This is a genomic window from Acidiphilium sp. 20-67-58, from assembly GCF_002255515.1.
GTDB lineage: Bacteria > Pseudomonadota > Alphaproteobacteria > Acetobacterales > Acetobacteraceae > Acidiphilium.
Genome location: NZ_NCAS01000027.1, coordinates 1 through 52,063, shown reverse-complemented (window position 1 = coordinate 52,063; position 52,063 = coordinate 1). Strand labels below are relative to the sequence as shown.

The window sequence follows — 52,063 nt, the reverse complement described above, 5'->3', positions numbered from 1 at the left end:
CGCCACACGATATGACAAAACCGCACGAAATTTCCTCGCTGGTATTTGCCTTGTCCTCGCCGTCACATCTTGGATCAGTTGAGTCCAGAGCCTAGAGCATCCTTATCCGATCAGATGACTCCATCTGATCGGATGATGCTCTAGACGCCTTGCTGATGTACGCAGCGATCCATAACTCCGGCGATCTGTCGGGCCCCATTCATATTGAGGGTCCAAGTCACCGGATGGGTGAACATGATTCGCAAATGTGCGCGCTTGCTGTTCATGAGCGAGTCAAAAGTCTTCTCGCTGATATTATCCGTCTTGACCAAATGCTGTGTGGCGACACGCGCAGATTGACTGGAATCAACGCCATTGACGTTTACAATCATTTGCAGATTTTTGCCTTTTCCGGACAGATGCCACTGCGGCTTGTAGGCATACATATGTACCCCAGCATGGTCGAACCGGAATCCGAACGCGCCACCATCCCTGAAGGTTTCTTTCATCACGCAAAATTTCTGTGACGGGCTATTGCCCCCCATTTCGGCCGACCAGGCACCGATATGAGCGAGTTCGCGCGATGCAAAAGCCGCTTGCGTGGCGGCGAGCAAAGACGTGGTGGCAACGGCGGTCAGCGCGAGCATCCGCAAGGCAGAACGATGCTTCAATTTTCAAGGTCCTTACGATTGAGAAAAGAGAAAGTCGAATGCAACTTTTAGTTAAGTTATATAGCGTGTCACGAAAACGTGTATATGCCTCGGCGTATCGTGTCGTCAATCGAGGGTGACAGGGATATGCTGGATGTGCGGCCGTCGACGATTTTGAGATTGCCCTGTCGCCGGCTTCGGTGTTTGGAGCACTTTCCGATCCTTCTGGTTCGGATTTATACCCAATCTCATAAGCCTTGACTCATGAGATTGGGTATGTATGCGGGTTGGCGGGCGGCGCGCGCGAACGCAAAGACCCGATACTATGGGTCGCGATCAGCGAGACACGGTATTAGAGCTCTATCATGCTGATAAACCGAGCATCTTTATCCGGCTTGATGATTCCGTATGGTCGGGTGATGCTCTAGCGGCTGTGTCTGCATCGGGAGATGGCAACTATGGCCGGCGTCTGAGGCAGGTCAAACATCAAAATAACCCGGCCTGCTGATATCGGCGATCAGACCGATCTGGGTAGGCTTCCATCCCAGCCATTGCTGCGTGAGCGCACTTGAGGCAGCGCCATCCATTCCAGCGAACATCGCCATCACACCGAAATGAGCGGCGGCCTCTTCCTGCGGGATCGAGACAACCGGTAATCGCAGATGGCGACCAATAATCTCTGCAATGTCGCGTGCCGTCACACCCTCATCCGCGACGGCGTGATAGCTGGTACCGGCCCGGCCTTTCTCCAGCGCCAGCCGGTATAATCTCGCCACATCCAACCTGTGTGCGCCGGACCAACGGTTGCTACCATCGCCAATATAGGCGGAAAAACCTTTCTCCTGCGCGATATTGAGAAGGTAGTTGACCAAGCCGCATCTGCCATCGGCGCCATGCACCTGCGGCAGGCGTATCGCCATGGCGCGCACGCCGCGCGCAGCGAGGGCCAGACCTGAGGCTTCGGACACGCGCGGCAAGCCTGGCATCACGGCATCCTGTTCCGTGGCGAGCCGTCCCGGCGCCACAAGCAACGTCCCGGAGGTAACAATGAAAGGTTTGTCTGATCCGGCCAGAACGTCGCCCATCGCATCGATGGCGTGTTTATCGATCTTTCCGTTCTCCGCGAATTTCGAGAAATCGTGAATGAAGGCAAGATGGATGGTGCCATCCGTTTCCTTGGCACCTTTGCGCAAGCTCTCGAGGTCTTCAAGGGAACCGCGATGAACTTCAGCGCCCAAAGCCTCAAGCGCCTTTGCATTATCGTCGGAGCGGGCGAGGCCGAGCACCTCGTGCCCGTTCCCGATCAATTCCCTGGTTGTGGCGGTGCCGATAAAGCCGGAAGCACCGGTGACGAACACACGCATGAGACCCCTCCTGTTAAAACAGGAAAGATATCGCTAGACCATTTATCGGGGTAAAGTAGTGATTCTATAATGGTATAATGACCAACAGGATAATGGGCACGAACGCGCTTGGAAATTATCTGAAGGACCGTCGCGCGAGGCTCGATCCTGCCGCTTTCGGCTTTACGCCGGTACGGCGGCGCACACCGGGGCTACGCCGGGAAGAAGTGGCGCAGCGCGCGAATGTGAGCACCACCTGGTACACTTGGTTGGAGCAGGGGCGCGGCGGAGCCCCCTCCGCCGATGTGCTGGACCGCATCGCCCGCGCCATGATGCTGACCGATATCGAGCGCGAACACCTGTTTCTGATTGGGTTGGGCAGGCTGCCGGAAGCCCGCTATCATGCGCCTGAAGGGATCACCCCACGCTTGCAACGCGTGCTCGACACGCTCGACCATAGCCCCGCTTTCATCCGGACGGCGACCTGGGACGTGATTGCCTGGAACAAGGCCGCCGCCGCGGTGATGACCGACTACAGCACGCTGCCCGACGGGCAACGCAATGTGTTGCGCATGATGTTCCGTGATTCGCGCGTTCGAGCAGCCCAATCCAACTGGGAAAGCGTTGCGCGCTATGTGGTGGCGTCGTTCCGCGCGGATGTGGCCCGCGCCGGCGCGGCACGTGACGTCCAGTCACTTGTCGATGAGCTGAGTGCGACCAGCCCCGAATTCGCGGCATTGTGGGCCGACAACGATGTGCAAGCGCACGGCGATGGCGTGAAAATCTTGCATCATCCTCTCGCCGGTCCGCTCTCGATGGAGTTCTCGGGGTTCGCGGTAGACGGTCGGCCCGATCTCACCATGGTGATCTACAATCCCGCAACGGCCGAAGATGCTGACAAGATCGGGAGATTACTCAAATCAAAGCCATAGAGCATCATCTGATCAGATGATGCTCCTGCGCCCTCGCTCGTGTCATGTGGGTTGCTGGCCCCTCGGTTCCGAGCGCCCTTTGCATCGGCAGGGGGCATTTCGACATAGTGGACACCGCGGTGCTATTGAAATCCGAGGTCATGCGCGTGGAGCGCTCCTGTTCCGGATCCGCTTCCGGGTGGGCGCCGCCCGGCGCCGGGCCTGGTTGGCAGTGCCCACTGCAATCGTGTGGAAAAACGAAATAGGGTAACGCTTACGTGTCAAGAAAAATGTCTGATATCGCCCGTCTTGCCGGCGTCTCCGAGGCGACTGTCTCACGGGCATTGCGGGGCAGTACGCTCATCAGCCAGGCGACACGCGAGAGAATTCGCGAAATTGCAGAAGCTGTCGGCTATACGGTCGACAACACGGCCCGGAACCTGAGGCTGCAAAGAACCGGCACAATTACCGTCGCCGTTCCTTTGCACCATGAAGTCGATCAGGGGATATCGGATCCGTTTTTCCTTGAAATGTTAGGCTTCCTGGCCGATGAGCTGGCCGATCGCGGCTATGATCTCCTGCTGCGAAAAATCGGCGCCGCCGAACCGAACGGGCTCGCCAATCTGGTGAACGAACGGCGCAGCGACGGCATCCTGCTCATCGGGCAGAGCAATCAGCACGCGCAGATCAAGGCGATGGCCCAGCGCTACAAGCCGCTGGTGGTCTGGGGCGCCAATATGGGGGATGAGTCCTACATAACCGTGGGGTCCGATAACCGCGCCGGGGCGAGGATGGCGGTCGAGCACCTGCTCGCACTCGGCCATCGTCGAATCGCCTTTTTCGGCGACCGTGAACTGCCGGAAGTGGCCGCGCGTTTCGACGGCTATCATGAGGCTCTCGCCAAGGCCGGCGTGAGCCTGGATCCTGCCCTAGAGTGCCGCGTGACGTTCAGGAAAGCGGGGAGCCACGTCGCGATCAGCGAATTCCTCGCCAAAGGGACGCCATGTGATGCGGTGTTCGCCGCGTCCGACCAGCTGGCGGGTGCCGCGATCAACATCTTCGATCGTCATGGTCTGAATGTCCCGCGCGACGTTGCGGTCGTCGGGTTCGATGACCTGATGCTGGCTGCGGCCTACACGCCCGCCCTGACGACAGTTCACCAGGATCTGGCGGCCGGGGCCCGCCTGATGGTGAGCAAGCTCTTCAAGCGGATGGCGGGGGAAGAGGTGCGTTCCAGCATCGTGCCGGTGCGTCTGATCGTCCGTGCATCCTGCGGCGCAAGTGTTGCACCTCGTCCGCGCCGCCGCCGGGGAAAGCTTGCGACAGCCTGATCGGAAAGGCGTTGTGCAAACGTTTGCGTAAATTTCCGAGTTTTTGGACAAGTGCCTAATTAATAAGGCATTTTCTGTCCGAAATTATCTTGCAATCGATTGTTGTGTTAGATAAGAGGAGGTCAATAAACAAACGCGGCCATTTTGCGGCGTTCAAACAGCAGGAGAGGTGCGACCATGGAAAATTTCGCGTGCCCCAAAAGGAAGACGCTGAAATCCCGATATATGTCCGGTGCGGCCGTGTTTTTGGCCCTTGGCTCCTTCGGGGTCGCCTCCGCGCAAACCGCGACCGATAGCGCGCCCCTCAGCCTCAACAAGATCATTGTTACCGGAACGGCGCACAAGGTTACCAAGATGAAGTCGAGCGTGTCGGTCAGCACGCTCAACGCGACTCAGATCCGCACATCCGGGGCCACCAGTGCGTCCGACGTCTTGCGCAACGTGCCCGGCATTCAGTCCCAGTCGACCGGGGGCGACTCGAATGCGAACATCACCGTGCGCGGCCTGCCGATCTCGGCGGGCGGCATGCGCTATGTGGCGATGGAACAGGATGGTCTCCCCATTCTCGATTTCGGTGACATCGCCTTTGCCACGCCGGATTCCTTCGAGCGGATCGATGGCCTGCTGAGCCAGGTGCAGGTGGTGCGCGGCGGCACGGGGTCCACGTTGGCAACCAACGCGCCGGGCGGCATCATAAACTTCATCTCGAGAACCGGCGAAATGCCCAACGCGTCCGTCGGCTTCACGACGGGGCTTGGCTACAACGAGAACCGTCTCGACTTCAATTATGGCGGCCCCATCAACGCCAACAACCGTTTCGAGATCGCCGGCTTCTATCATTACGGGCAGGGCGGATCGCGGAATGCGGTGGATGGGATTTCCCATGGCGGCCAGATCCACGGCAATTTCACGCATGACATCAAGGGCGGCTACATCCGGGTCAATTTTGGCTATCTTGACGATCAGGGGCCGACCGCCCTGCCTGTGCCGGTGACGACCGTCAACGGATCGATCCAGGCGATCCCGGGGATCGACCCCCGGACATTCAGCTTCTACTCGCCCAATCTGGGGCAAGACGTAACGCTGAACTCGAACAACACCTATTCTGCGACCAATTTCAACTCTGGATTCCAGGCAAAGAACGCGTCGATCGGCTTCCAGCTATCGAAGACGTTCGAGAATGGCATAAACGTCAGCGACAATTTCCGTTACGCGGCGATCCGCGGCGGGTTCATGGGCATATATCCCGCGAATAACGGCTCGACCGTTGCCGGAGCCACATGGGTTACGGGCCCCAATGTCGGGCAGACCTTTAGCGGCACGGCCTACTCCACCGTGGCATTCGATACCCGGCTGAACAATCTGGGCAACATTGCCAATGACCTGAAGGTTTCAAAGAGCTTCAATGCTGGGGCGCTTGGAACCTTTACCCCTACGGCCGGCCTTTATGTCGCCAGCCAGAACCTCGATCTGGTGTGGAATTTCAACTCCTACCTGATGGGAATCGATCAGGGGAACGTCGCTCTCCTCAACTCGACCACATCGATTGGCGGGATCGGCAGCGGCTTCGGCGGATGCTGTGACCGAACCTATCACGTGTCATACGTGACGACCTCGCCCTATCTCGATGTTGGATGGGCGTTCGGCAAGTTGACCAGCGATGCCAGCGTCCGTGAAGACATCCAGAACGCGAGCGGCTGGTTCAATGGCGCCGTGCTCAGCAATGGGTCGTATCGATACCTGGCGGCCAACCAGTACAATGTGAACTACTCGGTTCGGCACACATCCTACTCGATCGGTTCGAACTACGAATTCAACCACAATCTCGCGGTGTTCGGCCGCGTGAGCGATGGCGTGTCCTTCAACGCGGACCGCATCATTAATCCCGGCCAGAACACCCTGAACGGTTCGGCACCCATCCCGATCAACGAAGTCAAGCAGTATGAAGGCGGCGTCAAAGGGCGCTACGGCAACCTCAACGCCTTCGTCACGCTGTTCGATGCCTACACGTCGGAGTCCAATTACGACGTGACAACCCAGGTCGCCTCGGCCAACAAATACCACTCATACGGCTCCGAAATCGAGCTGGGCTATGTCTATCGCGGCTTCCAGGTCCGGGCCGGTGCGACCTACACCCATGCGCGCATCACCTCGACGAACGAGGCCGGAGCGCGCGGCATGACGCCCCAGCGTCAGGCGGAATGGATCTTCCAGATTTCGCCCTCCTACACCTATCGGAAGCTCACTGTCGGGGGAAATCTGATCGGCACGACGTCGTCCTACGGCAATGACCAGAACACCATCGTCATGCCGGGCTATGCGCTCCTCAATCTGTTCGTGACCTACCACGTGACACCCAAGCTGCAGGCGATGCTTACCGCCAGCAACGTCACGAATTCGATTGCTTATTCGGAGCTTGACAATATCAGCGGCGCGTCCGCCGCGGCTGCCCGCGCCTTCAATGGCCGGACGGTTCAGGCCTCTCTCCACTATAATTTCTGACATAACATGATGTTGTGAAAAGGCGGCCAGGTTCACGAGCAACCTGGCCTCCCTTTTGAATGTTCCATGATCCAGGCCGGATAGAGCGATTCCGGTGCGGCGCGCGGGGCATTTTACAAAACCCGCCCTCGCGGGCCACCTCTCTGGAGAGATTGGCTATGGAGTTTGGCGACAACGTTCCGCTAAGCCGAAACAAGGCAATTGGTATCGGCATGGTCATCGTGCTGCATGTCTTCCTGGTCTATGCCCTTGTCTCGGGCCTGGCCACGAGTGCGGTCGATCTGATCAAGAAGCCGCTGGAAATCAAGATTGTGAAAGCCTCTCCGCCGCCCCCGCCGCCGGCAGAGCCGACACCGCCGCCGCCGCCTGTGCTGAGTGCGCCGCCCCCGCCCTACATTCCGCCGCCAATCGTCCAGATACAACAGCCGCCGCGGCAAAAGCCGGTGTTCGCCGTGACATCCTCCGCCAAGCCCACGGCCCCGACCACGATCAAGCCCGCGCCAGCGCCCGCGCCGGCCAAGCCGCATCCTGTGAGCATTGGCGTCGTCTGCCCGAATATCGGGCGCGTCGCTCAGGCATTGTCCAACGCATTCCAGAGAATCTCCGATTCGGAAGGCATCAACCGCGCAAGCGTGGTCGTCGAGTTTTCGGTGACGACGAGTGGCGGGGTCTCCAACCCCCATGTCGTGTCCTCGACTTTCCCCGGAATCAACAGGCTCGCACTGCAAGGTATCGGAATGCTGTCGTGCCGCGGCCAGGGGCAGACGGTGACGGTGCGTGCTCCTTTTGAATTCAGGGCGAATTGATCCCCGGCGTGTCCGGATTTCTCAACAGACAAGTTTAGGTGACGACGATGTCAAACAAGCATAATCTTTTCCGACTTGAGCCGATGTTTCTCCTCTGTTCGGGGCTGACTGTGGCGCACGCCCAGAGTTCCGCGTCCAGCCCAACCCCCGTTCCCGCCTCTGCCGCTGCGCCCGCGAGCACGCCCGCACCTGCGCCGGCGACCTCGGCCACCGGCACCGGTGCATCCGCAATGGCCCCAGCGGCCAACAGTGGCGCCCAGGGGGCCCCGCCAGCCCCGCCCGTCGCACCGCCGGCCACCCGCCAGCCGCAGTTAACCAGCGTCGCAAATCCCTATGGGCTGGGAGCGCTGTGGGCCCATGGCGATTTCGTCGCGCGCGGCACGTTGCTGATCCTGGTCATCATGTCGATGAGCAGCTGGTATGTGCTGATTACCAAGGCATTCGCGCAGTCTCGCCTGTTCCGCGACGGGAAGGCGATCGACGCGGGCTTCTGGAATGCAGGTTCCGTCCGCCTCGCGACCGAGACCATGAAGAAAGGCACAGCCTTTCACTATGTCGCCCAGACAGGCGTCGACTCGCTCGACAAACATCCGGGCCTGCTGGGTAAAATCGATCTGCACAGCTTCGCGACCTCGTCGATCGAGGACGGCGTTGCAGGGGTGCAAAGCCGCCTGCAAGACGGGCTTGCACTGCTGGGCACCGTTGGTTCGACGGCGCCGTTCGTCGGGCTTTTCGGCACGGTCTGGGGCATCTATCACGCGCTGACGGCAATCGGCATCGCCGGACAGGCGAGCATCGACAAGGTGGCCGGCCCGGTGGGCGAGGCGCTGATCATGACCGCCATCGGTCTCGCGGTCGCGGTCCCTGCCGTGCTCGGGTACAATTTCCTTGTGCGGCGGAACAAGAGGTCGATGGATCTCGTGCGGAAATTCGCCAAGAAAATGCTCTTCGTGCTGCTGATCATCTTCCTCATCACCATCCCCGTCGTCACGCACACCGTTCCCGTCCATCTCCCGCATGAAAAAAATCAGCCGCTTCAAACCAAGCCGGAAAACATCAACATTTCGGTCGATCGCAAGGGCGCGATTTACTGGAACCAGCAACTGCTCCCGGATGTCGCGACGCTGCGCGCGGACATGATCAAGATCGCACGCGAGAATCCGCAGCCGGCCGTCGTGATCCGCGGTGATGAAAACGCACAATACAAGTCGGTCGGGCGGATCCTGTTTATCTGCCAGCAGGTGGGTATCACGAAGGTGAATTTCGTCACCGACCCCACCGGCACGAACGCAGGGAGCTAAGCCATGGCGATGAATCTCGGCTCGGGTGACGATCCCGAAGAAATGGTGGATATCAACACCACGCCCTTGATCGACGTGATGCTGGTGTTGCTGATCATGCTGATCATCACGATTCCCATTCAACTGCACTCCGTCAATCTCAACCTGCCGAACGGAAACCCGCCACCGCCGACGTCCCCGCCGCCGGTCGTTCAGGTGGATATCGACTTTGACGGAACGATCTACTGGAACGGCGCTGTGGTGCCGAACCTCGCCACGCTGGACGCGAAATTCAGGCAGGTTGCAGCCGAGGCCGACCAGCCGGAGGTTCACGTCAACCCGAACAAGCTCGCCAGTTACGGCGATGTCATCGCCGTTATGGCGATTGCCGAGCGTGACGACGTGACCAAGATCGGCATCGTCGGCAACGAACAGTTTGCGCAATAGGAGAGGTGCATGAAGTCGCTTCGCAAGACCCTCGTGGTGGGCATCGTGATGCTGATGGGCGGGTCAGCAAGCGCGGCTCTTCGCCCGCAAGTCGCAAGGCCCCTGCAGGCCGCAGAGCGGGCCTTGAGCGCGCACAGCTACGCCGCCGCCCTGCACGATCTTGCTCTGGCCGAAGCGGTGCCCGCGAAAACGGCCGAGGAAAGCTTCACGATCCTGCAGATACGCGCCGCCATCGATGCGGCACGCGGCGACCATGCCGCCGCCGCCGCCGATTATGCGGCGCTCGTCGCCAGTCGCCAATTATCGGGGCCGAAGCTGACGGTCATCGCCGAGGCCGAGGCGAGTTCCTACTACGCGGCCGGCGACTATGCCCATGCCGCAAGTGTCATCAAGGCATATCTGTTCAGGGATCCGCGTTATCATCAATTATTGCTGCAATCGTATTTCAAGCTGAATCAGTGCACACCACTCGGCCAGGCGGTCGGGTCGCATGGCTCACTCACCGACTTGCAGATGGTTGCCTATTGCTATGCCGCGACCAAGGACAATGAAGGGTATGTGCGCACCCTGTCCTTGATGGTCCATGCCTATCCCACACCGGCGAACTGGACCCAACTGCTCGGCGTTCTCGCGACAAGGTCGGTTTATGCTGACCGGCTGGCGCTCGATTTCTTCAGATTGCAACAGGCGGCCGGGGTTCCGGCGACCGAACCCGCCTATATGCTGGCGACACAGGAGGCGTTGCAGGCGGGGCTGAATAACGCGGCGCTGACGATCATCACCCACGGCTTTGCCAGCGGGGTCATGGGCACCGGCGCCGATCTCGACCGTCAGAAGCGCCTCAAGGCCCTTGTCGAGAAGCGTGTCGCCGGACAGGGCGCGGCGCTGGCCGGGGCGATCGCGCAAGCGCGGAAATCCAACGACCAGCAGAGGTTGTTCAACATCGGATGGAACCGTGTCGAAGGTGGCGATAAAGCGGGCCTGCACATGATGGAAGAGGCGATCCGCTCGGGTCGCTTGTCGCAGCCGGCGCAGGCCGAGCTTGAGATGGGGATCGCGTTCAGGGAAGCCGGTGAGATGGCGAAAGCCCAGGCGATGTGGCGCCCGGTCGATGACCATGGCGGGGCCGGTGAACTGTCCAACTAGAGCACTTTCCGATCCTTTTGGATCGGATGTAGTGCTCTATCATACTGACAAACCGAGCATCTTTATCCGATCAGATGATTCCATCTGATCGGATGATGCTCTAGAGTATCATTTGAACAGATAAATATGGTGTTTTATCAATATGATAAAGCAATTTCCGATCATCTGGAGTCCCCTGTTATGACCACGACTCTCTGACCGCCAATATCCTGGAGCATTACCGCCGATCCTGCAGATGCTTGGCAGTCGTGCTCCGGGAGGCGGCGAGAAATGCCATGGCAGCGCCGTACAGCCCCGGTTGCGGGTGGATGAGCAGTTTCACAGGCATATCCGCCATGATCTGTTCAAATCTCCCCTTCGCCGCGAAACGCGCGGCAAAGCCGGATTTCGGCAAGTAGTCGGCCAGGCGTGCGCCGATCCCCCCGGCGATGACGACCGCCCCCGCCCCGTGCACCAGCGCAAGATCACCCGCGACGGCCCCGAGGCACTGGCAGAACCGCGCCAATGCCGCGGCGGCCAGACTGTCGGCGCCGCTCAGCGCACTATTCCAGAGCAGCCGATCGTCGGCAAAACGCACCGGATACCGCTCCATCTCGGCAAGGGATTGATAAATGTTAGACAGTCCCGGTCCCGAGACGACACGTTCGATTGAAACGCGGGGATATCGGCTGCGGAGTCTTGTCAGCAGATAATCCTCGAACCGGTCGAGAGGCGCGAAATCGATATGTCCTCCCTCGCCACTGACGATGAAGGTCTGGCCGGCTTCGCGGAGAATATGCGACACCCCAAGCCTCGTCCCAGGGCCGATGACGCTGATCACTCCGCTTTCAGGAAGCGGCCTGCCCGGGCCGGTGAGATGCGAAAACCCCTCGGGCGGAAGATGTGCAACCGCATGGCCAACGGCAGAGAAATCATTGAGAAGGATGATTGTGTCGAGGCCAAGCTCGTCGCGCAGATGCGCGGGTTGAATCAGCCAGGAGCTGTTAGTCAATTTCACGACATCTCCGGATACCGGCGAGGCGACGGCGATGCTCGCGTCCCTTGGTAGCGGCGTATCCTGGCTGCGGGCGAAGGCCTCCCAGCAGAGACGAAGCGATGCGAAATCGTTTGTCTGCAGCGTGACCGGCGGTGAAAGCGACGCAACTTTCCTTGCGTGCAGCTGCGCCCGCGCGAAGCGCGCATGCGTGCCGCCGATATCGGCAACGACGATTTCCAGCGTGTCTTCCATGGCGTTTCCCAATTCATCCGGACAAACAAACAAACTGTAGTGCAATCGATTGCAGGCGTCGAGTGTTTATGCCATATCCTTGGGGTGTCATCCGATCGGATGGCGTTCTCGGATTGGATAAAGATGCACTGCCTATCAACGAGATTGAGCACTCTCCGGTCTATCGGGGTCGGTTCGTGCTCTAACAAGGCCGCATAGGCCATATGGGTGGAACGAGAGACGTGACCGAAGTCGCAAATGACGAGAAGTCAAAGCCAATTCTGTCATTTTGGCGCATTTTATTGATGAATTTCGGCTTTTTGGGTCTGCAGTTCAGCTTCGGCTTGCAGCAGGGAAATATGGGCCCGATTTACAGCTATCTCGGGGCCAGTCAGGCGGTGTTGCCGTTGCTCAATCTCGCGGGCCCGGTAACGGGCCTGCTCGTGCAGCCCTTGATCGGGGCGCTCTCCGACCGGACGCGAACCCGTTGGGGGCGTCGCGTGCCGTATTTTATTGTCGGCGCAATTATCTGCAGCCTCTGCTTGTTTGCGATGCCCTATAGCGGCTCGATCGCAGTCGCTGCGGCGCTGCTCTGGATTTTGGTGGCGGCCAACAATGTCACGATGGAGCCATACCGCGCCTATGTTTCCGACCGCCTGTCGGCCGATCAGCGCGAATTGGGGTTTCTCACGCAAAGTTCCTTTACCGGTCTTGCTCAAACTCTCGCCTATGCTGCGCCAGCCGTCCTGGTGATCCTGGGCGTCGGCCGCAACGCGGTGGCCGCCAACGGGATACCGGTTGTCACCCATATCGTCTTCGTGATCGGGGCGGTGGTTTCGATTTCGACCATTCTCTGGTCGGTTCTCGCCGTCCCCGAATTGCCAGCCCCACCGGTCGAGGCACGGCATTCGACGTTCGGTGAGATATTCAGCGCCATTCGGGAAATGCCCGGCCCGATGCGCCGTATGGGGTTGATGAGTCTTTTTCAATGGTATGCGATGAGCTGCTACTGGGGCTATGTCATCTATTCAATATCCGAGACCGTATATGATACGAATATTGCTGCATCCAGCGGGTTTCGCAGCGCAGTTCTGACGAATGGCGACATTGGCGCATTCTACAATCTGATTGCGGCCGTTGCCGCCTACGCAATGGTGCCCGTCAGCCGCAGGTTCGGCCCTGACAAGGTCCATGCGCTGTGTCTGGTCGCCGCAGGCCTGACGATGCTCGCCATCCCCTTCATCCACGATCGCGACTGGCTTTTCGTCGCTGCGATCGGCGTCGGCCTGGGATGGGGAAGCATCATGGGAAATCCCTATGTCATGCTCGCGGACTCGATCCCAGCTGCCCGCACGGGCGTCTATATGGGGATCTTCAACATGTTCATCGTCATTCCGATGATCCTGTTCAGTATCACGATGCCTCTGATCTACAGCACGCTCTTCCATGATCATGCGCCCGACGCGTTGTTGTTCGGCGGCGTGCTGATGTTCCTTGCGGCAGGGTCCACGATGTTGGTGCGCCCTGGCGTCCGCTCCTGAGCTCTTGGAATGGAAACAATATGTCTGTCACTCAAATAGTCGAAATGGCTCGCGGGCCGAGCCTGTGGCGTCCAGACCATGTCGCGGCGGTCGCCGTGCGGGAGGACATGGTGCCGCCGGTCATCGGGGCAGGGGATGTCGTGCCGGTCTTGCCCGGCATGGACGTATGGGACATGTGGCCACTCGCCCGTCGCGATGGGATGACGGTCGACATTGCGGGGGCCACGTTGTGGTTTGCCCTGGCCGCTCCCCGCTTCCCGGACCCGATCGAGCGCCATGGTCATGCGCGCATACATCTGCTGATCCTGCGCGACGGAACATGGCATGATGGCGGGCCGGTATTCCAGAACGGTTTCGCGCCGGGCAGCCGCGACTGGTCCGGTTCGGCGATCCTCGATGAGGACAGCGGGCGTGTCACACTATTCTTCACCGCCGCCGGCCGGGCCGGCGAGGCGCGCCTCACCGTCGAGCAGAGGCTTTTCAAGACCAGCGGAATGCTTGACCGGTCGGGCGCATATCCGTGCATCGTCCAATGGTCGGCGCCGTACGAATTCGTTGTCAGCGATGACAGGATTTACACCCTCGTCAATCAGGCGGAGGGCGTGCCCGGCGAGCTCAAGGCGTTTCGCGACCCGGGATATTTCCGTGATCCGACTGATGGCAACGAATACGTCCTGTTCGCGGCGTCGTACAAGCCATCGTCGCACAAGAACAATGGCATGATCGGCATTGCCCGATCCGAAGATCGTTCGATGATGCGCTGGACCCTGCTGGATCCGTTGATCACGGCGGATGGTGTTTGCAACGAGCTTGAGCGCCCTCACGCCGTGTCATATCGCGGGCAATACTATGTCTTCTGGTCGACGCAGGCGAGCGTGTTCGAACAGGGCGGGCCGGTGGGGCCAACCGGGCTGTATGGCATGGTCGCACCCTCCCTGTTCGGGCCGTACCGGCCAATCAACGGCTCCGGGCTGGTGCTGGCGAATCCGCCATCGGAGCCCACTCAGGCGTATAGCTGGTGGGTCATGGGCGATCTCTCCGTGACAAGTTTCGTCGATTATTGGGGGCTTCGGGGACGGAAGCTGGCCAATCATCCGGAATTGGCCAGATCACAGTTCGGCGGTGTGCCCGCCCCGTTTCTGCAACTCCGCCTCGACGGCGATCGTGCGTGGCTCGAGGGGTGAGCCACGATCCGAACCGCGTCGGGCATTGCCGGCGGCTGCACTTTTCGGGCGGTTGGAATCATGGAGACGCGGAAGTCGGCTGTTGGGGCCGGCGCTGTGCTCCCCGACCGCCCTTGCGCCGGCCATTGGGGGCGCGATTTGATGACACTACAGTGAAACTTGCCATAGCGAGTGACATCTTCTTGAGCCACGTGCCGGTGCCGATTGTCCGCCTGCATTCCGCCCTATAGACGCTCGGCGGTGTTGTTGACGAAACCGACAGGCGGGGCAGGGAGAGCGTGATGCGACGGCTGATTGCGGCAGGGTTCGGCGTGGCCATCATCGTCATCGCGGCGGTTCTGCTCTGGCCCGCATCGACCGCCGGACTCGTGCTCTACGCCGCGCTCGACTACGCGCCCGCGATGGGCAAGGCCTTCACGAAAAAAACCGGAATCCCCGTCCGCGTCATCCGCCTGTCGACCGGCGCGCTGCTGGCGCGGATCACCGCCGAGGGCCATCATCCGGACTGGGACATCGGCTGGTTCGACGGCGCGACCGCCGCCGTCTCGCTCGATCAGGCCGGCCTCCTGGCCCACGGGCTGCGTCCGCCGGTGCAACTGACCGCGACCGGCCGCTCCATGCTGCCGCCCGACGGTGCCTATGTCCCCACCGGCTTCACACTGGCCGGCGTGTTCGTGATGAACAAATCATCCACCCTCCCGCCGCCGACGACCTGGGACGATCTCGCCGCGCCGCCCTATCATGGCGTCGTCGGCATGAACGATCCGGCGATTTCCGGGCCGACCTACCCCGCGCTCGCCGGCATGCTCAAGCACGCGGGCGGCTGGCCGCAGGGCAAGGGCTTCATCACCGCGCTCAAGGCCAACGGGCTCCAGGTGTTCGCCAAGAACGACGCGACGCTGGCCGCCCTGCGCAACGGAACGATCAAGCTGGCGATCGTCCAGTCCTCCGCCGCCGTGAACGCGGCAAACAACATCGATCACGATCTCACCGTCATCTATCCGCGCCCCGCCTACGTGCTGCCGAACGTCATCGTCCTGCCGAAGGGCTTGCATGGCCGCGCGCTGCGCGAGGCGAAGGCCTTCATCGCCTTTGCCGAAAGCCCCGCCGGTCAGGCCATCCGCAAGCACGAGGGCGAGGGCGACAGCTATTACTGGCCGGTCACCGCGCGTTCCGCACCCCGCCACGCCCTGCCGGCGCTGACGACGCTCGATCTCGCAACGCTCGACGCGACGCGCTGGGGGGCGCGGGAGAAGTCCGTGCTGGCCTGGTTCGCGCACGCGATCGATGGGGCGGGATCTTGACCGCGGCGCACGGAGCCGGCTGCCGATGAAATTCGGCGCCGCCGGCCTGCGTGCCGCGATCATGGCAGGGCTGATCGCGACCTTCTTCGTCTACCCGCTGGTCCGCCTGCTGGTCATGCCGTTCCTCTCCGGTCACGGCGCGGCCGGGAACTGGCCGGCCTTCGTCGTCTCCCTGCTGCTCTCGGTCGGCACCGCGATCATCGCCGCACCGCTCGGCGCGGTCTTCGCCCTCTTCACCACGATGGCAGAGGGCCCGGTCGCCCGCGCCGCCACGCTGACGCTCTGGGGCCTGTTCCTGACGCCGAGCTACATGCTGACAACCGGCTGGATGATCATCTTCAGCAGTCACGCCCTGCGCGCCACGCTGGCCGGGCAGGCCTTCTTCGGCGTCGGCGGCCTGCTGATGCTGTACGTGGTCAAGGCGCTGCCGTTTTCTGCCCTGGTTGCGCGGGCGACCCTCGCCGCCGCCGATTCCGCCCCGGCCGAGGCCGCCGCGATCCACGGCGTCCCCTTCATCCTGCGCGTCCGCATCGGCCTGCGCCTGCTCGCCCCTTCGATCGCGGTCGGCTTCGCCATCGCGGTGATCGAGACGATGCAGGAATTCGGCATCCCGGCGACGCTGGGCGTGACCAGCCATGTGCCGATCCTGACCTACGCGATCTACCAGCACCTCGCCGAAACCCCCACCGATTTCGCCGGCGCCTCGATCCTGTGCTGGCGCCTGATCGCCGTCGCCGCGGTGTTCGGCGGCCTCGCCATGGCCTGCCGGCGGCAGGGTGCGGCCATCCAGCACGGCCGCATGCGCCCGCCCGCGCGGCAGCGGCCAACGCTGCGGCGCGAACTGGCCTTCGCCGCGCTCACTGGCCTGTTCGCCCTGGTCGGCATCGTCATCCCGGTCGTGGCATTGTTCGTCCGCGCACTCCAGCCGCTGGCGGCATCCATGCCGCATGCTGGCGCGGTGCTGCGCTCGCTCGGCTTCGGCATGGTCGGCGCGACGATGTCGCTCGGCGTCGCCGTGTTGATCCTGCGCCTGCGCGCCGCCGGCGCCCGCCGCATGATCGCGGTGCTCGACGTCGCCCTTGTCGCCAACATGGCGGTGCCCGGCCTCGTGCTCGGCGCGGGCTACATCGTCGCCTTCAACAACGATTTTCTCCCGCTCTACGGCAGCCGGCTGTTGCTGCTGATCGGCTACACCGCCGGCATGGCGCCGCTCGCCCTGCGCATGATGCAGGGCGCGTTGGATGATCTCGACCCCAATCTGGTGGCGGCCGCGCGGCTGCACGGCCTGCCGCGCCTGACGCGGCTGGTGGATATCGAGGGCATGCTGCTGATCCGCCCCTTCACCTACGCCTACCTGCTGGTCGCCGCCGCGATCATGTTCGAATTGCCGGTCTCCGAACTGCTCTATCCGCCGGGGGCCACGCCGCTCGGCGTCGCCATCGTCACCCTCGACCAGATGAGCGACTACGCCGCCTCGGCGCGGCTCGCCCTGTTCGGCCTCGCGGCAATGGCGGGGCTCGCCCTCGTGCTCGCGGCCGGCGTCACCCTGCTCGCCGCGCCGCGGCGCCTGCGCCCGGCATGAGCGCCGCACTCGCCATCGAAGGTGTTGCCGTGCAGCGCGGTGGCCGCCTGATCGTCGAGGAGGCGGCGCTGAGCCTGTCCCCCGGCGAGTGCGTCGTACTCGCCGGCGAGTCCGGATCGGGCAAGACCAGCCTGCTGCGGGTGATCGGCGGGCTCAACCGGCCGGCCCGCGGCACCATCCGCATCGCCGGCGTCGTGGTGGACGATGCCGCCGCCACCTTCATCCGCCCCGAATTGCGCGGCCTTGGCATGGTGTTCCAGGATTTCGCGCTGTGGCCGCATCTCTCCGTGCTGGAGAACGTGGCGGTGGTGATCCGCGATCGCGTCGGACGGGAGCGCAAGGCGCTCGCCCTGCTCGACCAGTTCGGCGTCGCCTCCTGCGCCGGCCGCCTGCCGGCAACCCTGTCCGGCGGGCAGCAACAACGCGTCGGCCTCGCCCGCGCGCTGGCCGCAGCACCTCGCCTGCTGATGCTCGACGAACCGTTCTCCAGCCTCGATGTCGAAACCAGGGAAACCCTGCGCACCGAACTGCGTGCGCTGATCGTCGAAACCGGGCTGGGCGCAATCTGCATCTCGCACGATCCGGCGGACATCGCCCGTCTTGCCGACCGTGTCGCCCTCCTCGAAGACCGTCGCCTGACGTCCTGCACCACGCCGGATGCCATGTTCGCCCGGCCGGCAACCCCCTATGCGGCACGTCTCGCCGGGCTGTGCGGCGGTGTCGAGGTGGAGGTGCGGCAGGCGGGGAGCGACGCCGCCATCGTCCTCGGCAGCGCGCTGCTCGCCATTCCCGGCGGTGGCGCCCGCCTCGCCGGTGCCGCGCAGGCGCTGCTGTTCTGGCCGCGCGGCGCGCTGGCCCTCGCCGCCGAGGGCGTGCCGGCCACCTGCATCGGCGCGCATTTCGAGGCCGGGCACTGGCAGGCGTTGCTGCGGCTCGACGGCCTTGCCGCGCCGGTTCCGGTCCAGTGTACAAGCCCGCCGCCGCGCGGCGCCGTCGCCCTGAATGTCGCTTCCGACCGGCTCCACCTGTTCCCGTCCAGCCCGCCCGGATAATCGCGTTCGGCCGCGCGGTTGGGCGTTAGAGCACTTTCCGATCCTTTCGGATCGGATGATGCTCTGGCAGGTTGCCGGCACAGCGCCCCCCCCCCTCACGCCTCGCCGGAGTTGACCGACCGGTCTGTTTCTGCTCTATCCAGACGCATGCGCGCTGCCTCGATCTCGACACGGGACACCTTGATCGACACGGCGACCGAGCTTTTCCTCGGTCGCGGCTTCGGTCTTGTCGGCACGAACGAACTCTGCGCGGCGAGCGGGATCAACAAGGGTACGTTCTATCACTTCTTCCCCTCGAAATCGGCGCTGATGGTCGCGGCCATCGATCGGTACAGCGAGCGCTTCGCCGCCGAATTCAACGATATCGCCCTGTCCGGCGCGCCGGCGTCCACCCGGCTCGAACGCTTCTTCGATGTGCCGGCAAAGGCGAACCGCGCGTGGAAAAGCACGCATGGGTTCGCCCAAGGGTGCCTGATCGGCAATATCAGTCTCGAACTCGCTGTGGTCGATCCCGACGTGCAGCACGCCATCAAACGGGCAATCGCGCGCTGGAGCATGCCCATCGGCCATGTCATCAACGCGTTGGTCGCAGAAGGGACATTGCAGGACATCGATCGTGCCGCAGCCGCGGAGATCGTGATCGCCCTCATGCAGGGCGGTATCCTGCTTGCGAAAGTCCACAACGACCCGTCCAGGATCACGATACTCGCGCACGGCGCCCTGTCGCATCTTCGCGCCTTGGCCTCGTCCCGACCTCCAGCTTCATGAAGATGCGACAAGCTGGCGAATGGGACCTTTTCTTACCCCTCGAATCAACTGATCGGTCAGTTGATATCTAACCCGGAGATTCCCATGCCCAACATGCCTCAGCTCGACCCGAAAGCCGCGTCCGGCGCGACGAAGGAAGCCTTTGATGAAGCCACCCGCCAGTTCGGCGGCGTGATCAACCTGTTCCGCGTTGCCGGCAACGCCCCCAACGTTCTCAAGGGCTTTCTTGCCCTGAACAGCAACATCAATGACGGCATCGAGCTCAGCGGCAAGCAGGTCGAGCAGGTGGCGATGCTCGTCTCCGCGCTCAACAGCTGCGATTACTGCGTCAACGTCCACATGAAGGTGGGCACCATGCAGGGCGCGACCGAGGCCGAAATGCTGGATGCGATGGAAGGCAAGGCCGCCGACCCCGCCACCCAGGCCCTGCTCGACTACACGAGCGAGGTGGTGCGCCACCGCGGGCAGGTGAGCCCCGAAACCCTCGCCCGTGCCCGCGACGCCGGCTTCTCGGACAAGGCGCTGCTGGAGACCGTCGGTGTTATCGGCCTCTACACCCTGATCCAGTATGTGCGGCACGTTGCCGATCCCGAGCACGATTTCCCCGCGGTCACCCAGTTCAAATCCGACCGCCTCGCCGCCTGAACAACAGGAGACAGATCATGCAGACCACACCCAAGCTTCATCCCGGGCAGCCCTTTACGCCCGTCACCTTCAAGCAGCTCGACGGTGCGGACGTCACCTTCGGCGCGCCCGGTTCGTGGCAGGCGCTTTTCGTGATCCGCGGGCAGCACTGCCCCATCTGCAAGACCTTCCTCGGTGAAATCGAGGCGCAGCGCGGCGCCCTCGCCGAGCTCGGCGTGTCCGTCGCGGCCGTCTCGGCCGACAGCGAAGCCCAGACCCGCCTGACCGAAGCGGCGGCGAAGCCCGGCTTTCCGCTGCTCTACGGCATGGATGAAACGGCGATGAAGGCGCTCGGCCTCTACGTGTCCGAGCCCCGCTCCGCCGAGGAAACCGACCATCGCTTCCCCGAACCCGGCCTGTTCGTGGTCAACCCCGAGGGCGAACTGCACCTCGTCGACATCTCCAACGCCCCGTTCCTCCGCCCGAATCTCGACCGTCTGGTCGCCGGGCTGCGCTTCGTGATCGGCAAGAGCTACCCTGTCCGCGGCACCTTGGCCTGATCGCGGTTCACCTTACCCAGCAGGCGGGCGAAAGGCGCCCGCCTCATTCCCGCCGCCGGCCGCCGATGCCCGCTGTCACCGCCTGCGCCGCCTCCATCACTGATGACGCAAGGCCGGCAATCGCCGAATCGGGCATCCGCGACGATGGCCCCGAGATCGACAGCCCGGCAATTGCCTCGCCATGCATGTCGAAGATCGGGGCGGCGATGCACCGCATGCCCTCGTCCCGCTCCTCCGCATCCACCGTATAGCCGCGCGCCCGCGTCGCCGCGAGATCGTCCATCAGCGCGTCGCGCGTGGTCAGCGTGTGGGCGGTGAAGCGTGCAAGCCCATGGCGGGCGATGATCGCGGCGCGCCGCCCCTCGTCCATCTCCGCGAGCAGCGCCTTGCCGATCCCCGACGCATGCATCGGCGCCGTCGTCCCCGGCGGAAAGAAAGCCCGCATGTTGGCATGGGTCTCGACCTGGCTGACGAACAGTATCAGCCCGTTCCGCTCGATCCCGAGATTCGCCGTCTCGCCGGTGCGTTCCGCGAGGTCCCGGAGCGCCGGCCGCCCCCGCTCGACCAGCGAGGTCCGCCGCAGGAAGCGCGAGCCGATCAGGAAGGCGCCGGCGCCGATATGCCAGGTCTGGCTCAAGGCCTCGAAATCGACGATGTCGCGCGCCTCCAGCGTGAACAGGACGCGATAGACGCTGGCCGGCGACTGGCCGAGCGCCGCGGCCAGGTCGGAGAGCGTCGCGCTGCCCATCTTGCTCAGCCGCTCTAGCACCTCCATGGCGCGGTCGAGCGACTTGATCTGGTTCTGATTGGTCGTGTCGGCCCATGCGCGCGGGCGTCCGCGGGCGCGGCGTTCGGTGCCGGCAGGCTCGGGCGGCCTCGTCATCGGTCCTCCTGGTCGGGCAGTTGCCCCATGATGAAAAAAACAACCCGATGATTCAATTCAACTTTCTGCTGAAATCACGATTTTGAAAAATATTTTCAAAAAAATTGCGTGCTGTCGAGCGTCTCCCTATATTTTTCCCAACCGACGAAGGATCCGCCCGATGAGCCTGCAAAACCCTGTTTTCATCCCGGGGCCGACGAACATTCCCGAAGCGATCCGCAAGGCGTGCGACATGCCGACCATGGATCACCGGTCGCCGGCTTTCGCGCCGATCCTGCAAGCGGCGCTCGCCGGCTGCCGCGGCGTGATGAAGGTGGCGCACGGCGAGATCTTCATCTTCCCCGCGACGGGAACCGGCGGGTGGGAAACCGCGATCTCCAACACGCTCAGCGCCGGCGACACTGTTCTCGCCGCCCGCAACGGCATGTTCAGCGACCGCTGGATCAAGATGTGCCGGCGCTTCGGCCTCGAAGTCATCCAGGTCGACGTGACATGGGGCGAGGGGATTCCGCTGCCCCGCTTCGCCGAGCTTCTGCGCGAGGACAAGGCGGGCCGGATCAAGGCCGTTCTCGCCACCCACAACGAAACCGCGACCGGTGTCGTCTCCGACATTGCCGGCCTGCGCCGGGTGATGGACGAGGCCGGCCACGATGCGCTGCTCCTCGTCGATGGTGTGAGCTCGATCGGCTCGATGCCGTTCGAATTCGATGACTGGCGCGTCGACGTCGCGGTAACCGGCTCGCAGAAGGGTTTCATGCTGCCCCCGGGCCTCGCCATCACCGCGTTCAGCGACAAGGCGCTCGCCGCCAGCCGGGATGCGAAACTGCCGCGCAATTTCTTCAATATCGACGACATGCGGGCCACCAACGCCGCCAACGGGTATCCCTACACGCCGCTGGTCGGGCTCCTGAACGGGCTCGCGCTGTCGAGCCGGATGCTACTCGATGAAGGGCTCGACAACGTCTTCGCCCGCCACGCAAGGATCGCCAATGGCGTGCGCGCCGCGGTCGCCGCCTGGGGCCTGGCACCATGCGCCGCAGCACCCGAACTCTATTCGAACTCGGTTACCGCCATTCGCGTCCCGCACGGGTTCGACGCCGCGCGCATCGTCACCCACGCCGCCGAGCGCTACGGCATGGCATTCGGCGCGGGGCTCGGCGATGTCGCCGGCCAGGTCTTCCGCATCGGCCATCTCGGCATGCTGACCGATGCGATGGCGCTCTCCGGCCTTGCCGTCGCCGAGATGTGCATGGTCGATCTCGGTCTCGACATCCACCTCGGCGCCGGCGTCGCCGCGGCCCAGGCGCTCTACCGGCACGGCAGCGCGCAGATGAAGGAAGCCGCCGACTGACCCGCCTCACCGGCCCACGCGACCGGCAGGGTACGTGCCGGTTTCGCCGCGTCGGACTCTGCATACATATAAAATGAATTGAAATCGTAACGAAAAATCGTGCAGTGGCGATCCGGTCACGATTCCGTCAGAATTAGAGCATCGTCCGATCAGATGGAGACATCTGATCGGATAAAGATACTCGGTTTCTCAATATGATAGAGCACTACATCCGATCCTTGAGGATCGGAAAATGCTCTAATGCCTTTTTCCCGTGACTGACCAATCCCGCCGTTGAAACCGGGCCGCGCCGTTCCTCATGGAATATGAGGAAGGAGATGCGGATGCCCGGAATGCCCCACCCCAGCACGAGACTCATCCTTGGCGGTCTCGCCGCCGCCCTCGTCGCCGCCCTGGCCACAGCCTTGTGTGTCACCGCCAGCGCCACTCCGCCCGCCGTACAACCTGCCGCCGTAGCCGGCGTGGCAAGCTGGCCTGCGGCGGCAACCGATGTCGCGGCGACGCCTCGCCCCGGCATGGCGGGCACCGCTCTGCCGCTTCCGGTCAACATGCCGAAAGATCCCCGAAAGGCGGCAATGGTGCGCAGGGGATTCTTCCTCGTCGTTGCCGGCGACTGCCTGCCCTGCCACAGCGTTGCCGGCGAGCCCGCTTTTGCCGGCGGCCGCGCGGTCGGCACACCCTTCGGCACCGTCTTTTCCCCCAATATCACGCCGAGCAAACGATTTGGCATCGGAGCATGGACCGACCGCCAGTTCTGGCGCGCGATGCATGACGGCATCGAGCCCGGAAGCTCGCTCGTCGTGTTTCCGAAATACGAATACCCGGTGATGCCCTACACCGCCTATTCGAAGCTCAGCCATGCCGACGTGATGGCGATCAAGGCCTATCTCGACACTCTCGCGCCAGCCGCGATCCCTGACCGGCCGGACACGATGGCCTTCCCGGCGGATCTGCGGGCCGGCCTGCTCGCCTGGCGGCTGATGTTCTTCCATCCGCATGCGATGAAATATCAGCCCGGCTGGAGCCGCAATGTCCGGCACGGCGCCTATCTCGTGCAGGCGCTCGAACATTGCAGCGCGTGCCACACCCCGCGCAATCTCGCGATGGCGACGATCCCCTCGCGCCAACTCGCCGGCGGCCATATCATCGACCAGGGCTGGTACGCGCCGAACATCACCGACTCGAAATCGGACGGGATCGGCGCCTGGTCCCGGCAGGCACTCCTCGCCTATCTGCGCGAGGACGGCGACATGCGCCAAGGCGCGCCCTTCGGCAAGATGAAAACGGTGGTCGATGACAGTCTGAGCCGGCTGCCGAAGCGCGATGTCAACGACATCGTCGACTATCTGCGGACGGTGCATCCGCAGCAGAGCGCGTCGGCGGGGCCGGTCCTCGCCGCCTCGCTCGCGCGCGGGAAACACCTCTATCACGCCGAATGCGCCCGCTGCCATGGCGACGATGGGCGAGGCGTCACCGCCAACATTCCGAATCTCGCGCATAATGAGGCCGTCTGGAACGGCCCGGCCGACGACCTGGTCAGCATGGTCCTCGGCGGGTTCCAGCCCTGGCATCCGGGCCAGTCCTCCATGCCGCGTTTCGGCGCGATGCTCTCGGATGCGCAGATCGCGGCGATCGCCAATTATGTCCGGACCAGCTGGGGCAATCGCGGCATTGCCGATGCCACGGCGAACACCGTCGCAGCACTGCGCCCGCTCAAAACGATCGAGGTCGATCTCGATACCGGCAGCATGACGGCGACCCTGTCGCAGGGCGGCAAGGCCCGCCGGTTCACCGACATCTCGGGCCGGATCTGGATCGATGGCAACCGCACCGATTGTCGCATGACCGCTTCGCTCTCGGCCCAGTATGGCAGGCGGCCGGTGCGGCTCGCGGGCGCCTGCGCCGCCCAGGGCAACCGGCTGATCGGCCGTGCGACGATCGGCGGGGACACGCACCCGATGACCCTCGATCTCAGACAGGTCTACCGCCATGACCGGCTGGTGGCCGTGGCCCTTACCGGCGGGCTTGGCGGCGGGCGCAAGCTTGCGGCGCGCATCGCGCTGAGCACCGCGAATTACTGACGGGAGCGTATCATGACCCTTTTAGCCCCAACCCGCCGCCATGCCATCCTTGCCGCAGCCGCCGGCCTCGCCACCGCGGCAACCCGCGCGCGGGCGGCGGTCGGCACGGCGGCGCCGGTCGGGCTCGGCACGATGGTGCCCAGCGTTTCGAAGGGAGCGGTGGGCTATGTCGACAGGTCGCGCCATGGCGAAGTCTGCGGCGCCTGCGTCTGGTTCAAGCCGCCAGCACCGGGTTCGACGGCGAGCCACTGCCACCTCGTCGCCGGCCGGATCAGCCCGGCGGGCTGGTGCGAGGCATGGATGAAGCGGGGCTAGAGCACTTTCCGATCCGAAAGGATCGGAAAGTGCTCTAGCCGTCCTATCGGCGCTCGACGGGAACGGCGACTTCGTTGCGGCGCAACCAGGGCAGTGTCCAGGGCGGATCGTAGAACCAGGCGACGACGCGTCCCTCCGGCTTCCAGGGGGAGTGCGCCAGCGTCGCGAGCAGCCTCTCGCTGTGCGTCGCGACCGCATGCGCGCCAGGACTGCCGGAAAAGCGCAGCACCGCCATCGTCACGGCAGGAACCTCGACGAGGTGGACCATCGGGTCGCGCGGGCGAGGGGCGGTGGCCATCGTCATGCCGGCCGGCATGAAGAAGCGGATGGTCCAGCTGCCGTTGCCGCCCTGCTGGGCGACCGGCGAGGTCATCGCGATCCGGCTGCCGCCAGCGCCATCCTGCTCGACCGGCGCAGTCATCGCGATCTTGCCGCTGCCGCCACCCGGTTTCGTGTTGGCGCCGAAAATATAGGCGGCGAGCCGACGAAATCCGGTCGAGCGGGAGTCGATCTCCCCGCCCGAGACGGTCGTCTCCGCCGCAAGCCGCGCTGCGTAGGCGCGAAGCTGCACCGCGCCCACCTGTCCGGTGACGCTGTAGCCGGGCTGCGGCGTGCCAGACCGGATTCCGAACACGGTACATCCTCCAAGGAACAGGAGCGTGGGCAAAGCGGCAATCTTGCGCATGGTGAGAGAGGACATGGTGTATCGGACCGGATGTGCAATCAGTGGGGGCGGAATACGATATCCGCATATCATGGAGCACCTCTGCCCGACAGGACGGAGTCGTCCGATCGGATGATGCTCTATACGATTTCTATACACTCTCGCCCGAATTCGGCCTCGAATCTTTACCGTCCCGCCGCCCATACTCCGGATCGCTCAGCCACCGGACCACAAGGCACATTCGGGATCACGCATCATGCCAGACCTTCTTTCACTCTGCCTCGCAGCCGCGATGTTCGCCGCCTTTCTCCTTTATGTGAACGCCTGTGACACGATCTGACGGACGCAGCCAAGGTGATCGATCTCTGGCTCTCCGGCGTCGTCGCCATGCTGGTCCTCGCCTATCTCGTCTGGACCCTGCTGCGGCCTGAGGATTTCTGACCGCAATGGATGTCGCGGCGAACATCACCGGCCTCGTCTCCGATGCCCTGATCTGCCTCGGCAGCGCCTTCGCCATCGCTCTCGCTCTCCTGTGGATCTGGCAGGTGGCCCAACAGCTTGTCCGCCGCCATCGGCAGGACCGGTAGCGCCACGGAAACGGAACTTTCCCCATCATGACCCTGCACGGACTCGGGTTCATCGCCCTCGCGCTCGCCCTCGTCTTCGCCTGCGCCGTTTCGCTCGGCGCCTGGCTCGCCCGTCTCTATCGCGGCGAGCTTCGCTTCCTCGCGGCGATCGAAGTGCCGCTCTACCGGCTTTGCGGCATCGATCCCGCCCGCCAGATGAGCTGGAGCGCCTATGCGGTGGGCCTGCTGCTGCTCGGCCTCGTCCATTTCCTGCTGCTCTACGCGATCCTCCGGCTCCAGTATTTCCTGCCCTTCAACCCCGAACACATCACGGGCATGAGCCCGAGGCTCGCCTTCAACACCGCGATCTCCTTCGCCACCAACACCAACTGGCAGGCCTATGCGCCCGAGAGCCAGATATCCTATGGCGCACAGATGTTCGGCCTCGCCGTGCATAATTTCCTCTCCGCCGCCGCCGGCCTCGCCGCGGCGGGTGCGCTCATGCGCGCCTTTGCCGGCGGTGGCCTCCGCACGCTTGGCAATGTCCATGTCGATCTGGTCAGGATCACCCTCTATCTCCTGCTGCCGGTCGCCTTCATCGCCGCGATCCTGCTGATCGCCTCCGGCGTGCCGATGACGCTCGCTCCCGCTGCCCATGTCCACGCCCTCGCGGGCGGGGTGCAGACCATCGCCCGCGGGCCGGTCGCCCTGCAGGAGGCGATCAAGGAATTCGGCACCAATGGCGGCGGCTTCTTCAACGCCAACGCCGCGCATCCGTTCGAAAACCCGACCGCCTGGACGAACCTTCTGGAAATCTGGCTGATCCTCGTCATCGGCTTCGCCCTGCCGATCGCCTTCGGCCATGTGGCGGGGCGGCGGCGCGATGGGCGGGCGCTGTTCGTCGTGATGGCGGTGATCCTCGCCTGCGGCATGCTCGGCGCCTATGCGGCGGAGGCGGCGAACAACCCCATCCTCGTCCATGCCGGGCTGGCAGCGCATCCCGGCAACATGGTCGGCAAGGAGGCGCGCTTCGGCATCGCCCAATCCACCAGCTTCAACATCGCCGCAACCGGCACCTCAACCGGCGCGGTCAATTCGGTGACGGACAGTTATCTCCCGCTCGGCGGGCTGGCGGCGCTGTTCATGATGCAGCTCGGCGAAATCGCGCCCGGCGGCGTCGGCGCGGGGCTGTATGGCATCGTGCTCTTTGCCCTGCTCGCGGTGTTCGTCGCCGGGCTGATGGTCGGCCGGACGCCGGAATATCTCGGCAAGAAGATCGAGGCGCGGGAGATGAAGCTCGCGATGCTCGCCCTGCTGGTGCAGACGCTGGTCATCCTCGTCGGTGCCGGAGTCTCGCTGTCGAGCGCGTCGGGGCTGGCCTCGCTCGCCAATGCGGGGCCGCATGGCCTCACCGAAATGCTCTATGGCTGGACCTCGGCCACCGAGAACAACGGCAGCGCCCTGGCCGGCCTGTCGGCCAACACAACGCTGCTCGATTACGGGCTGGGCATCGCCATGCTGCTCGGCCGCTTCGCGGTGATGATCCCGGTGCTCGCGATCGCCGGCTCGCTCGGCGCCAAGCCGCTTCTGCCGCATTCCGAGGGCACGTTCCCGACCGACGGCCCGCTGTTCATCGGCCTGCTGATCGGCGTCATCGTGATCCTGGTCGGGCTGCAATTCATGCCGGCCGACCTGCTCGGCCCGATCGTCGAGCATTACCTGCTGCTCGCCGGCAAGACCTTCTGAGGAGCGCCGCCATGCCCCGCAACGCCGAGACGATCGGGCTGTTCGATCGCGATATCCTGCTCCGCGCGATGGGCGATGCCCTCGCCAAGACGAACCCGCGAACGCTGATCCGCAACCCGGTGATCTTCGTCACCGAAATCATCGCCCTGCTGACGAGTTTCGTCGGCCTTCATGAACTGGTCTCAGGCCGCGCCGCCGCCTTTTCGATCGTCATCGCGATCTGGCTGTGGATCACGGTGCTGTTCGCGACCTTCGCCGAAGCCGTCGCGGAAGGCCGCGGCCGGGTGCGGGCGGAAAGCCTGCGGCGCGCGCGCAGCGACACGATGGCGAAGCGGCTCGATGATCCGGCGGACCGCGCCGCCTTCACCCTCATCCCGGCGCCGCAATTGCGCCGGGACGATCTCGTGCTCGTCGAGGCCGGAGACCTCGTTCCCGCCGATGGCGACATCGTCGAGGGCATCGCCAGTGTCAACGAAAGTGCCGTGACCGGCGAATCCGCCCCCGTCATCCGCGAGGCCGGCGGCGACCGCTCGGCGGTGACGGGCGGGACCGAGCTGGTGTCGGACTGGCTGGTCGTCCGCGTCACCGCCGAGCCGGGTTCGAGCTTTCTCGACCGGATGATCGCCCTCGTCGAAGGGGCGGCGCGGCGCAAGACCCCGAACGAGATCGCGCTCGATATCCTGCTCGCCGGCCTGACCATCGTGTTCGTGATCGTGGTCGTCACCCTGCCTGGCTTCGCCGCCTATGCGCACGCCCGGCTCGGCATTGCCGAACTCGCGGCGCTGTTCGTCTGCCTGATCCCCACCACGATCGGCGGGCTGCTCTCGGCCATCGGCATCGCCGGGATGGACCGGCTGGTGAGCTTCAATGTCATCGCGACCTCGGGCCGCGCCGTCGAGGCGTCCGGCGATGTCGACACGCTGCTGCTCGACAAGACCGGCACGATCACCTTCGGCAACCGCATGGCCTCGGCTTTCCATCCGGTGCCGGGTGTGGAGGTGCGGCGCATGGCCGCGGCGGCGGCCTTGGCCTCGCTCGGCGACGAAACCCCGGAGGGGCGGTCGATCGTGCGGCTGGCGCGGGAGGAATTCGGCGCCGATCCGCTGCTGCCGGAGGGGGCGGTCGTCGTGCCATTCAGCGCGAATACAAGGCTCTCGGGCATCGATGCCGGGGAGCGACGCTGGCGCAAGGGGGCGGTCGACTCCGTTCTCGACCTCGTGGGCGGCGCCGCGCCGGAAGCGTTCGCCGCGGCGGTGGACCGCGTCGCGCGGGCCGGCGGCACGCCGCTCGGCCTGGTGGCGGAGGGTGCGCTGCTCGGCGTCATCGAGCTGAAGGACATCGTCAAGCCGGGAATCCGGGAGCGGTTCGAGGCGCTGCGGCGGATCGGCATCCGCACCGTGATGGTCACCGGCGATAACCGCGTGACAGCGAGCGTGATCGCCGCCGAGGCCGGGGTGGACGACGTGATCGCGCAGGCGACGCCGGAGGACAAGCTCTTCTACATCCGCAAGGCGCAGGCCGAGGGGCGGCTGGTCGCGATGTGCGGCGACGGCACCAATGACGCCCCGGCGCTGGCGCAGGCGGATGTCGGCGTCGCGATGCAGACCGGCACGCAGGCGGCGCGAGAGGCGGGCAACATGGTCGATCTCGACAGCGATCCGACGAAGCTGATCGAGATCGTGCAGATCGGCAAGCAGCTGCTGATCACCCGCGGCGCGCTCACCACGTTTTCCATCGCCAATGACATCGCGAAATATTTCGCGATCCTGCCGGCGATCTTTGCCGCGCGCTACCCGCGTCTCGGCGCGCTCAACATCATGGGCCTCGCTTCGCCGGAAAGCGCCATTCTCGCGGCGGTGATCTTCAACGCGCTCATCATCGTCGTGCTGGTACCGCTGGCGCTGCGCGGTGTCGCCTTCCGCCCGATGGGGGCGGCGGCGCTGTTGCGGCGCAACCTGCTGATCTACGGGCTCGGCGGCATCGTCACACCTTTCGTCGGGATCAAGCTGATCGACCTGATCCTGAACAGCTTCCACATTTTCAGCTGATCGAGCGAGGCCGTCATGTTGCGCGAACTCCGCCCCGTGGTTTCCCTTGTCGCCGTCTTCACCCTGCTGCTCGGGCTGGCGGCGCCGCTCGCGCTCACCGCGCTGGCGCAGCTCGTCTTTCCCTTTGAGGCGAATGGCAGCCTGATCCGCGTGCATGGACAGGCGGTCGGCTCGGCGCTGATCGGGCAGGATTTCCACGGCGCGCGATGGTTCCACTCCCGCCCCTCGGCACTGACCGCAACCGATGCGAAAGGCCACATCATCGCGACACCCTATGACGCGGCCGAATCCGGCGGCTCCGATCTCGGGCCGACCAGCCGGGCGCTCATCGCCCATGTCGCCGCGCGGATCGCCGCCTATCGCAATGCCTACGGCCCGGGGCCAGTGCCAGACGACGCGGCGACCTCCTCGGGCTCGGGCCTCGATCCGGACATTTCGCTGGCGAATGCGCTGCGGCAGGCGCCTTCGGTGGCACGGGCGCGAGGGATGAACGCGGCGATGCTCGTGCGCCTCGTCCGTCGCCTCGCCACGCGGCCGGCCTTCGGCGTGATCGGCACCGCGCATGTCGACGTGCTGCGGCTCAACCTCGCCCTGGCGGCGCGCCCGCCGGCATGACGCGGCACGCTCAGGCACGGGGGCTTGCGCCCCTGCTCGGGATGGCGTGATCATTCCGCATGGGATCCGCATCGCCCGAGACCCGGCCCGATCCTGATGCGCTGCTCGCCCGCGCGAACGGCGACGGGCGCGGGCAGCTCAAGATCTTTCTCGGCGCGGCCCCCGGGGTCGGCAAGACCTGGGAAATGCTGGCTGCCGCGCGGCGGCGCTTCGAGACCGGAACGGATGTCGTCGCCGGCCTGGTCGAGACGCACGGGCGCGCCGAAACCGCCGGCCAACTCGGCGACGTGCCGCTGCTGCCGCGGCGCATCGTCCCCTATCGCGGCCGGCTGCTGGAGGAATTCGATCTCGATGCCGCGCTGAAGCGGTGCCCGGCGCTGCTGCTGGTGGACGAACTCGCCCATGCCAACGCCCCCGGCCTGCGCCATGCCAAGCGCTGGCAGGACGTGGCGGCACTGCTCGATGCGGGGATCAATGTCTGGACCACGTTGAACGTCCAGCATCTCGAAAGCCTGAACGACCAGGTGGCGCGGATCACCGGCATCCGGGTGGCGGAAACCCTGCCCGACACGGTGCTCGGCCTTGCCGACGAGATCGAACTGATCGACCTGCCGCCGGAGGAATTGCGAACCCGGCTGAAGCAGGGCCTGGTCTACCGGCCGGATGTCGCGCGGCGGGCACTGGGCGGCTTTTTCCGGCCGGGCAATCTCGCCGCCCTGCGCGAGATGGCGCTGCGGCGGGTGGCGCAGCATGTCGATCGCGACATCGCCGCCTATATGCGCGCGCAGGCGATCGCCGGGCCCTGGCCTGCGGCGGAGCGGGTGATGGCGGTGGTCGAGGCCGGCGCGGCGGCCGAGCAGGTGGTGCGGCACGCCGCGCGTCTGGCCGAGGCGCTGCGCGCGCCGTTCTTCGCCTTCCATCCCGAGCGGGCGGTCACCGGCCCGGCCGTGCAGCCGGCGCTCGATCTCGCGATCCAGCTTGGCGGCACCGTCGAGACGACGACGAACGCGGATGTATTCGCAGCCCTGCTGGACGCCGCGGCGCGGCAGAACGTCGCGCATATCGTGATCGCGCGTGGCGATGGAGGGTGGCGGTGGCGGTGGCGGCGCAGCCTCGCGGCACGGCTTGCCCGCTTCGCGCGCGCCTATGCGCTGCATGTCGTGCCCGATCCGGCAGCGCATCGCCCGGCCCCGCCGCATCGCGCGCCGCCGCCGAAGCTGGTGCCCTTCGGCCTGAGCCTCGCCATCATGATCCTGACGACCCTTGGCGGCTTCGCCCTGCGCGGCGTGCTGCCGGCCGAGGCGATGGGCTACGTGTTCACCGCGATCGTCGTCGGCATGGCGAGCCTGTATGGCCGCAGCGTCGGCATCTTCGCCGCGCTGGCCGGCTTTGTGCTGTGGAACTTTTTCTTTCTCGCCCCGCTCTACACGTTTTCGGTCACCAACCCGCGCGACGTGACCGCGCTGTTCGCCTTTCTCGTCGTCGGCGTGCTCACCGGCTCGCTGGCCGGCCGGGTGCGGGCGGAAGCCGAGGCGGCGCGCATGCGGATCGAGGCGCTGCGACGGATCACCCTGTTCGGCCGCGCTTTGGCGCAGGTCTCGGACGAGGCGGGGCTGGCCGCCGTGGTGGAAGCGGAGGCGCGGGCGCTGGCTGGCGAGGCGGTGCTGCTCATCGCCCGGTCGGATGGCCTGCCCGCCGCCGCCGGCTTCGACGAGGCGGCGCTGGCGGCGGCGGAATTCGCCTGGCGCAACCGTGTCGCCACCGGCATGGGCACGACGACGCTGCCGGGTTCGGCCTGGCGGTTCCAGCCGCTGGCGACCGAGGCCGGGGCGATCGGCGTGCTCGGCGTGCGGCCCGAAACCCCGCCCGCCGAGCCGGTGATCCAGACGCTCGGCGCGCTCGCCGACCAGGCCGCGCTGGCCGCCGAGCGGCTGCGCCTGGCCACCAGCGCGGCCGAGGCGCGGGCGCACGAATCCACTCAGCGCCTGCGCACGGCGCTGCTCTCCTCGCTCTCGCACGACCTGCGCACGCCGCTGACCGCGATCCGCGGCGCGGCCGAGACGCTGGCGGACGCCGATGATAACCTGGCGGAGGCAACGCGGCGGGACCTGCTGGCCAGCATCGTCCAGGATGTCGGGCGGATGACGCGGTTTCTCGCCAACATCACCGGCATGGCGCGGATCGAGACCGGCGAGATCGTCGCCCGGCACGAGCGGGTCGATCTCGCGCCGGTGGTGGAGCACGCGGTCGCGCGGGTGAGGGAGGCGTTCCACACCGCGGTCAACATCCCCGACGACGCGGCAACCGTGCGCGCCGACCCGGCGCTGCTGGAGCAGGTTCTGGTCAACCTGCTGGAGAACGCGGTGAAATACGGGCCCGAGGGCGGGGCGATCTCGGTGTTCGCGCGCCGCACCGCAGACAGCGTCGTGCTGTCGGTCGCCGATGAGGGGGTAGGGATACCGCCCGAGGATCTGCCGCATGTGTTCGACAGTTTCTTCCGCGTGGTGCGCGGCGACCGCGTGGCGCCCGGCACCGGGCTGGGGCTGGCGATCGCGCGGGCCTTCGTCGAGGCGATGGGCGGGACGATCGCCGCCGAAAGCCCCCGGCGCGACCTGCCGGCGGACGGGCTGCCGGGGACGATCATCCGCGTGGAGCTGAAACAGCCATGACCGGGGCGAAACGCATCGAGACCGGCCGCGTGCTGGTGGTGGACGACGAGCCGCAGATCCACCGCTTCCTCAAGCCGGCGTTGGAGGCGGCGGGATATGTCGTGCTGCGGGCAGACCGGGGGGTGGAGGCGTTGCGGCTGGCGGCGACGCTGGTGCCCGATGTGATCCTGCTCGATCTCGGCCTGCCCGATCTCGATGGGCAGGAGGTGATCGTGAAGCTGCGCGAATTCTCCGAGGTGCCGGTGATCGTGCTCTCCGCGCGCGACCAGGAAGCACAGAAGATCGCCGCGTTCGATGCGGGGGCAAACGACTATGTCGAGAAACCCTTCGGCCTTGGCGAGCTTCTCGCGCGCATCCGCAACGCCTTCCGCCTGATCGCCACCGGGCAGGGCGTGCCGACCGAGGTGATCGCATTCGAAGGATTGCGGATCGACGAGGCGGCCCGCAGTGTGCGCCTCGATGGCGCGGAGATCCATTTCACGAAAACCGAATTCCGCATTCTCACGGCCCTGGTGCGGCATCGCGGCAAGCTGGTGACGCATGACGACATCCTGCGCGCCGGCTGGGGCGGGGTGCACGATTCCGACCGCACCTACATCCGCATCTATATCCGCAACATCCGCCAGAAGCTCGGCACCTTCGCCGACAACCACATCCGGACCCGGCAGGGGCTCGGCTACATCGTCGAGTAACCCCGCCTTGCGATCAGCGTCGCGTTGCATGAGCGGGGCGGGCGGAAGGCGGGGGATGTCCGCTTGCATCGCAGGATCGGCACCGGCACTATCGGCGCCGGACAGTCTTGTCCGTCCAGGTTCAAAGAGGGTTGCTTGCAGAACGATACGCTCGCCAATAATCGGGATTCATGGCGGGTCGGAATCCTGTTTTCACGCTCGGGCGTGATGCGGATTCCCCAATCCGAGCATTTCTTCGGCACCGCGCTGGCCATCGAGGAGGTGAATTCCGCCGGGGGCATTCTCGGCCGTCCCGTCGAGCCCATCGCTTACGATCCCGGTTCGAACCCCGTGGCCTATCGCGAGCTTGCCGAGCGCCTGCTCATCGACGACGGCGTGCAGATCATTTTCGGCTGTTCGACCTCCGCCGAACGCAAGGCGGTACTGCCATCGATCGAGCGCTGGAACGGTCTGTTGTGGTATCCGTCATTATACGAAGGTTTCGAATACTCGCCGAACATCATCTATACGGGTGCGGTTCCGAACCAGAACAGCATCCAGCTTGCCAGGTATCTCGCCAGGCAACACGGATCGCGGATCTTCCTGATCGGCTCCGACTACATTTACCCGCGCGAATCCAACCGGGTGATGAAGGAACTGGTCGATGCGGCGCAGGGCGAAATCGTCGGCGAGGAGTATTTTCCCCTCGTGCTGGCCGATCGCAGCTTCGGTGAAACGCTGGACCGGCTCTGCCGTATCCGGCCGGACGCGATTTTCTCCACGCTCGTCGGCGAAGCCGGTATTTCATTCTATCGCCAATATGCCGAGACGAAGCTGTTCGCCGCGGGCATCCCGATCGCCAGCCTGACCATGGCGGAGGGCGAACTCGCCGAGATCGGCGGCGAGCGTGCCGCGGGGCATATCACGGCGGCGCCCTATTTCTCCACCGTGGAAACGCCGGCGAACCGGCAGTTCAACCAGCGCTTTCGGGCGAAGTTCGGCGAGTCCCGCCCGATCAGCATGTATGCCGAAGCCGCCTATTGCCAGGTGCATCTGTTCGCGCAGGCCCTTGCGGCTTGCGGCACCACCAACCCGCAGGTGCTCGCCCGGGAAGCGCTCGGCGCGGAGTTTCACGCGCCCCAGGGGCTGGTGACGATCGATCCCGACAACAATCACGCCTATGTCACCCCGCGCATCGGAATCGCCGCGGCGGATTGCACGTTCAGGATCGTCCACGAGGAGGCCGAGCCGGTCAAACCCGACCCCTACCTCGTCAGCTACGATTACGATCTCGACGGCTTCGCCCCTCGCGGCCCGGGGCAAGCCGGCGCAAGGGAACTCCCGGCGTGATGGACCTGCGGATCCTTCGCGAGCTGCGGGACTTGCGGGTTCTCATCGCGCATCCGCATGACGGGGATGGCGACGAGCTGGTGCGCCAGCTCCGGCGCATCGGGTGCGATGTCAGCCATGTCTGGCCCGCGGCGGCGAAGGCGAGCGAACGCGCCGATGTCGTCTTCTTCCTCGTCGAGCACGAATCCGCGACGCATCGCGGCTTCAATTACGACGACACGAGCCTGACCCGGATTGCCGTCGTCAACGCGGAAAGTCCGCTGACATTGCGCGCCCTGATGGATGCCCGCGTGCATGCGGTGATCATGAAACCGATCCGCCCGATCGGCATCCTCACCAACCTCGTGCTCGCGCGCGCGCTGCAATCCTACGAGGCGAAGCTGTCCTCGAAAGTGGCCAAGCTCGAGGAGACCATGAAATCGCAGCGCCTCATCGCCAAGGCCACCCGGATCATCATGGCGAAGGAGTCGATTTCCGAAAACGAGGCCTACACCCTGCTTCGCCGCCAGGCCATGAAGAAGCGCGTATCGATGGCCTCGATCGCCGATGCCGTTGCCCGCGCCGAGGAATTGCTCGAAGGCATCCGCAACGCGCCCTGATGTTCCAAATTTTTAGTTGACAGCGGTCGCATGGGCAGAACAACATGATCGCTGCCCCGGCAATGGATGCCGGGGAACGGCAAGCAGGGTTGCTTGCCACCATATCAAGGGCAAGTCAGCCCTCGTCCCGCTTCCGTCACGTCACGGGGGCCGGCCGAGGGCTATTTTTTTGGGGAGTGCTGTCTGATGGCGGAGCAGTCCGGAAGCCACAACATGGTGCGGGTGGCATGCCTCCAGATGGAGCCGCATGTCGGCGACAAGGATGCCAATCTCGACACCAGCCTCGGGCTGATCGAACAGGCGGCGGCAAATGGCGCGAAATTGCTGGTGCTGCCGGAGCTGTGCAATTCGGGCTATGTGTTCAGGAGCCGCGAGGAGGCGTTCTCCCTGGCCGAACCGATCCCCGATGGCCCGACGGTCCGCCGCTGGGAAGCCGCGGCGTCGGCTCACAATGTCTATATCGCCGCCGGAATCGCCGAGCGCGACGGCGACAGCCTCTATAACGCGGCGGTGCTGATCGGACCTGCCGGCTATATCGGGACGTTCCGGAAGGTGCATCTCTGGAACGAGGAAACGCTCTATTTCGAGCCGGGGGATCTCGGGTTTCCGGTCTTCCATACCCCGATCGGCCGCATCGGCATGGCGATCTGCTATGATGGCTGGTTTCCCGAAACCTATCGGCTGAACGCGCTCGCCGGCGCCGACATCGTCTGCGTGCCGACGAACTGGGTGCCGATCCCCGGCCAGGCGGAGGGGCGCGAGGCGATGGCGAACATCCTTGTCATGGCCGCGGCGCATTCGAATTCGCTGTTCATCGCCGCGGCCGACAGGGTCGGCACCGAACGCGATCAGCCATTCGAGGGGCAGAGCCTGATCGTCAGCTACACCGGCTGGCCGGTCGCAGGGCCCGCCAGCCGGACACGGCAGGAGATCATCTACGCGGATGTGAATCTCCAGGATGCCCGCCGCGGCCGGAACTGGAACGATTTCAACCAGGTCCTCCGCGATCGGCGGACGGATGTCTACGATGAAATGCTCGGCGCCGACGTGCCGCGAGGATGGTACTGAGCACCAGCGTCCAACGATAATAATATGAAAATCAACGGGATACGCCAGCCCACAACCCTAAGGAGGATAACATGAGTGAAAAGCCGAATTCCGTTTCCGGCGTGAACCGCCGCTCCGTTCTGCTGGGCAGCCTTGGCGCTGCCTCCGCTCTCGGCGCGCCTGCGATCATCCGCAGCGCCTATGCCGCGGCACCGATCAAGGTCGGCGTGATCTCGCCTCTCACCGGCGCATGGACGGTGTATGGCAAGGCGCATTCCGAAGGGTTCAAGCTGGCGGTCGATGAAATCAACGCTGCCGGCGGCGTGCTCGGCCGCAAATTCGAAATCATCATGGCGGATTCCAAGACCGAGCCGCGCATCGTCGCCGAGCAGGCCAACCGGCTGATCCGCGAGGAGGGCGTCGACTTTCTGGCCGGCACATTCTCGAGCGCCGAGCGCAACGCGGCGGGCCCCGTCGTCACCGCGGGGAACAAGGTGCTGCTCTACCCCACCTTCTATGAAGGCCAGCAGCAGAAATATTTCCCCGGCGTCTGCAATCCCAACATCTTCATGTTCGGCCCGGTGCCGAGCCAGCAGGTCTGGCCGCATCTGCCCTACATGATGAAGAATCACGGGAAGAAATTCTTCATGGTCGGTTCGGACTATGTCTGGCCGCGGGTGACCAACGCGGTGACGAAAAAGCGCCTGGTCGAGCTGGGCGGCGAAGTCGTCGATGAAATCTACATCCCGTTCAATACGCCGCAATACGACTCGGTGCTCTCCAAGATCCGCAATTCCGGCGCGAATGTGATTTTCCTCACCCTCACCGGCAGCGACACCATCAATTTCCGCAAGCAGTTCGTCTCTGCCGGCATGAAGAAGGACTTCACCCTCTGGACGGTGGATGACGAGGAAGTCGTCACCAGCGCGCTCGGTCCCGAAGCCTCGGCCGGCACCTATGTCAGCTTCGACTATTTCATGTCGATCAAGCAGCCGAACAACGATGCCTTCCTCAAGAAGTTCCGCGCGAAATTCGGGCACAATGCGCTGATGGATACGGTGGGCGTCGCGATGTACAATGCCGGCCACATGGCGGCGATGGCGATCGCGAAAAGCGGCAAGGTCTCGACCGAAGGGCTGCGCCATGGTCTCGCCGGCCTGACCTTCGACAAGGCGCCGCAAGGCAGCATCACGATGCGCGCGATCGATAACCAGGCGGTCCTGCCCTCGTATCTGATGCGCGTCCGCGACCACTGGAGCGGAACCGGAGACATGTTCGAGCAGGTGCAATACCTCCCGGATGTTACACCGGCGACGGCCAGCTGCGCCCATCTGCCGCTGAACTGACGCCGTGCCGCGCGGGCGGGCGAGCCAGCCGCCTGCCTGCCCGCGCGCCTCGGATGTCCTGAACGCCGGCCCCGGCGCGCCGCGAGACTGTCCGCGCGCCCGGCGGCCGGAACGAGAAGAGGTTTCGACAACAATGTATCGATCATGACCCACGAAACGGTGTTTCACGCCATCCTGTCCCTCGCCATCCAGGGCACGCTCATCACCTTCGTCTATGCGCTCGCCGCGCTCGGCCTCGCGGTCGTTTTCGGGCTGATCGGGGTGATCAACATGGCCCACGGCGCGATGATCACGCTCGGGGCCTATTTCACCTGGGCCTGCCTCTCGGCGGGATTGCCCTTTGCCCTGGCCGTTCTCGTCGCGGTCGCCGGCGTCGGCCTTGTCGGCCTGATCGTCGAGCACGCGCTAATCCGCCATTTCTACGACAAGCCGTTCGAGACGCTCCTGCTCACCTGGGGGCTTTTCCTGATCCTGACCGAGCTGATCAAGATCGCCTTCGGCAGCGACATCCGGACGATCCCAACTCCCCTGCCCAGCGCCATCGCATTCCTTGGCTTTCACATCCCCGAATACGAAGCCCTCGTCGCGCTGCTGAGCGCGGCACTGCTCGGCGCCATCGGCCTCGTCTTCTACAAGACGTCCTACGGCATCAAGATCCGCGCCCTGACCCAGAATCGCGAGGTCGCCGGCCTGCTCGGCCTCAATGTCGCGGCGACCTACAAGATCGTCTTCGTCGCCGGCGCGATGCTCGCGGGGCTCGCCGGCGCGCTGATGTCCCCGATCCTGAGCATCGACCCCACGATCGGCAACATCTATCTCGTCCGCTCGTTTTTCGTCGTGATCGTCGGCGGCATCGGCCAGCTGCTCGGCGGCACGCTGGCCGGCAGCTTCCTGATCGGCGGCTCGCAGACCATCTTCGGGGCCTTCTCCAGCCAGGTGATCGCCCAGACCGTCGTCTTCGCGCTTGCCATCGTCGTGCTGCGGTTCCGTCCCACCGGAGTGTTCAAGGAAAAATGAGCAACGCGATGTCAAACACCCGACCGGTCGCACCCGCGCCGCGCATCGATCTGCGCTCGGAATCAGCCGCGGCGATCGTGGTTTTCGCCGCCCTCGCACTTCTGCCCCTGATGATGGGCGGCTATGTCATCTACGTCCTGCCGCAATATCTCATCTATGGCGTGCTCGCGATGTCGCTCGGCATGCTCTGGGGCTATGCCGGCATTCTCAGCTTCGGCCAGGCGGCCTTCTTCGCCCTCGGCGCCTATGCGATGGGCCTCGCGATGAAAGCCGGCTTCGGCGCCAGCGATGGTTATCTCGGGCTGCTGGCGGCAATCGTCATCGGCGCCGGGCTTGCCTTCCTCGTCGGTTATTTTCTGTTCAGCGCCGGCGTGCGGGATATCTATTTCGTCCTGATCACCCTCGCCCTGTCGATCATGGTCCAGCAGATCGCCATCAGCCAGTCCTCGCTCACCGGCGGGTTCAACGGGATGTACATCCCGCGGATGGACCTCGCGCTCGGCCCCTTCGGCAGCGTGTCGCTCGCGCATGACCGCGCGATCTATTATCTGGTCCTGCCGGTCACGATCGCGATCTATGCCGGGCTGCGGCGCCTCACGCGCAGCGATTTCGGCAAGGTGCTGGTCGGCATTCGCGAGAACGAGGGCCGGACACTGTCGCTCGGCTTCGAGACCTCCTGGTACAAGACCATCGCCTTCACCATCTCGGGCGCGGTCGCGTGTCTCGCCGGCGCCTTGTACGGGGCACACGCCGAATTCGTGTCGCCTTCGCTCGCCAGCGTCGCGTTTTCGACCGAAGTGGTGATCTGGGTTGCGATCGGCGGCAGGCAGTCGCTGCTCGGCGCGTTGCTCGGCGGCCTCGGCGTGGCCGCGCTGTCCAACTATCTCGATGGATTGTCGCCGGTCTTCTGGCAGCTCATTCTCGGCGGGATCTTCGTCGCCGTGATCATCGCCTTCAAGGGCGGCATCGCCGGCGCGCTCGGCCGCCTCGTCGCCCGCAAGGATGGCACCCATGGCTGAGTTTCTCGGGATCACGAAGCTGACCAAGCATTTCCGCGGGCTGGTGGCGAATGAGGATGTGGATTTCACCCTCGGCAGCGGCGAGGTCCGCTGCATCATCGGGCCGAACGGTGCCGGCAAGACCACCTTCATCAGCATGATTTCCGGCCATGTCGCGCCGACATCGGGCCGCATCGCGTTCAAGGGGCGCGACATCACCGGCATGAGCGTTCCAGGGCGGGCGCGGCTCGGCATCGGCCGCAAGTTCCAGACCCCGTCAGTGTTCGACAATCTCACGGTCGCTGAAAATATCGAGCTCGCCTCGATCGGCAAGCACGCGGAAGGCGCAGACCGGCGCGCCCGCATGGGCGAGGTGCTGCAACTGACCAGGCTCGAGGCGTTCGCATCGAACCCGGCGCTCACCCTTTCCCACGGGCAGCGCCAATGGCTCGAGATCGGCATGCTGCTGGCCAATCGTGCCGAGCTGCTCCTGCTCGACGAGCCGACGGCGGGGATGAGCGCTGAGGAAACCCACGCGACCGCCGCACTTATCAAGACGCTCGCCGCCGAATTCGGCATCGCCATCGTCATCATCGAGCACGACATCAACTTCATCCGCGATCTCGGCGCGCCGGTTACCGTGCTGCATCTCGGCCGGGTGCTGATGGAGGGCGATTTCGCCGCGATCAGCGAGAACGAGGATGTGCGCAACGTCTATCTGGGCGGAGAGTGGGAATGCTGAGCGCGACCGGCCTGCATGTCGGCTACGGACCGATCGAGGTCATCCATGGCGTCGACTTCACGGTCGAGACCGGCGAGATCGTCGGCATTCTCGGCCGCAACGGCATGGGCAAGACGACCCTGATCCGCGGCCTGAACGGCTCGCTGCCGGCGCGATCCGGGCGTGTCGTGCTCGATGGGGAAGACATCACCCATCTGCCGATGCATCTTCGCTCCCGGCGCGGCATCGCGACCATCGTCCAGGGTCGCGGCATCTTTCCGAAGCTCACGGTCTGGGAAAACCTCGAAATGGGGCGGATTGCCGGCGGCGGTCAGAAGGCAAGCCGGCTCGACGAGGTGATCGGCTATTTCCCCCGCCTCGGCGAACGCCTCAAGCAGCTCGCCGGTTCGATGAGCGGCGGCGAGCAGCAGATGCTCGCGATCGGCCGCAGCCTGATGAGCCATCCGAAGGTCCTGCTGCTCGACGAGCCTTCGGACGGCATCATGCCGATCCTCGTTCAGCAGATCGCGAAAATCCTCGCGGAAATCAATCGCAAGGAAAAGATGACGATCGTCATCGTCGAGCAGAACGTCCCGATGGTGTTCTCGCTCACCTCGCACTGCATCATTCTCGAGAAGGGGCGCATCGTCGCCGAAGGCAATCGCGACGATATCGCCGACAGCGAGATCATGAAGGAATATCTCGCGCTCTGAAGCGCGTTTTTTGGGAGGACTGAATGACACTTCACACCGTCAAGGTTCCGTCGCTCGCGACACTGCGCGACGTGGCGGCCGAGCTAGGCATGACGTTCGACGAGACCGATCTCGCCGGCCACCACGAAGCGATCGCCTCGAGCATCGCCGCCCTGCAACTCGTCGACCGCATGCAGGACGAACTGCCCGAGGTCCGCTATCCCCGGCTGCCCGGCCAGCGCGTCGCCCCGGAGGACAACCGGCTCGGCGCATGGGCGGTCAAATCCGTGATCGAGGGCGCCGCCACCGGCCCGCTCAAGGGCAAGACGGTGGTGATCAAGGACAATGTCTGCGTCGCCGGCCTGCCGATGTCCAACGGCGCATCGACGCTGGAAGGCTACATGCCCGAGATCGACGCAACCGTCGTGACCCGCATCCTCGATGCCGGCGGCACCATCGTCGGCAAATCGGTCTGCGAATATTTCTGCTTCTCCGGCGGCAGCCACACGAGTTCGAGCGGCCCAGTTCACAATCCGCACCGGCATGGGCACTCGGCCGGCGGCTCGTCCTCGGGCAGCGCCGCACTCGTGGCATCGGGCGAGGTGGACATGGCGCTCGGCGGCGACCAGGGCGGGTCGATCCGCATGCCGTCTGCATTCTGCGGCACCTATGGCATGAAGGCGACGCACGGGCTCGTCCCCTATACCGGCATCATGCCGATCGAGCTTACCCTCGATCATACCGGACCGATCACCGCGACGGTCGAGGACAATGCCCGCCTGCTCGACGTCCTTGCCGGACCCGACGGGCTGGACCCGCGCCAGTATGGGGGCGATCGGGCATATAATCATGTCGAGGCGCTCGGCCAGGGCGTGAAGGGCATGCGGATCGGTATTGTCCAGGAAGGGTTCGGCCACGCCCAGTCCGAGGCTGCGAGCGATGCCCTCGTCCGCGCCGCCGCCGAGCGCTACGGGGCGATGGGCGCCGAGGTCGAAACCGTATCGATCCCGATGCACACGGTCGGACCGGCGATCTGGCTCGCCGTGGCCGCCGAGGGCGCGACGATGCAGATGATGCACGGCAACGGTTTCGGCTTCAACTGGCAGGGGCTTTACCTGACCTCGCTGATGGATCGCCACGCCGCGTGGCGCGACCGGGCGGATGAACTGTCGGACACGCTGAAGAACACCATGCTTCTCGGTCAATACATGACCAGGACCCATGGTGGCCGCTATTACGCGAAAGGGCAGAACCTCGTCCGCCGGCTGCGCGCCGCCTACGACGCCGCCCTGCAACGGTTCGATCTCCTGCTGATGCCGACCGTCCCCATGGTTGCGCCGAAGCTGCCGGACGCCGATGCCCCGGTCCCCGAGATCCTGCAACGCGGCTTCGAGATGCTGCCGAACACCTGCCCCTTCGATTGCACGCATCATCCGGCGATGAGCATTCCCTGCGGCAAGGTGGACGGGCTACCGGTCGGGATGATGCTGATCGGGCGGCATTATGACGAGCGGTCGATCTACCGCGCCGCCGCCGCTTTCGAGAGCGGCGTGGACTGGACCGCCATCTCGGCATAGAGCGCGGTCCGATCCTGATGGATCGGATGATGCTCTATGATATCGACAAGGAGCGTATCGTTATCCGATCGGATGCCCCCATCCGATCGGATGATCCGCCGCGCAGCGGCCCGCGTCCGGACGCGTTCCCCTCAGTCCGCACCGGCCATCGGGACGAGCGGCGAGGTTTCGGTCACCTGCCGATAGGCCCGGTCATAGGTCCGGGTCGACGACGATGATGCTTCCTCGTGATATTCGGCGTCCTGATTGACCTTCCACAAATCATAGACCTGCTTTCCCGCCAGGATGTTTTCGGTGGCCAGTATGGCCGTCATCATCGCATGGTCCTGATTGTTGTATTTGTGCATGCCGTTTCTGCCGATCAGGTGCAGGTTCGGGCAGGTCTCCTCAAGATCCGTCCTGATCGTGTCGACATGTTTCTGGTAGTGGTCGTCATAGACCGGATAGGCCTTTCTCTGGCGGACGACGGTGCCTTCCCGAATGTCTTCCCGCGTCGCAAGGCCGAGCCTGACGAGTTCGCTGGTGGCAAGCTCGACCAGCGCCTCATCCGTCGAGGCCCAGAGCCCGTCGCCCTCGAAACAGAAATATTCCAGCCCATAACAATTCAGCGCCGGGTCGGGGACCATGTCCGGCGACCATGACTTGAAGTTCTGGATCCGCCCAACCTTCACGCTCGGATCATGGATATAGATCCAGTTGTCGTCGAACAGCGAGCGGTCCTTGAGGATCAGCGCGACGGTGAGAAAGTCGCGATATTTCAGAGCGTCCGCCGCCGCCAGCGTGGCCTCGTTCAGGCCCGGCCGGATGGCATGGCACAACTCGCGCATGGGCATCGTCGAAATCACATGGGTTCCGTGAAACGTGTGGCGATTGCCGGCCGGGTCCTCGGCGACGACCCTCCATGACTTTCCATCTTCACGGCTGATTTCGACGACCTTCATGCCTTTGACGATCTCGCCGCCCTGACGTTCGATCTTCGCCGCCGCCGCTTCCCAGAGCATGCCCGGCCCGCGTCGCGGATAGCGGAAACTGTCGATCAGGGTCTTGATCACCTTGTCGCGCGGCTGCTTCCCCGATTGCGGAAGGAGCGCATGCTTGATCGCCTGCGAGAGCGACAATCCCTTGATCCGCTGCGCCGCCCAGTCTGCCGAAATCTTGTTGCAGGCCATCCCCCAGACCTTTTCCGTGTAGGTGCGGAAGAAGATCCGGAACAGGCGCTTGCCGAACTTGTTGGTTACCCAGTCTTCGAAATTGGTGGGATTGGCGATCGGGAACAACCGCGCTTTCGCGTATGACAGAACGCAGTGGACTGCCTCGAAAACGCCCAGCTTGAGCAGCGCGTCCATGGCGCGCAACGGGTAATCGAACAATTTCTGGCGATAATAAATCCGCGATTTCCGTGGTCGGACAAGAAACCCTTCGTCGAGGATTTCGTCCCACAATTCCTCGATTTCCTGCGATTTCGAGAAGAATCGGTGCCCGCCGATATCGAACGCGAAGCCTTTGTAGGTCTCGGTGCGGGAAATGCCCCCGACATAAACCGGATCCTGTTCCAGCACGGTCACGGCGAGGCCGTTGCGGCTGAGCAGATATGCGGCGGTCAGGCCAGCTGGTCCGGCACCGATACAAATCACTATTTCTTTTTTGGTATTTGATAAAAAATTAGAATAGGACATAAATTATTAACCTTATCGAGATATTAAATACAGTAATATACAATCTTTTTTACGATATTCAGAAAGATATTCTTGGTCAATAGCCGGACGTATCGATTCCAGATACGGTATCCTGTTGTGCCGAACGATGATATCTCAACCGCAGGGCCGGAAAGTTCCAGCCCTCCAGAGGCTGTGGGGTCCACGCAATGAAAGGGTGCGAGATGAGCGAGCCGGTCATGGTGTTCTGGTCGTTCCGCAGCCCCTATTGCTACATCGCGCTGCCGCGCCTCATCGCCTTGTCGCAGGCGCAGGGCGTCGCGCTGGAGATGCGGATCGTGCATCCGGCCGCCTTGCGCAACCCCGACTATTTCCGGACCATGAACCCTCTCGCGCGTCCCTATTTCCTGCGCGACAGCGCGCGCGAGGCCGCGGCGCGCGGCATGAAGTTCCGCCGCCCCGTGCCGGACCCGGTCGCGCAGGATCCCGCAACCCTCGCCATCGCGCCGGCGCAGCCTCTCGCCCGCCGGCTCGGCCGGCTGGGCGTTGCGGCATCGCGGCGCGGCGCCGGCGTTGCCTTCTGTCTCGAGGTCTCCCGTCTGCTCTGGGATGGCGAGGTCGAGGGCTGGGATACCGGCGATCATCTCGCCCGCGCCGTGGCCCGCGCGGGGCTCGATCTCGCCGCGCTCGATGAAGCGGTCGCCGCCGATCCCGACGGGCACGAGGCGGTGCTGGCGCAGAACGATCAGGACCTGCGCGCGTCCGGCCACTGGGGCGTGCCGACGATGGTCTGGCGCGGCGAACCGTTCTTCGGACAGGACCGGATCGACACGCTGGCCTGGCGCCTGCGCGGCGATGCCGGATAAGGGGCGGCCTATCGCAGTTGCAGGTCGAACAGGGCGATGTTCAGAACAAGCCCGGGCAGCAGAAACTGGAACAGCCGCGCCATCGCCAGCACCTCGTCGATCGGCGCATCACCCGGATTGGGCACGCGATGACGGATCTGCGCCAGTGCGGCGTCATGCACGTTGCGACACGCCGCGTCATATCCGGGTGTCGCGACCAGCGTCCTGATCCCGCCCCAGGCGGCGGCGAAATAGCTCGGCCAGCGCGCCAGCGCCCGGTAGTCGGTGTTGACGAAGGGCAGGCCGAGCGTCGCCTTCACATCCTCATAAACGGCCCTCGTCGCCGGATCGGCATGATGCGCCTCCATCAGCACGAACGGACAGGCGACATCCGGCGCGTGGCGGCCGGTGAAGGGGGCCGCGTCGACCGCGACATCCGGCGCCAGCGCGCCGCCTTCGAGCAGCAGCCGCACCAGTGTCGCGATCAGCAGATAAGGGTAGTTGCCGTGGGAAAAGATCTCGATCATGTCGCGGATGGAGGCGATTTCCGCCGGCGCGTAGCCGACTTTGTCCAGCGTCCCGCGCAGCCCGGCCGGTGCGAGGCGTGCGGCCTCCCGCTCGGCCAGCGCGCGCAGGTCGCGGCATTCGCCGACGAAGGCGGTGCTGGTCACGATCGGCTCGAGCCCCCGCCACAAATGGCGGAAGAAATGCGGGTAATGGGCGTAGGCCATCGTCACCACCCCCATCCAGGGCACCTGCAGCGCGGTCTTCATCGCGGTGTAGAACGCCTTCCGCTCGCCAGCGGCCAGGTATTCCGGCAGCGGGTGGATGGCGGGGATCAGGGTCGGCAGCCCTCGTTCAAGCGTGATCATCAGCGTTCCTCCCGCCCGCGCGAACGGATCTGAAATGAGTATTCTTGCGGCCTTGAAAGGGGCGCGGGCACAATTTTCGTTTTCGGACGCCAACGGAATACGGCACGTTGCTCTCAGGTCAAGAGGTGGCCCTCAGGTCAAGGGGTGGTCCGCCCGGTGGTGCGGCGCGCCCATTTGGCCAGTTCGAGGGCGATGTAGATCACGCTGGAGGCGGCGATCGTTACCGCGAGTTCGCCGGGGCTGAGCGGTGACGCGCCGAAGGCGCGGTTGATCCCGGGCGTGTAGATCACCGCGATCTGCAAGGCGACGGTGAGAAGCACGGTGCCCAGCAGCGGCGGGTTCGCGCCGAGATCGGCATGGAACGGTCTTGCGTGCGCGGCGCGAACCGCCATCAGCTGCCAGAGCTGCACGAAGGTCAGCACGGCGAAGACCATCGTCTGCCAGTGCGCATCCTGCATCCGGCGGGCGACGGCCTCGGTCAGCAGCGTGATCGCCGCCATCAGCAATGCGCTCCACAGTACCTCGATGGCCATGAAGCCGGCGAGCAGACGCTGGCGTGGCGGAAGCGGCGGGCGGGCCATGATGTCGGGCGCGGCCGGTTCGGTGGTGAGGGCGAGGCCGGGCAGCCCGTCGGTCACGAGGTTGATCCAGAGAATCTGGATCGGCCGCAGCGGCATCGGCAGGCCGAAGAAGGGGGCGAGGAAGATCGTCAGGATCTCCGCCGCGTTGCAGGCGATGACGAAGCGCACGAACTTGCGGATGTTGTCGTAGATCCGCCGGCCTTCGCGCACGGCGGCGACGATGGTCGCGAAATTATCGTCGAGCAGCACGAGGCTCGCGGCCTCGCGGGCGACATCGGTGCCGCCGCGTCCCATCGCCACGCCGATATCCGCCTGTGCCAGCGCCGGTGCGTCGTTCACCCCGTCGCCGGTCATCGCCACCACCTCGCCATTGTCCTGCAGCGCGGTGACGATGCGGATCTTCTGCGCCGGATCGACCCGGGCGAACACCGCGACCTCCCGCACCCGCCGCCGCAGTTCCCCCTCGTCGAGCGCCTGCAGCGCGGCACCGGTCATCACCGCTGTCTCGCCGGCGGCAGCATCGAGGATGCCGATCGAGCGGGCGATGGCGGCGGCCGTGAGCGGGTGGTCGCCGGTGATCATCACCGGGCGGATACCCGCCGCGATGCAGGTGGCGACGGACGCGGCGGCCTCGGGGCGCGGCGGGTCGATCAGCCCGGCGAGGCCGAGACATTCGAGCCCGCCTTCCATCTCTGAAGCCGCCATCGCTACCGCTGTCCCCGGCTTGTGGCGCCTGCGGGCGACGGCCAGCACCCGCATTCCATCGGCCGCCATGGCGGCGGCGGCGCGCATGAGGGAGGCGGGATCGGCCGGCACCGCACCGGCCGGGCCGGTCATTTCGGTGCAAAGCGGAATCACCGCCTCGGGCGCGCCCTTGGTGTAGCTGACCAGCGCGCCGTCCTCATCGCGGTGCAGCGTGGTCATGCGCCGCCGCGCGGCGGTGAAGGGCAGTTCGGCGCAGCGCGCGTGGCGGGCGCGCTCGGCGGCCGGATCGAGCCCTGCCGCGCTGGCTGCGTCCAGGAAAGCGGTTTCGGTCGGGTCGCCCTGCTTCGTGCCGGCGGCATCGGCGGTGGCGTCGTTGCACAAGACCAGCGCGCGGAGCAGCGCCGTCGCATCCGCATCGCCGGGCGGGCGCCAGGCTCGCGTCATGCGCATCCGGTTGAGGGTCAGCGTGCCGGTCTTGTCGGCGCAGATGGTGGTGACGGCGCCGAGCGTCTCGACCGCGGGGAGGCGGCGGATCAGCGCCTGCGCCCGCGCCATCCGCGCCGCGCCGCCGGCCAGCAGCACGGTGACGATGGCGGGCAGCGCCTCGGGGATCGCCGCCACCGCGAGGCTGAGCGCGGTCAGCAGCATCGGCAGCGGCGCCTCGCCGCGCAGCAGCCCGGTGGCGAGGATCAGGACGCAGACCGCGAGTGCGGCGGCGGCGATCTGCCGGCCGAACCGGGCGAGCTGGCGTTGCAGCGGAGTGGGGCCGGGGGCGGCGCCGCCGATGAGGGTGGCGATCCGGCCGAGTTCGGTGCCCATGCCGGTCGCGGTCACGATGCCGGTCGCGCGGCCGCCGAGCACCGAGGTGCCCTTGTAGGCCATGCAGCTTCGCTCGGGCAGCGTCGTCCCTGCTGCGATCGGGGCGACCTGTTTCAGCACCGGGGCCGATTCGCCGGTCAGCGCGGCCTCGCCGGTGTGCAGGCCTGGCGCCTCCAGCAGCCGCAGATCCGCAGGGACCGTGTTGCCGGCTTCGAGCAGCACGAGATCGCCGGGTACGAGGGACGCCGCCGGCAGCGTGATCGTCCGGCCCTGCCGCCGGACCGTCGCGACCGGGGCGGCGAGGCGGCGCAGCCCGGCCACCGCGTCCTGCGCGCGGGCGGCCTGGATGAAGCCGACCACGGCATCGAGGATGACGATGGCGAGGATTACCGCCGTGTCCTCCAGCGCGCCGATCAGGGCGGAGAGCGCCGCCGCGCCGATCAGCAGCAGGACCATGACATCGGTGAACTGGGCAAGCAGCAGGGCGAGCCGGCTTTGCGGCTTCGCGGCCTCGATCGCGTTCGGCCCGTGGCGGCGCAGCCGGGCGGCGGCCTCGGCATCGTCGAGCCCGCGGGCCGCATCGCCGCCGAGGGCTGCGATCACCGCAGCCGCGTCGCGTGCGTGCCAGGCGGGCGGCGGCGTGGTGGGGTCAGCGCGCGCCATAGAGGAACAGCACGTAGGCGTTGAGCAGATACATGGCGAACAGGCCGAAGCTGATCCAGCCGACGGTGCGGAACAGCCGGTTCTGCGGCCGGTAGAGCAGGCCGGCGATCAGCAGGCCCGACATCACCACGCACGACATGGCAGAGACCACGTGGATCGGCGATGCGTGATCGAGGATCGGGCCGTGGCGGTAGAACAGGTCGTCGATCCCGAGGACCAGCATGTTGAACATGTTGCTGCCAAGAATGTTCGCCATCGCGAGATCGACGGCGCCGATCCGCGCCGCGACGATGCTGACCACGAGTTCGGGCAGCGAGGTGACGGCGGCGACGAGCAGCGTGCCGACGAAGGTCTGCTGCCAGCCCATCGCCCCGGCGAGGGCGACCGCGACGAAGGGCAGCGCGCTGCCCGCCGCGACCACCAGCGCCGCGGCCCCGGCATAGGCGCGCAGGGCCTCGGCGAGCGGAATGCCGGCTTCGCGCGCCATCGGCGGGTGCACTGCCTGATCCTGCTGTTCATAGATGAAGATCGCCCGCGCCCCGAGCCCGTAGAGCAGGAAGATGATCGGCGTCGAGCCGCCGATGCCGAAGAGGGAAACTGCGAGCCCCTCGCCATGCAGCGCGAGGGTGAGGCCGGCGAAGCCGATCAGCAGGATGCCGAAGGCGGATGACAGGATGTGGCCCTGCCGCACCCGGCGATAGACGCTTTCCTCGCGCAGCATGAAATCGAGCACGATCAGGATGGCGAGATTGAAGATGCAGCTGCCGAAGACGTCGCCCACCGCGGTATCCGGCGCATCGGCGAGGCTGACGGCGCTGATGCCGGTGCTCAGCTCCGGCAGCGAGGTGATCGAGGCGACGAGGATGAGGCCGATCCAGCCGCCGGAGAGATTGGTCCGCGCGGAGATAATCTCGCCGTTGCGCGACAGCGCCGGGCCGGCCAGCCCCACCAGCGCGGCGCAGAGACCGAAGCCGAGCCAGAGACCGGCGAGGTGCGGCGTCATGGCGCGGGCCCGCCGCGGCGGCGGCGCAGCAGGTCGAGGGCGAGGAGGGTGAGGGTCATGGCCAGGGGGCCGAGGATGAAGCCGGGCGGGCCGAAGACGATGAGGCCGCCGATGATGGCGATGAAGACCGGCACGGTGGGCAGCCGCAGCCGGTCGCCGACCAGGATCGGCCGCACCACGTTGTCGATCTCGCCGACGATGAGCGCGCCCCACAAGGCGAGGATCAGCGCCTTCGTCTCCTGGCCTTCGAGGGCGAGATAGGCGGCTTCGGGAATCCAGACGACGAAGGTGCCGAGCACCGGGACGATGGCGAGCAGGCTCATCACGATGCCCCAGAACAGCGGCGCGCCGAGGCCGAGCGCCCAGAACATCAGCCCGGCCAGCGTGCCTTGCAGCGCCGCGACCATGACGGTGCCGTAGACGATCGCCTGCACGGTGCCGCCGATGCGGGCGAGGAGGCTCTCGACCTCCGCCGCATCGAGCGGGAGGGTCCGGCGCAGCGAAGCGATTGCGGCGGCGCGGTCGCGCAGCGCGTAGAACAGGATGTAGAAGGCGAGGACGATCTCGATCACCTGCGCCACCGAGCCGCGCAGCAGGGCGGCGCCGGCATTGCCGAGCATCGCCACCAGCCGGCCGAGCAGGCCGGAGAGATCGAGCTCCGCCGGCAGCCAGGCGAGGGCGGGCAAGCGGAGCGGGCCCTCGGCCGCGAGCCGGGCCTGGATGAAGGCGGCGCCGGCGATCGCGCCATGGGCCAGCCGCTCGACCACCAGCGTCGCCGGCGCGCCGACGACGAGGATCGCCACCAGCACGGTCAGCCCGGCGGCGAGGCCGCGATGGGGGATGCGCCGTTCGACCCGCGCCTGCAACGGGGCGAACAGGATGGCGAGCACCAGCGCCCAGGTCAGCGCGCCGAGAAAGGGCAGCGCCAGCGCGGCGCAGATCGCGAGACCGGCGGCGGCGGCCAGCGCCAGGGCGATGAGGCCGGCGCGCTCCTCCGGCGGCGGGTCAGCCATCGGCCGGTCTGATCCCGGCCTGTCTGATCCCGGCCTGTCTGATCCCGGCCTGTCTGATCCCGGCCTGTCTGATCCCGGCCTGTCTGATCCCGGCCGGTCTGATCCCGGCCGGTCTGATCCCGGCCTGTCTGATCCCGGCCGGTCTGCTACCGGCTGGTCAGCCATGCGCCGTCATGGCCGCGCGCCGCGTCCGCTCCCGTTTGCCTGCTCCGCCCTCGTCCTGCCGGCGCGCCATGCGGCGGATATGGGCAAGCGTCCGGTCAGGCGCAGTTACCTAATCGGGTAGGGTGGTCGCGGATGATCTGCTCTATCTTGTCGTTTATCAGGTCATCTTTATCCGATCAGATGATTCCATCTGATCGGATGATGCTCTTGCCCTGCGGCGGGTCGCGCAGCCGCTCGCGCCGGCGCAGCCAGGCGGGCGGGCGGAAGCGGCGCGGGAGTTTTGCGACTGATTCGTCCGTGCTGGGCGGCAGGACGGGTTCGGGTTTGGGGCGGGGGGTGCGCCTTGCGCGCGGCGCGAGGCGGAGCATCGCCGGGAGCTTCAGGCCGAGGCTGCGGCAGAGCGGGCGGAGGATGCGGCCAAGGCGGGGTTCCGCGCCGATGCGGCGCTGCAATGCGGGATCGGCGAGCAAGGCGCGGAGCAGGCCGGCGGCGGCGGCGGCCTCGGGGACCGGCGCCAGCAGCCAGGCGGGGCGGCGCGGCAGGATGGGCTTCGCGACGGTGCTTGTTTG

Annotated in this window: 45 protein-coding genes and 1 pseudogene; 35 read left to right on the top strand and 11 right to left on the bottom strand. The window is 65.2% G+C overall.

Annotated elements, in window-relative coordinates; genetic code table 11:
• Positions 1-140: 140 nt before the first annotated feature.
• Entirely contained in the window at positions 141-626 is a 486-nt protein-coding gene (locus tag B7Z76_RS11695; protein ID WP_291344108.1) for a hypothetical protein, read from the bottom strand.
• A 482-nt stretch (positions 627-1,108) separates the two neighbouring features.
• On the bottom strand, positions 1,109-1,993 hold the full coding sequence (locus tag B7Z76_RS11690) for an SDR family oxidoreductase (RefSeq protein ID WP_174504092.1): 885 nt from the start codon (positions 1,991-1,993) through the stop codon (positions 1,109-1,111).
• A 77-nt stretch (positions 1,994-2,070) separates the two neighbouring features.
• Between B7Z76_RS11690 and B7Z76_RS11685 the strand changes: the two genes are divergently transcribed.
• From B7Z76_RS11685 to B7Z76_RS11655, 7 genes are all read left to right on the top strand, one after another.
• The gene (locus B7Z76_RS11685; RefSeq protein WP_291344106.1) at positions 2,071-2,904 is read left to right on the top strand and encodes a helix-turn-helix transcriptional regulator; all 834 of its coding nucleotides are present in this window, start codon (positions 2,071-2,073) and stop codon (positions 2,902-2,904) included.
• 269 nt (positions 2,905-3,173) lie between these two features.
• Entirely contained in the window at positions 3,174-4,214 is a 1,041-nt protein-coding gene (locus B7Z76_RS11680) for a LacI family DNA-binding transcriptional regulator (protein WP_291344104.1), read from the top strand.
• A 177-nt stretch (positions 4,215-4,391) separates the two neighbouring features.
• Positions 4,392-6,716, top strand: coding sequence for a TonB-dependent siderophore receptor (locus tag B7Z76_RS11675; protein ID WP_291344102.1), 2,325 nt, complete (start codon positions 4,392-4,394; stop codon positions 6,714-6,716).
• A gap of 158 nt (positions 6,717-6,874) precedes the next feature.
• On the top strand, positions 6,875-7,522 hold the full coding sequence (locus B7Z76_RS11670) for a hypothetical protein (RefSeq protein WP_291344100.1): 648 nt from the start codon (positions 6,875-6,877) through the stop codon (positions 7,520-7,522).
• Positions 7,523-7,605: 83 nt separating this feature from the next.
• Positions 7,606-8,823 carry a MotA/TolQ/ExbB proton channel family protein gene (locus B7Z76_RS11665; protein ID WP_291344098.1) on the top strand — a complete coding sequence of 406 codons (1,218 nt, stop codon included), beginning with the start codon at positions 7,606-7,608 and terminating at the stop codon, positions 8,821-8,823.
• A 3-nt stretch (positions 8,824-8,826) separates the two neighbouring features.
• A complete protein-coding gene (locus B7Z76_RS11660) occupies positions 8,827-9,249 on the top strand; it encodes a biopolymer transporter ExbD (RefSeq protein ID WP_291344096.1) in 423 nt (140 codons plus the stop codon).
• A 33-nt stretch (positions 9,250-9,282) separates the two neighbouring features.
• Entirely contained in the window at positions 9,283-10,395 is a 1,113-nt protein-coding gene (locus B7Z76_RS11655; protein WP_291344094.1) for a hypothetical protein, read from the top strand.
• A gap of 217 nt (positions 10,396-10,612) precedes the next feature.
• Here B7Z76_RS11655 and glk read toward each other — a convergent pair whose 3' ends face one another.
• Positions 10,613-11,623: a glucokinase gene (gene glk / locus B7Z76_RS11650; protein ID WP_291344092.1), complete on the bottom strand. Its 1,011-nt coding sequence runs from the start codon at positions 11,621-11,623 to the stop codon at positions 10,613-10,615.
• A gap of 221 nt (positions 11,624-11,844) precedes the next feature.
• Here glk and B7Z76_RS11645 point away from each other — a divergent pair, with 221 nt between their 5' ends.
• The 8 genes from B7Z76_RS11645 (at position 11,845) to B7Z76_RS11610 (ending at position 20,217) form a co-directional block, all read left to right on the top strand.
• Entirely contained in the window at positions 11,845-13,143 is a 1,299-nt protein-coding gene (locus B7Z76_RS11645; RefSeq protein WP_291344090.1) for an MFS transporter, read from the top strand.
• Positions 13,144-13,250: 107 nt separating this feature from the next.
• A complete protein-coding gene (locus B7Z76_RS11640; protein WP_291344088.1) occupies positions 13,251-14,327 on the top strand; it encodes a glycoside hydrolase family 68 protein in 1,077 nt (358 codons plus the stop codon).
• A 281-nt stretch (positions 14,328-14,608) separates the two neighbouring features.
• Positions 14,609-15,631 (top strand): ABC transporter substrate-binding protein, encoded by a 1,023-nt coding sequence (locus B7Z76_RS11635; RefSeq protein ID WP_291344086.1) that lies wholly within the window; start codon positions 14,609-14,611, stop codon positions 15,629-15,631.
• Between the two features lie 25 nt (positions 15,632-15,656).
• On the top strand, positions 15,657-17,213 hold the full coding sequence (locus tag B7Z76_RS11630; RefSeq protein ID WP_174504097.1) for an iron ABC transporter permease: 1,557 nt from the start codon (positions 15,657-15,659) through the stop codon (positions 17,211-17,213).
• On the top strand, positions 17,210-18,265 hold the full coding sequence (locus tag B7Z76_RS11625; RefSeq protein WP_291344084.1) for an ABC transporter ATP-binding protein: 1,056 nt from the start codon (positions 17,210-17,212) through the stop codon (positions 18,263-18,265). Before B7Z76_RS11630 ends, B7Z76_RS11625 begins: the two co-directional genes overlap by 4 nt.
• 147 nt (positions 18,266-18,412) lie before the next feature.
• On the top strand, positions 18,413-19,033 hold the full coding sequence (locus B7Z76_RS11620; RefSeq protein WP_291344082.1) for a TetR/AcrR family transcriptional regulator: 621 nt from the start codon (positions 18,413-18,415) through the stop codon (positions 19,031-19,033).
• Between the two features lie 84 nt (positions 19,034-19,117).
• On the top strand, positions 19,118-19,678 hold the full coding sequence (locus B7Z76_RS11615) for a carboxymuconolactone decarboxylase family protein (protein WP_174504100.1): 561 nt from the start codon (positions 19,118-19,120) through the stop codon (positions 19,676-19,678).
• A 17-nt stretch (positions 19,679-19,695) separates the two neighbouring features.
• On the top strand, positions 19,696-20,217 hold the full coding sequence (locus tag B7Z76_RS11610; protein ID WP_174504101.1) for a redoxin domain-containing protein: 522 nt from the start codon (positions 19,696-19,698) through the stop codon (positions 20,215-20,217).
• A 43-nt stretch (positions 20,218-20,260) separates the two neighbouring features.
• Here the strand turns inward: B7Z76_RS11610 and bhcR are convergent, their stop codons facing one another.
• Entirely contained in the window at positions 20,261-21,100 is an 840-nt protein-coding gene (gene bhcR, locus B7Z76_RS11605; protein WP_291344080.1) for an HTH-type transcriptional regulator BhcR, read from the bottom strand.
• A 160-nt stretch (positions 21,101-21,260) separates the two neighbouring features.
• Here bhcR and bhcA point away from each other — a divergent pair, with 160 nt between their 5' ends.
• The 3 genes from bhcA to B7Z76_RS11590 all read left to right on the top strand — a co-directional run bounded on the left by bhcA (position 21,261) and on the right by B7Z76_RS11590 (position 24,847).
• Positions 21,261-22,451, top strand: coding sequence for an L-aspartate--glyoxylate aminotransferase BhcA (gene bhcA / locus B7Z76_RS11600; RefSeq protein WP_291344078.1), 1,191 nt, complete (start codon positions 21,261-21,263; stop codon positions 22,449-22,451).
• Between the two features lie 323 nt (positions 22,452-22,774).
• Positions 22,775-24,532 carry a cytochrome c gene (locus B7Z76_RS11595; RefSeq protein WP_291344076.1) on the top strand — a complete coding sequence of 586 codons (1,758 nt, stop codon included), beginning with the start codon at positions 22,775-22,777 and terminating at the stop codon, positions 24,530-24,532.
• A gap of 12 nt (positions 24,533-24,544) precedes the next feature.
• Positions 24,545-24,847, top strand: a complete 303-nt coding sequence (locus tag B7Z76_RS11590) for a high-potential iron-sulfur protein (RefSeq protein ID WP_291344074.1) — start codon at positions 24,545-24,547, stop codon at positions 24,845-24,847.
• A 43-nt stretch (positions 24,848-24,890) separates the two neighbouring features.
• On the opposite strand, the gene B7Z76_RS11585 is transcribed toward B7Z76_RS11590, so the two are convergent.
• Positions 24,891-25,547, bottom strand: coding sequence for a heme-binding protein (locus B7Z76_RS11585; RefSeq protein ID WP_291344072.1), 657 nt, complete (start codon positions 25,545-25,547; stop codon positions 24,891-24,893).
• 318 nt (positions 25,548-25,865) lie between these two features.
• Between B7Z76_RS11585 and B7Z76_RS16340 the strand changes: the two genes are divergently transcribed.
• The 16 genes from B7Z76_RS16340 to B7Z76_RS11510 all read left to right on the top strand — a co-directional run bounded on the left by B7Z76_RS16340 (position 25,866) and on the right by B7Z76_RS11510 (position 43,173).
• Positions 25,866-25,952 (top strand): potassium-transporting ATPase subunit F, encoded by an 87-nt coding sequence (locus B7Z76_RS16340; protein ID WP_174504897.1) that lies wholly within the window; start codon positions 25,866-25,868, stop codon positions 25,950-25,952.
• Between the two features lie 5 nt (positions 25,953-25,957).
• Positions 25,958-26,098: a hypothetical protein gene (locus B7Z76_RS11580; RefSeq protein WP_174504107.1), complete on the top strand. Its 141-nt coding sequence runs from the start codon at positions 25,958-25,960 to the stop codon at positions 26,096-26,098.
• Positions 26,099-26,125: 27 nt separating this feature from the next.
• The gene (gene kdpA / locus B7Z76_RS11575) at positions 26,126-27,823 is read left to right on the top strand and encodes a potassium-transporting ATPase subunit KdpA (RefSeq protein ID WP_291344069.1); all 1,698 of its coding nucleotides are present in this window, start codon (positions 26,126-26,128) and stop codon (positions 27,821-27,823) included.
• 11 nt (positions 27,824-27,834) lie between these two features.
• Entirely contained in the window at positions 27,835-29,871 is a 2,037-nt protein-coding gene (kdpB, locus tag B7Z76_RS11570; RefSeq protein ID WP_291344067.1) for a potassium-transporting ATPase subunit KdpB, read from the top strand.
• Positions 29,872-29,886: 15 nt separating this feature from the next.
• Complete coding sequence (gene kdpC / locus B7Z76_RS11565) at positions 29,887-30,486, top strand: potassium-transporting ATPase subunit KdpC (RefSeq protein ID WP_291344065.1); 600 nt, start codon at positions 29,887-29,889, stop codon at positions 30,484-30,486.
• 59 nt (positions 30,487-30,545) lie between these two features.
• Positions 30,546-33,155, top strand: a complete 2,610-nt coding sequence (locus B7Z76_RS11560) for a sensor histidine kinase KdpD (RefSeq protein WP_291344063.1) — start codon at positions 30,546-30,548, stop codon at positions 33,153-33,155.
• Positions 33,152-33,847 carry a response regulator transcription factor gene (locus tag B7Z76_RS11555; protein WP_291344061.1) on the top strand — a complete coding sequence of 232 codons (696 nt, stop codon included), beginning with the start codon at positions 33,152-33,154 and terminating at the stop codon, positions 33,845-33,847. The genes B7Z76_RS11560 and B7Z76_RS11555 overlap by 4 nt, the downstream gene beginning before the upstream one ends.
• A gap of 24 nt (positions 33,848-33,871) precedes the next feature.
• The gene (locus B7Z76_RS11550; protein WP_366925311.1) at positions 33,872-35,176 is read left to right on the top strand and encodes a transporter substrate-binding domain-containing protein; all 1,305 of its coding nucleotides are present in this window, start codon (positions 33,872-33,874) and stop codon (positions 35,174-35,176) included.
• Positions 35,176-35,775 (top strand): ANTAR domain-containing response regulator, encoded by a 600-nt coding sequence (locus tag B7Z76_RS11545; protein WP_174504113.1) that lies wholly within the window; start codon positions 35,176-35,178, stop codon positions 35,773-35,775. Before B7Z76_RS11550 ends, B7Z76_RS11545 begins: the two co-directional genes overlap by 1 nt.
• A 186-nt stretch (positions 35,776-35,961) precedes the next feature.
• Positions 35,962-36,843 carry a nitrilase family protein gene (locus B7Z76_RS11540; protein WP_174504114.1) on the top strand — a complete coding sequence of 294 codons (882 nt, stop codon included), beginning with the start codon at positions 35,962-35,964 and terminating at the stop codon, positions 36,841-36,843.
• A gap of 71 nt (positions 36,844-36,914) precedes the next feature.
• Positions 36,915-38,168 (top strand): substrate-binding protein, encoded by a 1,254-nt coding sequence (locus B7Z76_RS11535; RefSeq protein ID WP_174504115.1) that lies wholly within the window; start codon positions 36,915-36,917, stop codon positions 38,166-38,168.
• Positions 38,169-38,312: 144 nt separating this feature from the next.
• Positions 38,313-39,185 (top strand): branched-chain amino acid ABC transporter permease, encoded by an 873-nt coding sequence (locus tag B7Z76_RS11530; protein WP_174504116.1) that lies wholly within the window; start codon positions 38,313-38,315, stop codon positions 39,183-39,185.
• An 8-nt stretch (positions 39,186-39,193) separates the two neighbouring features.
• The gene (locus B7Z76_RS11525; protein ID WP_291344057.1) at positions 39,194-40,204 is read left to right on the top strand and encodes a branched-chain amino acid ABC transporter permease; all 1,011 of its coding nucleotides are present in this window, start codon (positions 39,194-39,196) and stop codon (positions 40,202-40,204) included.
• The gene (locus tag B7Z76_RS11520; protein WP_174504118.1) at positions 40,197-40,925 is read left to right on the top strand and encodes an ATP-binding cassette domain-containing protein; all 729 of its coding nucleotides are present in this window, start codon (positions 40,197-40,199) and stop codon (positions 40,923-40,925) included. The genes B7Z76_RS11525 and B7Z76_RS11520 overlap by 8 nt, the downstream gene beginning before the upstream one ends.
• Positions 40,919-41,617: an ABC transporter ATP-binding protein gene (locus B7Z76_RS11515; protein WP_174504119.1), complete on the top strand. Its 699-nt coding sequence runs from the start codon at positions 40,919-40,921 to the stop codon at positions 41,615-41,617. The genes B7Z76_RS11520 and B7Z76_RS11515 overlap by 7 nt, the downstream gene beginning before the upstream one ends.
• Positions 41,618-41,640: 23 nt before the next feature.
• Positions 41,641-43,173 (top strand): amidase, encoded by a 1,533-nt coding sequence (locus B7Z76_RS11510; RefSeq protein ID WP_291344055.1) that lies wholly within the window; start codon positions 41,641-41,643, stop codon positions 43,171-43,173.
• Positions 43,174-43,304: 131 nt separating this feature from the next.
• On the opposite strand, the gene B7Z76_RS11505 is transcribed toward B7Z76_RS11510, so the two are convergent.
• Positions 43,305-44,849, bottom strand: coding sequence for an NAD(P)/FAD-dependent oxidoreductase (locus B7Z76_RS11505; RefSeq protein WP_174504121.1), 1,545 nt, complete (start codon positions 44,847-44,849; stop codon positions 43,305-43,307).
• 203 nt (positions 44,850-45,052) lie between these two features.
• Between B7Z76_RS11505 and B7Z76_RS11500 the strand changes: the two genes are divergently transcribed.
• Positions 45,053-45,694 (top strand): 2-hydroxychromene-2-carboxylate isomerase, encoded by a 642-nt coding sequence (locus B7Z76_RS11500; RefSeq protein WP_174504122.1) that lies wholly within the window; start codon positions 45,053-45,055, stop codon positions 45,692-45,694.
• A gap of 8 nt (positions 45,695-45,702) precedes the next feature.
• Here the strand turns inward: B7Z76_RS11500 and B7Z76_RS11495 are convergent, their stop codons facing one another.
• The 5 genes and pseudogenes from B7Z76_RS11495 to B7Z76_RS11475 form a co-directional block, all read right to left on the bottom strand.
• Positions 45,703-46,545 (bottom strand): hypothetical protein, encoded by an 843-nt coding sequence (locus tag B7Z76_RS11495; RefSeq protein WP_291344051.1) that lies wholly within the window; start codon positions 46,543-46,545, stop codon positions 45,703-45,705.
• A gap of 137 nt (positions 46,546-46,682) precedes the next feature.
• Entirely contained in the window at positions 46,683-49,313 is a 2,631-nt protein-coding gene (locus B7Z76_RS11490) for an HAD-IC family P-type ATPase (protein WP_291344049.1), read from the bottom strand.
• Positions 49,300-50,316, bottom strand: a complete 1,017-nt coding sequence (locus B7Z76_RS11485; RefSeq protein ID WP_291344047.1) for a sodium:calcium antiporter — start codon at positions 50,314-50,316, stop codon at positions 49,300-49,302. The genes B7Z76_RS11490 and B7Z76_RS11485 overlap by 14 nt, the downstream gene beginning before the upstream one ends.
• The gene (locus B7Z76_RS11480) at positions 50,313-51,329 is read right to left on the bottom strand and encodes an AI-2E family transporter (protein WP_174504126.1); all 1,017 of its coding nucleotides are present in this window, start codon (positions 51,327-51,329) and stop codon (positions 50,313-50,315) included. The genes B7Z76_RS11485 and B7Z76_RS11480 overlap by 4 nt, the downstream gene beginning before the upstream one ends.
• A 341-nt stretch (positions 51,330-51,670) precedes the next feature.
• Positions 51,671-52,063, bottom strand: a pseudogene (locus B7Z76_RS11475) (hypothetical protein); the annotation flags it as partial.

Bases quoted from the DNA above. Each gene is read 5' to 3' on its own strand.
- B7Z76_RS11630 (WP_174504097.1), top strand. From the start codon at position 15,657: ATGAAATTCGGCGCCGCCGGCCTGCGTGCCGCGATCATGGCAGGGCTG.
- B7Z76_RS11615 (WP_174504100.1), top strand. From the start codon at position 19,118: ATGCCCAACATGCCTCAGCTCGACCCGAAAGCCGCGTCCGGCGCGACG.
- B7Z76_RS11595 (WP_291344076.1), top strand. From the start codon at position 22,775: ATGCCCGGAATGCCCCACCCCAGCACGAGACTCATCCTTGGCGGTCTC.
- bhcR (WP_291344080.1), bottom strand. From the start codon at position 21,100: ATGACGAGGCCGCCCGAGCCTGCCGGCACCGAACGCCGCGCCCGCGGA.
- B7Z76_RS11675 (WP_291344102.1), top strand. From the start codon at position 4,392: ATGGAAAATTTCGCGTGCCCCAAAAGGAAGACGCTGAAATCCCGATAT.
- B7Z76_RS11590 (WP_291344074.1), top strand. From the start codon at position 24,545: ATGACCCTTTTAGCCCCAACCCGCCGCCATGCCATCCTTGCCGCAGCC.
- B7Z76_RS11520 (WP_174504118.1), top strand. From the start codon at position 40,197: ATGGCTGAGTTTCTCGGGATCACGAAGCTGACCAAGCATTTCCGCGGG.
- B7Z76_RS11695 (WP_291344108.1), bottom strand. From the start codon at position 626: ATGCTCGCGCTGACCGCCGTTGCCACCACGTCTTTGCTCGCCGCCACG.
- B7Z76_RS11690 (WP_174504092.1), bottom strand. From the start codon at position 1,993: ATGCGTGTGTTCGTCACCGGTGCTTCCGGCTTTATCGGCACCGCCACA.
- bhcA (WP_291344078.1), top strand. From the start codon at position 21,261: ATGAGCCTGCAAAACCCTGTTTTCATCCCGGGGCCGACGAACATTCCC.
- B7Z76_RS11665 (WP_291344098.1), top strand. From the start codon at position 7,606: ATGTTTCTCCTCTGTTCGGGGCTGACTGTGGCGCACGCCCAGAGTTCC.
- B7Z76_RS11620 (WP_291344082.1), top strand. From the start codon at position 18,413: ATGCGCGCTGCCTCGATCTCGACACGGGACACCTTGATCGACACGGCG.
- B7Z76_RS11680 (WP_291344104.1), top strand. From the start codon at position 3,174: ATGTCTGATATCGCCCGTCTTGCCGGCGTCTCCGAGGCGACTGTCTCA.
- B7Z76_RS11545 (WP_174504113.1), top strand. From the start codon at position 35,176: ATGGACCTGCGGATCCTTCGCGAGCTGCGGGACTTGCGGGTTCTCATC.
- B7Z76_RS11490 (WP_291344049.1), bottom strand. From the start codon at position 49,313: ATGGCGCGCGCTGACCCCACCACGCCGCCGCCCGCCTGGCACGCACGC.
- B7Z76_RS11515 (WP_174504119.1), top strand. From the start codon at position 40,919: ATGCTGAGCGCGACCGGCCTGCATGTCGGCTACGGACCGATCGAGGTC.
- B7Z76_RS11525 (WP_291344057.1), top strand. From the start codon at position 39,194: ATGTCAAACACCCGACCGGTCGCACCCGCGCCGCGCATCGATCTGCGC.
- B7Z76_RS11625 (WP_291344084.1), top strand. From the start codon at position 17,210: ATGAGCGCCGCACTCGCCATCGAAGGTGTTGCCGTGCAGCGCGGTGGC.
- B7Z76_RS11560 (WP_291344063.1), top strand. From the start codon at position 30,546: ATGGGATCCGCATCGCCCGAGACCCGGCCCGATCCTGATGCGCTGCTC.
- B7Z76_RS11510 (WP_291344055.1), top strand. From the start codon at position 41,641: ATGACACTTCACACCGTCAAGGTTCCGTCGCTCGCGACACTGCGCGAC.
- B7Z76_RS11585 (WP_291344072.1), bottom strand. From the start codon at position 25,547: ATGTCCTCTCTCACCATGCGCAAGATTGCCGCTTTGCCCACGCTCCTG.
- B7Z76_RS11530 (WP_174504116.1), top strand. From the start codon at position 38,313: ATGACCCACGAAACGGTGTTTCACGCCATCCTGTCCCTCGCCATCCAG.
- B7Z76_RS11685 (WP_291344106.1), top strand. From the start codon at position 2,071: ATGACCAACAGGATAATGGGCACGAACGCGCTTGGAAATTATCTGAAG.
- glk (WP_291344092.1), bottom strand. From the start codon at position 11,623: ATGGAAGACACGCTGGAAATCGTCGTTGCCGATATCGGCGGCACGCAT.
- B7Z76_RS11500 (WP_174504122.1), top strand. From the start codon at position 45,053: ATGAGCGAGCCGGTCATGGTGTTCTGGTCGTTCCGCAGCCCCTATTGC.
- kdpC (WP_291344065.1), top strand. From the start codon at position 29,887: ATGTTGCGCGAACTCCGCCCCGTGGTTTCCCTTGTCGCCGTCTTCACC.
- B7Z76_RS11580 (WP_174504107.1), top strand. From the start codon at position 25,958: ATGGATGTCGCGGCGAACATCACCGGCCTCGTCTCCGATGCCCTGATC.
- B7Z76_RS11485 (WP_291344047.1), bottom strand. From the start codon at position 50,316: ATGACGCCGCACCTCGCCGGTCTCTGGCTCGGCTTCGGTCTCTGCGCC.
- B7Z76_RS11535 (WP_174504115.1), top strand. From the start codon at position 36,915: ATGAGTGAAAAGCCGAATTCCGTTTCCGGCGTGAACCGCCGCTCCGTT.
- B7Z76_RS11640 (WP_291344088.1), top strand. From the start codon at position 13,251: ATGGTGCCGCCGGTCATCGGGGCAGGGGATGTCGTGCCGGTCTTGCCC.
- kdpB (WP_291344067.1), top strand. From the start codon at position 27,835: ATGCCCCGCAACGCCGAGACGATCGGGCTGTTCGATCGCGATATCCTG.
- B7Z76_RS11660 (WP_291344096.1), top strand. From the start codon at position 8,827: ATGGCGATGAATCTCGGCTCGGGTGACGATCCCGAAGAAATGGTGGAT.
- B7Z76_RS11495 (WP_291344051.1), bottom strand. From the start codon at position 46,545: ATGATCACGCTTGAACGAGGGCTGCCGACCCTGATCCCCGCCATCCAC.
- kdpA (WP_291344069.1), top strand. From the start codon at position 26,126: ATGACCCTGCACGGACTCGGGTTCATCGCCCTCGCGCTCGCCCTCGTC.
- B7Z76_RS11610 (WP_174504101.1), top strand. From the start codon at position 19,696: ATGCAGACCACACCCAAGCTTCATCCCGGGCAGCCCTTTACGCCCGTC.
- B7Z76_RS11670 (WP_291344100.1), top strand. From the start codon at position 6,875: ATGGAGTTTGGCGACAACGTTCCGCTAAGCCGAAACAAGGCAATTGGT.
- B7Z76_RS11505 (WP_174504121.1), bottom strand. From the start codon at position 44,849: ATGTCCTATTCTAATTTTTTATCAAATACCAAAAAAGAAATAGTGATT.
- B7Z76_RS11635 (WP_291344086.1), top strand. From the start codon at position 14,609: ATGCGACGGCTGATTGCGGCAGGGTTCGGCGTGGCCATCATCGTCATC.
- B7Z76_RS11540 (WP_174504114.1), top strand. From the start codon at position 35,962: ATGGCGGAGCAGTCCGGAAGCCACAACATGGTGCGGGTGGCATGCCTC.
- B7Z76_RS11480 (WP_174504126.1), bottom strand. From the start codon at position 51,329: ATGGCTGACCCGCCGCCGGAGGAGCGCGCCGGCCTCATCGCCCTGGCG.
- B7Z76_RS11555 (WP_291344061.1), top strand. From the start codon at position 33,152: ATGACCGGGGCGAAACGCATCGAGACCGGCCGCGTGCTGGTGGTGGAC.